The 57,671-nt window shown below is 35.2% G+C and carries 62 protein-coding genes (2 of these 62 running past the window's edge); 32 read left to right on the top strand and 30 right to left on the bottom strand.

Translation table 11 applies throughout. From position 1 onward, the window contains the following. The 4 genes from EKM64_RS01130 to EKM64_RS01115 form a co-directional block, all read right to left on the bottom strand. Positions 1-605, bottom strand: partial view of a DUF3737 family protein gene (locus EKM64_RS01130; protein WP_125674728.1) — the 5' portion only. The gene continues 241 nt to the left of window position 1, outside the view; only the first 605 of its 846 coding nucleotides appear in the window; it begins with the start codon at positions 603-605; its stop codon lies beyond the left edge, outside the window. Positions 606-629: 24 nt separating this feature from the next. Beyond that, positions 630-2,417 (bottom strand): ABC transporter ATP-binding protein, encoded by a 1,788-nt coding sequence (locus EKM64_RS01125; protein ID WP_125674726.1) that lies wholly within the window; start codon positions 2,415-2,417, stop codon positions 630-632. After that, complete coding sequence (locus tag EKM64_RS01120; RefSeq protein WP_125674724.1) at positions 2,410-4,170, bottom strand: ABC transporter ATP-binding protein; 1,761 nt, start codon at positions 4,168-4,170, stop codon at positions 2,410-2,412. Before EKM64_RS01120 ends, EKM64_RS01125 begins: the two co-directional genes overlap by 8 nt. A gap of 315 nt (positions 4,171-4,485) precedes the next feature. Then, positions 4,486-5,151 (bottom strand): type 1 glutamine amidotransferase, encoded by a 666-nt coding sequence (locus tag EKM64_RS01115; RefSeq protein WP_125674722.1) that lies wholly within the window; start codon positions 5,149-5,151, stop codon positions 4,486-4,488. A gap of 57 nt (positions 5,152-5,208) precedes the next feature. On the opposite strand from EKM64_RS01115, the gene EKM64_RS01110 reads away from it, so the two are divergent. From EKM64_RS01110 to EKM64_RS01085, 6 genes are all read left to right on the top strand, one after another. Beyond that, positions 5,209-6,525, top strand: a complete 1,317-nt coding sequence (locus EKM64_RS01110; protein WP_125674720.1) for a C1 family peptidase — start codon at positions 5,209-5,211, stop codon at positions 6,523-6,525. A gap of 128 nt (positions 6,526-6,653) precedes the next feature. After that, positions 6,654-7,193: a CD3072 family TudS-related putative desulfidase gene (locus EKM64_RS01105; protein ID WP_125674718.1), complete on the top strand. Its 540-nt coding sequence runs from the start codon at positions 6,654-6,656 to the stop codon at positions 7,191-7,193. 33 nt (positions 7,194-7,226) lie between these two features. Beyond that, entirely contained in the window at positions 7,227-7,796 is a 570-nt protein-coding gene (locus tag EKM64_RS01100) for a CD3073 family putative ECF transporter S component (protein ID WP_125674716.1), read from the top strand. A gap of 6 nt (positions 7,797-7,802) precedes the next feature. Then, a complete protein-coding gene (locus EKM64_RS01095) occupies positions 7,803-8,654 on the top strand; it encodes an energy-coupling factor transporter ATPase (protein WP_125674714.1) in 852 nt (283 codons plus the stop codon). Next, a complete protein-coding gene (locus EKM64_RS01090) occupies positions 8,654-9,508 on the top strand; it encodes an ATP-binding cassette domain-containing protein (RefSeq protein WP_125674712.1) in 855 nt (284 codons plus the stop codon). The genes EKM64_RS01095 and EKM64_RS01090 overlap by 1 nt, the downstream gene beginning before the upstream one ends. Then, on the top strand, positions 9,509-10,309 hold the full coding sequence (locus EKM64_RS01085) for an energy-coupling factor transporter transmembrane component T family protein (protein ID WP_125674710.1): 801 nt from the start codon (positions 9,509-9,511) through the stop codon (positions 10,307-10,309). A gap of 26 nt (positions 10,310-10,335) precedes the next feature. Here the strand turns inward: EKM64_RS01085 and deoC are convergent, their stop codons facing one another. Both deoC and EKM64_RS01075 read right to left on the bottom strand, forming a co-directional pair. Next, complete coding sequence (gene deoC, locus EKM64_RS01080) at positions 10,336-11,058, bottom strand: deoxyribose-phosphate aldolase (RefSeq protein ID WP_125674707.1); 723 nt, start codon at positions 11,056-11,058, stop codon at positions 10,336-10,338. Between the two features lie 73 nt (positions 11,059-11,131). Continuing rightward, positions 11,132-11,791 (bottom strand): EAL domain-containing protein, encoded by a 660-nt coding sequence (locus EKM64_RS01075; RefSeq protein WP_125674705.1) that lies wholly within the window; start codon positions 11,789-11,791, stop codon positions 11,132-11,134. Positions 11,792-11,947: 156 nt separating this feature from the next. Here EKM64_RS01075 and EKM64_RS01070 point away from each other — a divergent pair, with 156 nt between their 5' ends. Then, on the top strand, positions 11,948-12,682 hold the full coding sequence (locus EKM64_RS01070; RefSeq protein WP_225420918.1) for a MerR family transcriptional regulator: 735 nt from the start codon (positions 11,948-11,950) through the stop codon (positions 12,680-12,682). Positions 12,683-12,697: 15 nt separating this feature from the next. On the opposite strand, the gene EKM64_RS01065 is transcribed toward EKM64_RS01070, so the two are convergent. The 3 genes from EKM64_RS01065 to EKM64_RS01055 are packed head-to-tail and all read right to left on the bottom strand — an operon-like array spanning position 12,698 to position 15,606. Further along, a complete protein-coding gene (locus tag EKM64_RS01065) occupies positions 12,698-13,816 on the bottom strand; it encodes a zinc-ribbon domain-containing protein (protein WP_125674701.1) in 1,119 nt (372 codons plus the stop codon). Then, complete coding sequence (locus EKM64_RS01060) at positions 13,806-14,627, bottom strand: SGNH/GDSL hydrolase family protein (RefSeq protein WP_125674699.1); 822 nt, start codon at positions 14,625-14,627, stop codon at positions 13,806-13,808. The genes EKM64_RS01065 and EKM64_RS01060 overlap by 11 nt, the downstream gene beginning before the upstream one ends. Before the next feature lie 4 nt (positions 14,628-14,631). Beyond that, positions 14,632-15,606: a zinc ribbon domain-containing protein gene (locus EKM64_RS01055; RefSeq protein WP_125674697.1), complete on the bottom strand. Its 975-nt coding sequence runs from the start codon at positions 15,604-15,606 to the stop codon at positions 14,632-14,634. A 184-nt stretch (positions 15,607-15,790) separates the two neighbouring features. On the opposite strand from EKM64_RS01055, the gene rsmG reads away from it, so the two are divergent. From rsmG to EKM64_RS11615, 7 genes are all read left to right on the top strand, one after another. Continuing rightward, complete coding sequence (gene rsmG, locus EKM64_RS01050; protein WP_125674695.1) at positions 15,791-16,516, top strand: 16S rRNA (guanine(527)-N(7))-methyltransferase RsmG; 726 nt, start codon at positions 15,791-15,793, stop codon at positions 16,514-16,516. An 84-nt stretch (positions 16,517-16,600) separates the two neighbouring features. After that, a complete protein-coding gene (locus EKM64_RS01045) occupies positions 16,601-17,377 on the top strand; it encodes a ParA family protein (RefSeq protein WP_125674693.1) in 777 nt (258 codons plus the stop codon). After that, the gene (locus tag EKM64_RS01040) at positions 17,358-18,230 is read left to right on the top strand and encodes a ParB/RepB/Spo0J family partition protein (protein ID WP_125674691.1); all 873 of its coding nucleotides are present in this window, start codon (positions 17,358-17,360) and stop codon (positions 18,228-18,230) included. The genes EKM64_RS01045 and EKM64_RS01040 overlap by 20 nt, the downstream gene beginning before the upstream one ends. Before the next feature lie 10 nt (positions 18,231-18,240). Next, positions 18,241-18,504, top strand: coding sequence for a DUF951 domain-containing protein (locus tag EKM64_RS01035; RefSeq protein ID WP_125674689.1), 264 nt, complete (start codon positions 18,241-18,243; stop codon positions 18,502-18,504). A 2-nt stretch (positions 18,505-18,506) separates the two neighbouring features. Beyond that, positions 18,507-19,607, top strand: coding sequence for a redox-regulated ATPase YchF (gene ychF / locus EKM64_RS01030; RefSeq protein ID WP_125674687.1), 1,101 nt, complete (start codon positions 18,507-18,509; stop codon positions 19,605-19,607). Positions 19,608-19,622: 15 nt separating this feature from the next. Next, positions 19,623-20,366, top strand: a complete 744-nt coding sequence (locus tag EKM64_RS01025; RefSeq protein ID WP_125674685.1) for a DUF1129 domain-containing protein — start codon at positions 19,623-19,625, stop codon at positions 20,364-20,366. Positions 20,367-20,555: 189 nt separating this feature from the next. Further along, the gene (locus EKM64_RS11615; RefSeq protein WP_263852825.1) at positions 20,556-20,681 is read left to right on the top strand and encodes a hypothetical protein; all 126 of its coding nucleotides are present in this window, start codon (positions 20,556-20,558) and stop codon (positions 20,679-20,681) included. Positions 20,682-20,733: 52 nt separating this feature from the next. Here EKM64_RS11615 and EKM64_RS11345 read toward each other — a convergent pair whose 3' ends face one another. Beyond that, complete coding sequence (locus tag EKM64_RS11345) at positions 20,734-20,931, bottom strand: hypothetical protein (protein WP_164505265.1); 198 nt, start codon at positions 20,929-20,931, stop codon at positions 20,734-20,736. Positions 20,932-21,024: 93 nt separating this feature from the next. Between EKM64_RS11345 and EKM64_RS01020 the strand changes: the two genes are divergently transcribed. The 10 genes from EKM64_RS01020 (at position 21,025) to EKM64_RS00975 (ending at position 29,988) form a co-directional block, all read left to right on the top strand. Then, complete coding sequence (locus tag EKM64_RS01020; RefSeq protein ID WP_125674683.1) at positions 21,025-21,711, top strand: response regulator transcription factor; 687 nt, start codon at positions 21,025-21,027, stop codon at positions 21,709-21,711. Positions 21,712-21,714: 3 nt separating this feature from the next. Continuing rightward, positions 21,715-22,845, top strand: a complete 1,131-nt coding sequence (locus EKM64_RS01015; RefSeq protein ID WP_125674681.1) for a sensor histidine kinase — start codon at positions 21,715-21,717, stop codon at positions 22,843-22,845. Between the two features lie 2 nt (positions 22,846-22,847). Further along, positions 22,848-24,074, top strand: a complete 1,227-nt coding sequence (locus tag EKM64_RS01010; RefSeq protein ID WP_125674679.1) for a D-alanyl-D-alanine carboxypeptidase family protein — start codon at positions 22,848-22,850, stop codon at positions 24,072-24,074. Positions 24,075-24,083: 9 nt separating this feature from the next. After that, complete coding sequence (locus tag EKM64_RS01005; RefSeq protein ID WP_125674677.1) at positions 24,084-25,601, top strand: UDP-N-acetylmuramoyl-L-alanyl-D-glutamate--2,6-diaminopimelate ligase; 1,518 nt, start codon at positions 24,084-24,086, stop codon at positions 25,599-25,601. A gap of 1 nt (position 25,602) precedes the next feature. Next, positions 25,603-26,337, top strand: coding sequence for an aspartate/glutamate racemase family protein (locus EKM64_RS01000; RefSeq protein ID WP_125674675.1), 735 nt, complete (start codon positions 25,603-25,605; stop codon positions 26,335-26,337). A gap of 69 nt (positions 26,338-26,406) precedes the next feature. Then, on the top strand, positions 26,407-26,964 hold the full coding sequence (locus EKM64_RS00995) for a hypothetical protein (RefSeq protein ID WP_125674673.1): 558 nt from the start codon (positions 26,407-26,409) through the stop codon (positions 26,962-26,964). A 104-nt stretch (positions 26,965-27,068) separates the two neighbouring features. Then, positions 27,069-27,758: a metal ABC transporter ATP-binding protein gene (locus EKM64_RS00990; protein WP_164505264.1), complete on the top strand. Its 690-nt coding sequence runs from the start codon at positions 27,069-27,071 to the stop codon at positions 27,756-27,758. A 1-nt stretch (position 27,759) separates the two neighbouring features. Then, positions 27,760-28,557: a metal ABC transporter permease gene (locus EKM64_RS00985; protein ID WP_125674669.1), complete on the top strand. Its 798-nt coding sequence runs from the start codon at positions 27,760-27,762 to the stop codon at positions 28,555-28,557. Positions 28,558-28,574: 17 nt separating this feature from the next. After that, entirely contained in the window at positions 28,575-28,997 is a 423-nt protein-coding gene (locus tag EKM64_RS00980) for a GtrA family protein (RefSeq protein WP_125674667.1), read from the top strand. A 106-nt stretch (positions 28,998-29,103) separates the two neighbouring features. Beyond that, positions 29,104-29,988, top strand: a complete 885-nt coding sequence (locus EKM64_RS00975) for an outer membrane protein assembly factor BamD (protein ID WP_125674665.1) — start codon at positions 29,104-29,106, stop codon at positions 29,986-29,988. A gap of 312 nt (positions 29,989-30,300) precedes the next feature. Here the strand turns inward: EKM64_RS00975 and EKM64_RS00970 are convergent, their stop codons facing one another. Next, positions 30,301-31,908, bottom strand: a complete 1,608-nt coding sequence (locus EKM64_RS00970; protein WP_125674663.1) for a putative polysaccharide biosynthesis protein — start codon at positions 31,906-31,908, stop codon at positions 30,301-30,303. Between the two features lie 30 nt (positions 31,909-31,938). Further along, on the bottom strand, positions 31,939-32,307 hold the full coding sequence (locus EKM64_RS00965) for a DUF1304 domain-containing protein (protein ID WP_125674661.1): 369 nt from the start codon (positions 32,305-32,307) through the stop codon (positions 31,939-31,941). Between the two features lie 179 nt (positions 32,308-32,486). Between EKM64_RS00965 and EKM64_RS00960 the strand changes: the two genes are divergently transcribed. Further along, complete coding sequence (locus EKM64_RS00960) at positions 32,487-33,041, top strand: TetR/AcrR family transcriptional regulator (RefSeq protein ID WP_225420917.1); 555 nt, start codon at positions 32,487-32,489, stop codon at positions 33,039-33,041. Between the two features lie 347 nt (positions 33,042-33,388). Here EKM64_RS00960 and EKM64_RS00955 read toward each other — a convergent pair whose 3' ends face one another. The 6 genes from EKM64_RS00955 to EKM64_RS00930 all read right to left on the bottom strand — a co-directional run bounded on the left by EKM64_RS00955 (position 33,389) and on the right by EKM64_RS00930 (position 35,666). Beyond that, positions 33,389-33,685: a nucleoside triphosphate pyrophosphohydrolase gene (locus EKM64_RS00955; protein WP_125674657.1), complete on the bottom strand. Its 297-nt coding sequence runs from the start codon at positions 33,683-33,685 to the stop codon at positions 33,389-33,391. Positions 33,686-33,752: 67 nt separating this feature from the next. Continuing rightward, complete coding sequence (locus EKM64_RS00950) at positions 33,753-33,956, bottom strand: helix-turn-helix domain-containing protein (RefSeq protein ID WP_125674655.1); 204 nt, start codon at positions 33,954-33,956, stop codon at positions 33,753-33,755. Beyond that, entirely contained in the window at positions 33,953-34,429 is a 477-nt protein-coding gene (locus EKM64_RS00945) for a DUF2975 domain-containing protein (RefSeq protein ID WP_125674653.1), read from the bottom strand. Before EKM64_RS00945 ends, EKM64_RS00950 begins: the two co-directional genes overlap by 4 nt. Positions 34,430-34,438: 9 nt before the next feature. Next, positions 34,439-34,915, bottom strand: coding sequence for a DUF2975 domain-containing protein (locus EKM64_RS00940; protein ID WP_125674651.1), 477 nt, complete (start codon positions 34,913-34,915; stop codon positions 34,439-34,441). Positions 34,916-35,014: 99 nt separating this feature from the next. Further along, positions 35,015-35,329, bottom strand: coding sequence for a DMT family transporter (locus tag EKM64_RS00935; protein ID WP_125674649.1), 315 nt, complete (start codon positions 35,327-35,329; stop codon positions 35,015-35,017). A gap of 1 nt (position 35,330) precedes the next feature. After that, positions 35,331-35,666 carry a DMT family transporter gene (locus EKM64_RS00930; RefSeq protein WP_125674647.1) on the bottom strand — a complete coding sequence of 112 codons (336 nt, stop codon included), beginning with the start codon at positions 35,664-35,666 and terminating at the stop codon, positions 35,331-35,333. Between the two features lie 222 nt (positions 35,667-35,888). Here EKM64_RS00930 and guaB point away from each other — a divergent pair, with 222 nt between their 5' ends. After that, positions 35,889-37,367: an IMP dehydrogenase gene (gene guaB, locus EKM64_RS00925; protein WP_125674645.1), complete on the top strand. Its 1,479-nt coding sequence runs from the start codon at positions 35,889-35,891 to the stop codon at positions 37,365-37,367. A gap of 259 nt (positions 37,368-37,626) precedes the next feature. Here guaB and EKM64_RS00920 read toward each other — a convergent pair whose 3' ends face one another. Further along, positions 37,627-38,058, bottom strand: a complete 432-nt coding sequence (locus EKM64_RS00920) for a MarR family winged helix-turn-helix transcriptional regulator (RefSeq protein ID WP_125674642.1) — start codon at positions 38,056-38,058, stop codon at positions 37,627-37,629. Positions 38,059-38,287: 229 nt separating this feature from the next. Here EKM64_RS00920 and EKM64_RS00915 point away from each other — a divergent pair, with 229 nt between their 5' ends. Next, entirely contained in the window at positions 38,288-38,836 is a 549-nt protein-coding gene (locus EKM64_RS00915; protein ID WP_125674640.1) for a GNAT family N-acetyltransferase, read from the top strand. A gap of 73 nt (positions 38,837-38,909) precedes the next feature. Here EKM64_RS00915 and EKM64_RS00910 read toward each other — a convergent pair whose 3' ends face one another. The 4 genes from EKM64_RS00910 to EKM64_RS00895 all read right to left on the bottom strand — a co-directional run bounded on the left by EKM64_RS00910 (position 38,910) and on the right by EKM64_RS00895 (position 43,047). Further along, entirely contained in the window at positions 38,910-39,575 is a 666-nt protein-coding gene (locus EKM64_RS00910) for a YoaK family protein (protein WP_125674638.1), read from the bottom strand. 9 nt (positions 39,576-39,584) lie between these two features. Further along, entirely contained in the window at positions 39,585-40,523 is a 939-nt protein-coding gene (locus tag EKM64_RS00905) for an AEC family transporter (RefSeq protein WP_125674636.1), read from the bottom strand. A gap of 126 nt (positions 40,524-40,649) precedes the next feature. Further along, positions 40,650-42,026 (bottom strand): amino acid permease, encoded by a 1,377-nt coding sequence (locus tag EKM64_RS00900; RefSeq protein ID WP_125674634.1) that lies wholly within the window; start codon positions 42,024-42,026, stop codon positions 40,650-40,652. Positions 42,027-42,255: 229 nt separating this feature from the next. Next, a complete protein-coding gene (locus EKM64_RS00895) occupies positions 42,256-43,047 on the bottom strand; it encodes a WxL domain-containing protein (RefSeq protein WP_164505262.1) in 792 nt (263 codons plus the stop codon). A gap of 529 nt (positions 43,048-43,576) precedes the next feature. On the opposite strand from EKM64_RS00895, the gene EKM64_RS00890 reads away from it, so the two are divergent. The 3 genes from EKM64_RS00890 to EKM64_RS00880 all read left to right on the top strand — a co-directional run bounded on the left by EKM64_RS00890 (position 43,577) and on the right by EKM64_RS00880 (position 46,677). Further along, the gene (locus EKM64_RS00890; RefSeq protein ID WP_125674630.1) at positions 43,577-44,716 is read left to right on the top strand and encodes a trans-sulfuration enzyme family protein; all 1,140 of its coding nucleotides are present in this window, start codon (positions 43,577-43,579) and stop codon (positions 44,714-44,716) included. Positions 44,717-44,753: 37 nt separating this feature from the next. Beyond that, positions 44,754-45,413: a B3/B4 domain-containing protein gene (locus tag EKM64_RS00885; RefSeq protein ID WP_125674628.1), complete on the top strand. Its 660-nt coding sequence runs from the start codon at positions 44,754-44,756 to the stop codon at positions 45,411-45,413. A gap of 133 nt (positions 45,414-45,546) precedes the next feature. Beyond that, entirely contained in the window at positions 45,547-46,677 is a 1,131-nt protein-coding gene (locus tag EKM64_RS00880; protein ID WP_125674626.1) for a serine hydrolase, read from the top strand. Positions 46,678-46,816: 139 nt separating this feature from the next. Here the strand turns inward: EKM64_RS00880 and EKM64_RS00875 are convergent, their stop codons facing one another. Genes EKM64_RS00875 through trpX form a run of 3 tightly spaced genes read right to left on the bottom strand, consistent with a single transcriptional unit; the run spans position 46,817 to position 49,457 of the window. Further along, positions 46,817-47,566, bottom strand: a complete 750-nt coding sequence (locus EKM64_RS00875; RefSeq protein WP_125674623.1) for an ABC transporter ATP-binding protein — start codon at positions 47,564-47,566, stop codon at positions 46,817-46,819. After that, positions 47,563-48,453, bottom strand: coding sequence for an ABC transporter permease (locus EKM64_RS00870; RefSeq protein WP_125674621.1), 891 nt, complete (start codon positions 48,451-48,453; stop codon positions 47,563-47,565). Before EKM64_RS00870 ends, EKM64_RS00875 begins: the two co-directional genes overlap by 4 nt. Further along, on the bottom strand, positions 48,450-49,457 hold the full coding sequence (gene trpX / locus EKM64_RS00865) for a tryptophan ABC transporter substrate-binding protein (RefSeq protein WP_125674619.1): 1,008 nt from the start codon (positions 49,455-49,457) through the stop codon (positions 48,450-48,452). Before trpX ends, EKM64_RS00870 begins: the two co-directional genes overlap by 4 nt. A gap of 463 nt (positions 49,458-49,920) precedes the next feature. Between trpX and EKM64_RS00860 the strand changes: the two genes are divergently transcribed. Together EKM64_RS00860 and EKM64_RS00855 are read left to right on the top strand one after the other, a co-directional pair. Continuing rightward, positions 49,921-50,997, top strand: a complete 1,077-nt coding sequence (locus EKM64_RS00860; RefSeq protein WP_125674617.1) for a YibE/F family protein — start codon at positions 49,921-49,923, stop codon at positions 50,995-50,997. Further along, complete coding sequence (locus EKM64_RS00855) at positions 50,997-51,758, top strand: YibE/F family protein (protein ID WP_125674615.1); 762 nt, start codon at positions 50,997-50,999, stop codon at positions 51,756-51,758. The genes EKM64_RS00860 and EKM64_RS00855 overlap by 1 nt, the downstream gene beginning before the upstream one ends. Here EKM64_RS00855 and EKM64_RS00850 read toward each other — a convergent pair. The 4 genes from EKM64_RS00850 to EKM64_RS00835 form a co-directional block, all read right to left on the bottom strand. Further along, positions 51,735-53,795, bottom strand: a complete 2,061-nt coding sequence (locus EKM64_RS00850; RefSeq protein WP_125674613.1) for a HelD family protein — start codon at positions 53,793-53,795, stop codon at positions 51,735-51,737. The genes EKM64_RS00855 and EKM64_RS00850 overlap by 24 nt on opposite strands. A gap of 157 nt (positions 53,796-53,952) precedes the next feature. Further along, a complete protein-coding gene (locus tag EKM64_RS00845) occupies positions 53,953-56,394 on the bottom strand; it encodes a SpaA isopeptide-forming pilin-related protein (protein ID WP_164505261.1) in 2,442 nt (813 codons plus the stop codon). 188 nt (positions 56,395-56,582) lie between these two features. Beyond that, positions 56,583-57,503, bottom strand: coding sequence for an aldo/keto reductase (locus EKM64_RS00840; protein ID WP_125674609.1), 921 nt, complete (start codon positions 57,501-57,503; stop codon positions 56,583-56,585). Between the two features lie 48 nt (positions 57,504-57,551). Further along, positions 57,552-57,671 carry the 3' end of a glycerophosphodiester phosphodiesterase gene (locus EKM64_RS00835; protein ID WP_125674607.1) on the bottom strand. 1,647 nt of this gene lie beyond the right edge of the window, so the window shows 120 of its 1,767 coding nt (coding positions 1,648-1,767); the start codon falls outside the window, past its right edge — the gene reads right to left on this strand; it ends in the stop codon at positions 57,552-57,554.

Here is a 57,671-nt window from a genome sequence, read left to right as displayed (position 1 = left end):
CAATTGATCAAAGTAAGATTCTTTGTGTTCCAAGCTAGATATTCACCACTGATTTTTGAATCGTAAATCGTAACATTTTCACAATTCCAAAATGCATCTTTTGAAACGAAAGTGGAATTGTGAACTTCGATATTTTTAGCACCGTCGAAAACATAGTTACCGACAACATCAATATTATCAGCATAAATATTTTCACTGTTCATACCAAAATAGTTTCCGTTGATTTGAACGTTCTTTAAATTGATATCTTTACAACTCCACATTGTTTCTTCTGCGTCAGCAAAATGAACGTTTTCTAGTTTGATCTGACTAGCGCGTCTAAATAATTTAGGTGCTTGAAGGGCAGAATCTGTTATTTCAATATTATCTGTGTACCAAATTCCTGAACGTGACATTGTTTCAAAAATTGATTTTTCAACTTTAATATTCTTTGCGTACCATAATGGGTACTTCCACTTAAATACAACATCTTTTAAATCTAAGTCGTGTGTTTCTTTAAGAGGAGATTCACCTTCACCAAAAGTTGTGTCGTTGATCTCTGCATCATGTTCTTTAAATAGAGGACGTTCACCGTCAAAATATCCTTCTGAAATTAATTTTTTCATTTGTTCCACCTTTTTCTTTTTTATTTAATCCATTGATTGCAACTCGTAAAGCTCTGAATAAAGTCCGCCAGCCTTTAGTAATTCGGAGTGTGTTCCTCGCTCAGCAATACGACCGTGACTCAAAACTAGGATCTGATCGGCATCTTGAACCGTCGATAGTCGGTGAGCAATGGCGATAGTCGTTCTGTCATCTCTCATTTTGGATAATCCACGGGTAATACTTTGTTCAGTTTGAGGATCGATATTAGCAGTAGCCTCATCCAAAATCAGAATTTTCGGATTGCGGACGATAGTTCTAGCAAATGAGATCAACTGACGTTGACCGGTGGAGAAGCTACTGCCCCGTTCAATTACTTTGGCATGGTATGTATCAGGAAGTTTTTCAATAAATCCATCGGCATCAACGAATTTAGCTGCTTGTTTTACCTGCTCGTCCGTAATGCTGTCGTCATACATACGAATGTTTTTAGCAATATTACCGTAGAACAAGTACGGTTCTTGAATAACTAAACCTAGTTTTTGACGCAATTCTTGTGTCGAATAATCACGAATATCCTGGTCATCAATCAAGATCTGCCCCTCACCAAATTCATAAAATCTCAGTAAAACGTTAATAATTGAACTTTTACCGCTACCAGTGTGACCAACTAAGGCCAAAGTTTGGCCGGGATTTACTGTAAATGAAATATCTTTTAAGATAGGTTCATTTGGTACATACCCAAAAGTAACGTGACGAAACTCAATTTTTCCAACCTCGATTTTTTTTGTACTGTCTTCTTTTTGGACAGGACTAGTGGTCTGATTATCGAACAACTTCATGATCCTGTACCCGGCAACCATTCCATCTTGAAAATAGGACATGTAATTCATAACGTTGGATAAGGGATTGAAAAAGTTTTGCTGGTAAGAGATAAAAGCGTAGATAACACCAGCGGCCACGATAGTATGGGTACTTTCTAATCCAAAACCACCTAATGAAATTACTTCTGATAATGTAAACATCAATGTAATGGTTGGATAAAGTAAGAATGAGTTTACGTTTATCATCTTGTTTCTTTGACTAAAATACTGATTATTTTTGTGCTCAAATTCTGTGATCATTCGTTTTTGCTGACCGAATTGTTGGATAATGCTGATTCCCATTAAGGATTCATTTAATTTAGTGTTGATTTGACTTAAATATTCACGCAAACGTTGATAAATTTTAGAACTTAAACGCTGATACAGCCAGATCAACAAGTAAAGTGCTATTACGAATAATGCCGTTATAATAGCTAAAGTGACATTGACGGACACCATCGCCACAAAGGCGGAGATAATTGAGAAAACTGCTACTAAAATCATTAAGAACAGTGTCCAAAAATCATATAGTGTTTTGGTATCATTAGTAACTCTTGAAACAATCGAACCAGCCGGTGTTTTATCGAAATAATCCATACCTAATGTATGTAGTTTACGAAATAACTGACTACGGATCTTTTCAAGAGTTCTTTCTGCCCCCATTGAGAAGGCGAAATTTTGAATGAATTGAACAACAGCTTTAATTAATGTTCCAATGAAGTAAACAATTGCAAAACCAACAATTATTTGAATGCCTGTATTTTGATGGACTAAATAATTATCCATATAGTATTGCAACAATCTAGGTAAGATTATATTGATAACACTTAATCCGATCGCAAAAACAATTGCCGTGATGAATTGCTTTTTAAACGCCCAAGCAAAGCTGAATAATCGTTTCAAAATATTTCGTTGCTGTTTTCGAGAAAGAGCAAGAATATCGTTAATTGTTTCTTGTTCTTTTTTATCCATGACTATTTAACCTCCCTTCGAGTTCAGCATTTTTAGCTTGTAAATTGAAGGTATCGTAATACCAATTTTTATTAGCTAACAATTCTTGATGTGTCCCATGTTCAATGATAGTTCCGTGATCGACTACTAAAATTTGATCGGCATGTTCAACTGAACTTAAGCGACTGGCTGCAATAATTGTTGTTCCATTAGACCTGTTTTCAGCAATACGCTGTTCAATATTTCGTTCTGTTTTAGAATCAACTGCAGATAATGAATCATCCAAGATCAATAGTTCAGGATCACTCAAAACAGCCCTAGCAATTGACAAACGTTGCTTCTGTCCACCTGATAACGAAACACCTAGTTGACCAACCTGTGTGTCGTAGCCTTCTGGCATATCGTCAATATCATTGTCTAAATCAGCAATGTGAGCAGCAGCTATGACTTGTTCCTCCGTGGCATCAATGTTAGCAAATCGAATATTGTCACGAATATCTGTAGAGAATAGGAAATTAGTTTGTGGAACATAACCGATCGTATCTAAGTAATCATCAAGTTTAAAGTCACGAATGTCGTGATTGCCGACGGTTATCTGACCGTTGTAATGGTCGAAATCACGCATCAATAGACTGATGATAGTTGATTTTCCCCCACCAGTTGGTCCAACAATACCCATAGTTTGACCTTCTTTTAGAACAAAACTGACATTATTTAAGGCAATTGCCTTGTCATCTGGATAATGGAATTTTTTCATTTCAAAATCTAAAGGACCATTTGGAGTAGTTTTAACTTCATGTCGTGGTGTTACTAAAGAAGATTTTTCACCTAGTAATTCAGTGATTCGATCATAACTAGCTGAACCACGTTCCAAAATATTGAATAAACTACCAATAGCAAACATTGGCCAAGTCAGTTCAGCCATATACGTAATGAAGGAAACAAGTTCACCAATAGTGATTTGAGAATGAATAACTGCCAAACCACCTAAAATAATCGTAATAACATAAGAGATACCCATGATGATCGAGGTTAATGGATCAAACATAGCATCTAAACGATAAGATTTTTTATTGGCTTTAATATTTTCAGTAACATATTTATCAAAGTCAGCTTCGTCTTGTTGTTCTTGACCTAGAGCTTTTAAAACCTTAATACCAACAACACTTTCTTGTGTTTTGTTGTTGATGCTTGAGAAAGCCGCTTGAGACTTCATGAAAGCATCATGAATTTTGTTACCCAAGACATTAGCCATAACGGCCAATAAAATCAGTGGCAAAATTGCATAAAGTGTCAGTTTCCAGTCAACAAACATACCCATGGCAAAAATCATTGATAAACCAGTTATCAATGAATCCGCTAGAGTCAAAACTCCAGGTCCAGCAACTTCACGAACAGCGTCGATATCATTGGTAGCGTGGGCCATCAAATCACCAGTTCGCCATTTTTTATAAAAAGTAGTATCCATCTTCATGAAATGATGAAATAGACGATTGCGTAAATCACGTTCCAAAACGTAAGAACTACCAAAAATCATTTTTTGCCAAAGAAACCTGAGAAAATATCCCAAAATGGCAACTAAAAGTAATAAACCCAAATTCATAATTAAAAAATTAATAGTTAATGTTTTTTTACTTACAGCATCAACTACAACACCGACAATACGTGGAGGTACCACATTACAAGCGGCAACTAAAAGTAGAGCCAAGACTCCAAAAGAATACTGCCTCCAACGGTGTTTAAAAAACCAACTCAGCCGAGAAAAAATCCCCATATTATTTCACCCATTATTAATAAATTAATTCATTTTTAACTCTACACCTTGAAGTGGACTCTAGGGCAATAGTTAATTACTAAAATGTAGAAAAATTTTTTTGTGATGGGTCAATGATATCTTTGAACACGAGAGGACTGAAGCTGGATTTGTTTGGTGGATTAAAACTTAGTGTATATTTCGGACTTAATATTTAGAAAATAAAAAATAGGAGCTGTATCACACTTGAGATAAATCAAGTATGGTACAACTCCAATTTGATGATTTTAAATTTTGGCCGAAGACGATCTCACAACAGGTGAAATTGTTCCAAATTTAGTTAGCCATTCGTTCTTTATGTGATTGGATGATCTTATCAGCAATAGCACGAGCAATATTTTCATTTTTTAGGATCGGCCCGTGAGAATAACTTCCGATGACATTCTTGTAACGCATACCTTCAGCACCATCTTCAGGATTATTTCCATATCCTTCAACCATATTACCTAATGGCTTGAGCATATTTTTATCGTCGAAATAAGTTCTACCACTGTGATTCTCAAAAGCTTTAACAGTACCCCATTCAGTCTGGTACTCGGTATCGCCGATCATTCTAGCATCAGCTTTAAAGACAGTATGGAAAGGTAGGATATCAAGACATTGAATTGTTTCGCCACCACTAGTTTCGTAAAACTTACCTAAGAATTGATAGCCACCACAGATGCAGAGCATCGGTTTGTTAGCTTCAATATAGTCAGTAATAGTTTGTTTGTGCTTAGAAATATCTTTGGCCACAACGGACTGTTCAAAATCTTGACCACCACCAAAGAATAGGAAGTCATAGTCAAATGCATTAAAATCTGCGTTTAAGCTGACATCATCAACTTGTGTGTCATAACCTTGTTCTTTTAGAAGAAAGGCTAAGATTTTAACATCGCCGCTATCTCCATATGTGTTCATTAAATCTTCGTATAAGTAAGCAATTTTAATTGTTTCAGGCATAATTTTCTCCAATATGAATAATAATATTGTAATATATTTAACTATGAGGTGGTTGAGTTGACTAAAGAAATTAATAATGAAATTTTAGCAGACTTTCGCAAGAACTTAAATCAAGATGCAACTAATAATGTTTTAAAGAATGCAGTTGCACAAGTGGGAATCTTCAAAGCTGCTCAAAATATTGAAGCTAAAAGAAAACTGAATCCAACATTTAATATTGAAGTATCAACTGGAAAAGTTTCTAATCAAAAGCGTTCAGGTCGTTGCTGGTTATTTTCAGCTCTGACTAATTTAAGAACAGAATTTGCTATAAAATATAATATGAAGGATTTTGAGTTATCTCAAAATTATCTATCATTTTGGGATCGTCTGGAAAAGGCTAATTATTTCTATCAAAATATTCTAGAAACAGCTAATTTACCAGTCAATGATCGTAAAGTTAATCTACTCTTTACTTATCCTAACGGTGATGGTGGTCAATGGCAATATGCAGCCGATTTAATCAACAAATATGGTGTCGTACCAACATATGCCATGCCGGAAACTAGCGTTTCGGAAAATACTTCTGAATTTAATGCTGTTTTAAAAAGGATGATGCGTAAAAACGGGATCGAACTTCGTCAAATGGTTGCTGATAATTCTATAAATATCGATCAAAGAGTTGAAGAAATGCTATCCGAAGTTTATAAACTGTGTGTTTATTCATTTGGTCAACCGCCAGTTGATTTTGAATTATCGTTACGTAATGATGATGATAAATTGATTGAAGAGACAAGTATTACACCAAAGGACTTTTTGAACAAGTATTTTACGATCAATTTGAACGATTACGTAAATGTGATGAACTCACCACAAAGGAGTAAGCAATATAATCAAGTTTATACGATTCAAACGGACGGTAATGTTGTTGGCGGTACAATCGAAAAATATCTTAACTTGCCGATCGAGCGTTTGGAAGAACTTAGTATTGAACAGCTAAAGGCTAATGATACGGTGTGGTTTGGTAATGATATTTTAAATCAATCACAACGAAAAGAAGGTCTACTTTTAGGTGATATGTATCAAGTCGATAAATTATTTAATATTGATATGAAACTCGAAAAGGGAGATGCACTGGATTACAGACAGTCCGAGGTTTCTCATGCAATGGTTTTGACGGGTGTTAATATTTCTGCTTCAAAACCTAATCGTTGGAAGGTTGAAAATTCTTGGGGTGATGATAACGGAGAAAAGGGGTACTTCGTAGCTGACAATGGTTGGTTTGAAGATAATGTTTATGAAGTTGTTATTAATAAGAAATTTTTGACTGATAAAGAGCTAACTGTCTTTGATAAAGAACCAATTGTATTATCCGCTTGGGATGCAATGGCATAGAACATTGATTTATTAGTTAATCCAATCATTTTGATTGGATTTTTTTGTTTATATAGACTAAACACTATTGGAAAAATGTATAATGATATACGTCACAATGTTATCGTTTACAAGGGGGAATAGTCGATATGAAGTCAATTTTAATTTTGTCACACTGCATTCTTAATACGGCCTCTAAGGTCAAAACAGATGAGTCTGATTTAGCCGAAGAATACAAATTAAGAAGTGAACTATTGAATAAAGCACTGGATGAAAATATTCAATTATTACAATTACCTTGTCCAGAATTTCTGTTATATGGTTCACATCGCTGGGGACATGTCAGAGATCAATTTGATAATCCATTTTACAAAGATGCCAGTAAAAAAATGTTGGATCCTTTCATGATGCAAATTGAAGAATATGCATCATACCCAGATGAGTTCAATATTTTGGGAATCGTTTCTGTAGAAGGAAGCCCTAGTTGCGGCTATAAATTGACGTGTACTAGTAAAAAATGGTGTGGTGAGATGGGGTCTGATCCGGATCATATTTCTGATATACAGAACAGTTTAGAGATGAAAGAGGAGCCAGGTATGTTCATGCAAGTTATTCAAAAAGAATTGAAAAAAAGAGCAATATCTGTACCTATATTGACAATGAACGAGGCTGTCTCGCTTATTTCATAACATTGTAGAAAAAGTTTTGAGGGAGATTTTTTTATGCGAAATAGAAGAGTAAATATCGTAGCTTTATGTGGTATTGCGGTAGCCATGAATATTGTTTTAGGAATTATTACATCGGCACTGGGAATTCCACTTTATTTAGACAGTCTGGGGACTGTTTTAACTGCCGTTATTGCTGGGCCAGTAGCCGGTATGATCGTCGGTGGTTTGAGTAATGTTATTACAGGTCTTATTTATAGTGTTTCAGATATACCTTTTGCTTTGGTTAATATGTCGATTGGTTTAATTGTTGGTTTAGTAGCTAAAAAATTCAAATTCAATTTTCTTACTGCCGTTATAACGGGTCTGGCACTAAGTTTCATCTGTCCTGCTATCGGTACTCCAATTGGTATTTATGTATATGGTGGACTTAATGGATCATTCTCTGATGTCTTAGTTATGTCACTTGTTAAAGGTGGAACAACAATTTTTCAAGCTTCATTCTTGAGAAATGTTGGGTCTAATTTGATTGATAAGATTGGTACATTGGTAATCGGATATCTACTACTAAAAGCTATACCTATGCAATTTTTGAGTAAATTTAAAAAAGAGGTTAAAGAGGCTTAGGTTTAGATGATAAGGATTGAAAATTTAATTCATAGATATACTATTTGGAACGATCAAAAAGAGCAATCAAAGAAAATAGCTATAGATGGAATATCTTTGAATATAAAACAAGGAGAATTTTTGGCAATACTGGGATCTAATGGATCTGGTAAATCTACTTTGGCTAAACACTTGAATGCTTTATTGTTACCAAGTGAAGGAACAATTGAAGTAGACGATTTAGATACTAGTAAAGAAGAGAATTTGACGGAAATACGTAATAAGGTCGGAATGGTTTTTCAAAATCCCGACAATCAAATCATTGGAACTAATGTTGAAGAGGATGTCGCATTTGGCTTAGAGAATAAGAATATGCCATCCGATTACATTCAGAAAAGAGTGGTTGAATGTATTGATACTGTGGGAATGTCTGATTTTAGTAAGACATCTCCAACGAGACTTTCTGGTGGTCAGAAACAACGTGTTGCAATAGCAGGTGCATTGGCAGACGATTCACAAATAATGGTTTTAGATGAGCCAACTTCAATGCTAGACCCCAAATCAAGATCTGAAATCATTGACGTACTGCATAGGCTTAATGCTGAAAACGGTATGACAATTATTTTGATCACACATAATACAGATGAAGTTGTTGCTGCTGATAGAATAGTTTTGATGAATGGTGGAAAAATTGTTGGTAAAGGATCTCCAACAGAAGTATTCGCTGATTTAGAGTTATTGAGAAAGATACATGTGGAGATTCCACAAATAATTGAATTGGGTGAACGTTTAAGAAATGCTGGATTTCCACTATCCGATCCTGTTTTGAATGAACAACAGATGGCTGAGGAACTTACCGGAATTTGGAAGGTCAAATAATGCTAAAAGGTGTGAATATTAACTTCTCTTATGATAAAAAAGGTGTATCAGAGAACATATTAAATGATGTTTCATTTGAAATAAATACTGGAGATTTTATTGGTATTATTGGAACATCTGGATCAGGCAAGACCACCTTTATTAAACATTTTAATGGATTGCTAAGAGCAAGTTCTGGGGAATTATATCTTAATGATCAAAATGTCTATGATAAGAGTTTTGATTTATTTCAATTGAGAAAAGAAGTTGGTTTGGTTTTCCAATATCCAGAAAATCAATTATTTAAAAAAACCGTTATCGAAGATGTAATGTTTGGACCAATGAATTTAGGAATGTTAGAAGAAGAGGCCAGAATTGTAGCTGAACGTGAGCTCAAGTTTGTTGGAATTGATGAGGATTTATTTTCTGCCAATCCAATGGAATTATCAGGTGGTCAAAAACGTTCAGTTGCGATTGCTGGTGTACTAGCAATGAGTCCGAAAATAATTGTTTTGGATGAACCAGCAGCTGGATTAGATTTTTACACGAAGAGTCGAATATTTGATCTTCTTAAAAGGATCATAGCGATCAAGAAGATGGCAGTAGTTTTTGTCTCACATAATATGGAAGATGTTGCCAATTATGCAAACCAAGTTTGGATAATGAAACAAGGGACACTGATTTCTAAAGAATCGGTTCAGACATCTTTTAGCAGGGATGACATTATAGATTTAGCTGGTATGGATGTCCCAGAAGTAACCAAGTTAACTAAGGATCTGATCGATGCAGGAATTCCTTTGAAATCTATCTCCACGACTGTTGATAATGCTGAGAAAAGCTTGTCAGATTTATTCAAAAAGAATCGAGGACATTAAATGGTACGAGATATAACACTGGGTGAATATTATTTTACAGATTCGGCCATCCACTCTTTAGACCCTCGTACTAAATTAATGGGTGTATTGATCTATATAATTTCACTATTTATTATTCATAATCCGATTTTGTATTTATTTAGTTTAGTTTATATATTGGTTTTATATAGAATGGCAAAGGTTCCTGTAAGTTATTTATTACGTGGTTTAAAGGGAATTATCATTCTATTATTATTTACATTTTTCTTCAGATTAATTGCGACGCCAGGAACGACAATAGTCAAATGGTGGGTATTTGACGTTACTAACCAAGGTGTAGTTAAGGCAATTGCTTTAACATCCAGAATTGCATTGATGATCGTTGGAGCCTCACTTTTGTCATACACATCTACTCCAAAATCGTTGGCGGATGGGCTGGAGAAGGCCTTTTTGTTTTTAAAAAGAATTAATGTACCTATCCATGAAATGACAGTTATTATTATGATTGCTTTTCGTTTTATTCCGATAATTATTGAAGAATTAAATGTTCTGATTGATGCTCAATCATCAAGAGGGATTAGATTTGAAAATGTTGGCGTAATGAAGAAAATGAAAAATATGACTAGACTATTATTACCGCTATTTTTGTCAATTATTCGTAAGGCATCTGATCTTGCTATGGCCATGGAAACTAGAGGATATACAGGACGAAATGAAATGTCTAGAATGTATCCGCTGAGATATAGTAGAAGTGATTATGTTGCTTATATGATTATTTTTCTTAGTTTTGTAGTTTTAGTTGGTTTGAATTTTGTTATATAGAAAAGAACTGCCTAGGCAGTTCTTTTTTAGCGTCCAATTTTAACAGTATCAACGTCATCATATTTCATACGTTGTTTCAAAGCTTCGATAATTTTAACTCCACTACTAGTACCGATTCGATCCGCTCCGGCAGAAATCATGGCTAAGAAATCATCAGAATTTCTAATTCCTCCAGCAGCTTTAACCAAAACATCATTGCCGACAATCGATTTCATCAATTTAACATCCTCAATTTTTGCACCACTAGGTCCAAAACCGGTTGATGTTTTGATAAAATCAGGTTTAACTTCCTTAGCGATCTCGGCGACTTTAGTAATTTCTTCATTAGTTAGATATGCATTTTCAAAAATAACTTTGATCAAAACGGAATTTTCGTGGCAAAGTTTAACCATTTCTAACATTTCTTCTTCAATGTAAGCATAGCTTTTGTTCTTTAATTCTGTAATGTTTATAACATAGTCGATTTCATTAGCGCCATTTTCGATGGCGTTTTTAGTGTCGAATAATTTAGATTCGATCGTAGTTTGTCCTAATGGAAAACTGATGGCAGCGCCGATATCAATGTCGGTATTTTTTAATTCGTTGTAGCAAATACTTGATTGAACTTGATTTATCGCAACCATTTTAAAGTGATAATCTTTGGCTTCTTCACAAAGTTTTATCATATCGTCATTTGATGCAAAGGCATGCAAGTTAGTATGATCGATCATTCGTGAAAGTTTATCTAGTGTATATTCTTTTATTATCATTATTCCCTCCGGTAAAACGTTTACATAACCTTTTAATTATAAAAAAAACACCAGTCGAAAATCAACTGATGTTTTAAACCAAACAAGGTTTTCCGTAAAGATATCCCTGTTGAATATTTATGCCAAATTTTTCGGCTAATGTTTGGTCTGATTTATCTTCGACACCTTCGAGGATCATATTCAGACAGTACTTTTTAGCCTGGCCGACCCAAAATGACAGACATTCAGGGATTTTTTCGGCATTACCAGACATGCGAAGATTTTGCATCGCAAACTTGATTTGATCAACATAGGGCAATAGATTTTTTATATTGATATAAGTATTTGAACCAGTTCCAACGTCGTCAAGAACTAAATCGATGCCATATTGATGTAGCATTGTACTTATATCTTTAATTTCAGTCAAACTGGGTGCCTCTGTCAATTCAATTGTTAAGGCAGCAGGATTGATTCGCTTCTTCAATGTAATAATAGCGCCAATAGTAAGTGGATCGTTGGCCTGTTTATTATTTAAGTTGAAGGCTAAAACTTTGTCTTTTGCAGCTGTTTCTAAGGCTCTAGATGTTTTTTCGATCAGGCAAGTTTGCTCATCGATCGGAATTTCAGTGAAGTCACTAGGAATAGTCCAATTTCCATTCTTATCTTGTTTGCGAAGTAGAACTTCATAACCGAAAATAGAGTTATCTTTCTGATTTACTTGTGGTTGAACGAAAAATCGATACGTATAATCCACTCCTTTCTTATTTCTGTGGTCTATCACGTTTAGTATACTTTAATTTATAATAAAAAGAATGCCAATTTTTAAAAATCATAACGCCTAAATAACGTATAAATACTTGCACGTGCCCTTAGGTCATGCTGTAAAAAAGTAATCAAGGAGGTGAAGTTTATGCCATATACAACTGGAGAACTGGCTAAATTAGGTAAAGTTTCAGTAAGAACGATTCAATATTATGATAAGAAAGATCTATTGAATCCTTCCGCTAGGTCAGAGGGCGGTCGACGTCTATATAATGATAATGATTTAAAAAGGCTAAAATTGATTATCTTATTAAAAAGTATGGGATTATCTTTAGATTCAATTCGACAAATTTTAATAAAAACTAATTCTAGCAAAATTTTGACATTATTGTTAGATGAACAAGTAAAAAAAATTAAAAATGAATTGAATGACGCACGAAAACAAATTAAAGCGATCGAAAATATTAAAAAAAGCCTACCTGATTTGGATAATTTTCCAATAAATTTCATTGATGACATAGACTACATTATGGATAATAAAAAATCTTTGAGAAATTTGCACTTCAAAATTATTGGGGGAGGTCTGGTTATGGACGCAATTGAAGTTGGGACTTTAGTGGCCTCTATCATGACTGGTAATTGGCTTTGGTTTAGTCTGGGGATCGTAATAGCCGTTGTTACAGCCACACTGTTGACTAAAATATATTTCCAAGGAACTAATTATATTTGTCCCAACTGTAATACTGAATTTAAACCAAGCTTTAAACAGGCATTCTTTGCAAAGCATACTTTTAAAACTAGAAAATTAACTTGCCCTAATTGTGGTGAGAAGGATTTCTGCGTGGAAGTTTATGATAAAAAAAGGTCTAGATCGATTAATTAATCGATCCGGACCTTTTTATCTGTACCATGTCATATGATTAGAGTTTAATTCAAGTGAATCACCTTCTAAGGTGTATGAGGCTGTCCAACCGGGACCAGATTTGCCATCTTCATAGTAAGTGATCGATACTTGATCACCATGCCAGGAATTGACTTTATAGGATCCAGTTTTTTCATCCAAGCTATACGTACCGTCATCATAAAAACTGACGGTAGATGTATCATTTGTCCATGAACCTAAGAAAGTTGCACTGTCATCTGAGGGTTCGTAATAGTCATCATCATCACTTGCTGAATAAGTAGGGTGAGTAGGAGATGAAGGTTGTTTTTTAGTGGTAGATGAAGTTGTACTATCATCGCTGATACTATCGTCGTCAGATTCAACAAGTTCATTGATGACATATTCGTCTGCTTCACCGGCAATTGGAACAGTCACTTGTTTACTTTTCTTACCGCTGACAGATACTTTATATAAACCAGGAAGCTTTTTCTCTAGGGTATATTCGCTACCATTATTTTTTGCTGAAACAGAACTTCCATCGATTTTAAATGAAGGATTATCGATATTTGTCTCAATGTCGATTGAACGAGTGGTTACGGCGACCTTATATTTAGGGAAAAGGCCTAAATATTTTCCAGTTTGAGTAACTTTAAAATTAGTTGATTTACTATCCTTTAAAATGGATTCTTTAACCTGATTGCTAGCTGAGCTGTTTTTAACGTAAAGATTGCTCAAAGGTTTTAAATCCGCTTCGGAAATAGATTGACCATTCTCATCAACTGCAGCAGATGCCATTTTAGAAGTTACGCCACTGGTCATGTTATCGGCCAAGGTCTGTGTCTGACGTCCTTTACCATAGAACCAACTTCCAGCAAAGTAGGCGGCAGCCAAGATAATTATGACTAAAATAATAGGTACAAGAGGAGACTTTTTTTTCTTACCATTATTATTAGGTGTAGCGGCTTGTGTACTTACTGGTTGAGTTTTCGGTGTTTGTTGGGATGCATTTTGTTCAGTTTGTTTTGCCTGTGATTTATGATATGGTCTTAAATCATATCCGCAGTTTTGACAAAAATCGTCGTTTTTAGATACTGACTTGCCACAATTTGGGCAAAATTCTTTATCATCGTTCATAAGTTCCCTCCCGGGTTAATTGTTTGTTTAAAAGTTCGGCAATTTTGTCATGTCCTAATTGATTTGGATGGAAATTGTCTCTTGTAAGATATGTTGAAAAATCACTGATAGTTTTGCCGGCTGGACCCGTCACGTTATCGTTATGTTCCCAAATTGTAGATAGATCGACAACAGGAAGATTTTTTTGCTTAGCGATTTTGTAGACGACTTGATCGAATTGCTTATCAGCTTCAACATTTTTTCCGTTTTTAGGTGACCAAGATGTTATCAAAAGAATTTGAGCATGTGTCTCTTGTTGAAGTGTATCCACGATTTGATTCATGGAAGTTTCGTAACTATTTAAGGCCGTAGCAGTAGCACCGCCAGCCGCATCGTTAGTTCCAAATTCTACTGTGACAATATCGGGATCTTGACTGACGATATTTTTTACTTGGAATACACCAAAATTTGAGGCAGTTTTACCAACCACTGACATACCTTTTTCTGAAACATCTTTGCCAGTGGCTTTTTTGATATCATCAGTAAATAAAGTAGTAAATCGCGAATCTTTACCATCAGCAAATAGTCCTACTGAAAGTGAATCACCCAAAGGTGAGTAGACTAATTGTTTTTTTGAAGATTTTTTTAATCTGTCAGCAACAGTTGTGATATTTGATTCCTTCTTTTTTTTCTTAGAAGAATTAGTAGTTTTCTTCTTTACAGTAGTTTCAGATTGTTTTACTTTTTGATTACCGCAAGCACTGATAAAATTGGCTCCTGAAATAAAAAGCAGTAATAAAAGGAAAACAGTTAAGATATTTCTTCTTTTCATATTATTAAGCTCTCTTTTGAGACTTTCCTAGACGGAGCAAAGAGGTTAGGACTAAAACTATGGAGGCGGCTAATCCGAGATAAAAGCCTGATCCAAGGAATGTTGCAATAATGGCATAATCAGAATCTCCATTTTTAATTTTGAAATAAATAAAAAGATAAATTATAGCTGGTACGGTTCCAGACACAAGTTGCATAGGAATCTCATAGTTTTTGATGAATCTTGAAATTATAGCTAAAATAATGCAAAAAACGATTATATAAATACCCCATTTTAATTCTGATAATCCTTTGATGACCCCGGTCATTTCTGCATTTTTGTCATCTTTGTAGTAAGCAGCTAGAATACTTGATGCCTTTGATGTCAATGTACCAAGCTTGAACAGTGAGATGTTGCCGTTGTTGAATATATCGTTGAGTTGACCGACAATACCAGAAGTAAAAATATTAGAATCGGCCATTTTAAAAATGTCGGATAAGTCGATAACTGGTAATTTAAAAATAGCTATAATATTTGTTCCATAAGCTAAGGTTTCCAATATCCAAAATTTGTTCTCACTTTGATTCTTTAATGGAACGATCCCCGCTAAAGTTTTATTGAATTCTGTTTCTACATTGGTTTTGCCGTTTTTTGAATATAGGTACAGAATGGCTAGAATTCCTATTATAAAAATAATGGCACCAATGTCAGTGTTGTAGCAGTAAATCAATGCGGAAGCTAATACGAAAATGAATATCATTGATTGATTATTATTCAAAAATTTCAGAATGGGACTTGTTTCTGATTTTGATTTAGTTTGATATTCATGAACCGGTTTAGTTTCTACAGCGATAGTTTCTGATACAGGAATATCCTGGTCATTTTCTACTTTCGATGACGATTCTGTTTCATCAACTTTGATGTTGCTTAGGTCAAAACCGCATTTGTTGCAAAATTTCTGATCCCCCTTAATGCTTGCACCACAATTCGGACATTTCATATAAATTTCCCCCTATAATAATAACTACAAATATCGTATCAGAGTTTAGTTTAAATTTTAAGAAAAAATCCAATTTTCAGGACATTTTTATATTTCTGAAATGAATAACTATCATTGAATTTGTTTCAGGAATAATATACGATTAACTAGTGTGAAACAAGTGTTTCACGAGTGGAGGATTTAAATGAAACCGGAAGAATTTTATCAAGCACTATCACAAAGAGGAATTGAATTAAGTAGTAAACAAAAAGAACAATTTCAAATTTATTTTCATGAATTAGTGGAAACTAATAAAGTAATGAATTTGACGACGATAACTGAAGAATCACAAGTATATTTAAAACACTTTTATGATTCATTAGTTCTCGGATTCGTGGATGAAAGAATTTTAACTGACGAATTGTCACTTTGTGATATTGGTTCAGGAGCTGGATTTCCATCGATCCCATTAAAAATCGTTAATCCTAAATTAAAAATAACGATGGTGGATTCATTGAATAAGCGCATCAAGTTCTTGAACGACTTGTCTGGTAAGCTGAATTTAACAGGCATCAATTTGGTACACGGTCGTGCTGAAGAGCTTGGTAAAAACAAACTTTATCGTGAAAATTATGATGTTGTGACGGCCCGTGCTGTGGCAGCAATGAATGTTTTGACAGAATTATGTCTGCCATTTGCTAAAGTCGGTGGGGAATTTATTGCAATGAAGTCTGAAAAAGCTCCGGAAGAATTAAACGAAGCGACTTATGCCATTAAGATCCTTGGCGGTAAAGTTGGAGATCAGAAATCATTTGAACTACCGAATAACGAAGGTGTCAGAAACTTTATCTTTGTTGATAAAACTAAACCAACACCTAAGAAATATCCTAGAAAGCCTGGAACTCCAGGTAGAAAACCACTCGTTGGATAATCATTAATTCTAAATGTTTCCTATTAAATGATAGAATTAATAAACGTTAACAATCTTTTACAGATTGGAGAATAGGGGAATAAAATGGCACGAAAAATATCCGTTGCAAACCAAAAGGGTGGTGTAGGTAAGACAACAACTACTATCAACCTTGGTGCATGTTTGGCTGATCTCGGCCAAAAGGTTTTAATAATTGATACTGATCCACAAGGCAATGCTACCAGTGGTCTAGGTATCAAAAAGGCCCATGTCGAAAAAGATATTTATGATGTTTTGGTCAATGAATATCCTTTATCTAAGACGATCATTCATTCTAAACATCCAAATCTTGATATTGTGCCGGCTACAATTCAACTCGCTGGTGCAGAGATGGAACTTACGACCATGATGGCGCGTGAAACTAGATTGAGATCAGGTCTTGAAGAAGTTGACGATCAATATGATATTATCTTGATCGATTGTCCGCCTTCATTAGGCCAACTTTCAACTAATGCTTTTACAGCAAGCGATTCGATAATCATACCGGTTCAAAGTGAGTACTATGCTTTAGAAGGATTGAGTCAATTGTTGAATACGATCCGTCTAGTTCAAAAACACTTCAATAACAATCTTGCTATTGAAGGAGTATTGCTGACAATGTTGGATGCCAGAACTAATTTGGGTGCACAAGTTGTTGGTGAAGTTAAATCTTACTTTGGTGATCGTGTTTATAAAGCAATTGTACCTAGAAACACTAGATTAGCTGAAGCACCTAGTTATGGTCTGCCAATTGTTGACTTCGATGATAAATCGCGTGGAGCAGAAGCATATCAAGCACTGGCTAAGGAGGTGTTAAAACGTAATGGCATCAAGCAAAAATAAAAAAGGCCTTGGTAAAGGTATCGACGCAATCTTTTCTGAATTTGAAGCAATCGATGAGAACAGCGAAACAGTCGTTGATCTTTCATTAGAGGATATCCGTCCAAATCCTTATCAACCTAGAAAAACTTTTGATGAACATGCTTTAAATGAATTAGCTAGATCAATTGAACAAAATGGAGTTTTCCAACCAATCATTGTTCGTGAAAGTGTCAATGGCTTTGAGATAATTGCCGGTGAGCGTCGTTTCAGAGCAAGTAAAATTGCTAAACAAATTACAATTCCTGCAATTATTCGTCCATTAAGCGAATCAGGGATGATGGAAATTGCCGTTTTGGAAAACCTCCAAAGAGAAGATCTAACACCTCTTGAAGAAGCCGATGCTTATCAAACTTTGATTTCTAAACTTAATTTAACGCAAGAACAAGTATCTCAAAGATTAGGAAAAAGTCGTCCTTATATAGCGAACTACTTGAGACTGTTGAATTTGCCGCCAGCAACTAAGAAATTAGTGCAAGATGGTGAACTATCAATGGGACAAGCTAGAACGCTTTTGAGTTTAAAAAATAAAGAGCAAATTGATCAATTGGCTAAAAAGGCTGTCAATGAGGACTTAACTGTCCGTCAATTAGAGCAATTAGCTACTGAAACAAAACATGACATCAAGAAAAAGAAGAAAATCACACCAGCTAAATCACCTTATATTAAGGCTACTGAAGAAAAGTTAGTTGAAAAGTTTGATACCCAAGTTGCTGTTAAAGAAAGTCGCAAAGGTAGTGGTAAACTGGAAATTGATTTTTCTAATACCAAAGATTTAAACAGAATTCTGGACTTACTAGGAATTAAGCTAGATTAGAGGAGACAGTATGTATAATTTAGGCGACGTTATAACGATGAAAAAGCCTCATGCTTGTGGGGAAAATCGTTGGGAAGTCATTCGTATGGGTGCAGATATCAAAGTGAAATGTCTAGGTTGCGGACATATCGTAATGATTTCACGCGGTGAATTCAAAACTAAATTTAAGAAGGTTCTAACTCAAGCAGATCAAGTCGATCCTTCAAAAGAACAGTTTTATTTGAAACAAACACAGATCGCACAACCAAATATCAATAGAAATGAGGAATTTTAACAATGGCTCTTACTGCCGGAATCGTCGGTTTACCAAATGTTGGAAAGTCGACATTATTTAATGCCATCACAAAAGCGGGTGCAGAGATGGCTAATTATCCATTCGCTACCATCGATCCTAACGTGGGAATGGTTGAAGTACCTGACAAACGTTTATCAAGAATTGATGAAGTGATACCTGCTAAAAAAATCATTCACACAACTTTTGAATTTACAGATATCGCCGGGATCGTTAAAGGTGCCAGCAAAGGTGAAGGGCTTGGTAACAAGTTCTTGGAAAACATTCGTCAAGTAGATGCTATCGTACACGTTGTTCGTGCTTTTGATGATGACAATATCACTAGTGTTACTGGTAAAGTTGACCCACTAGAAGATATCGAAACTATCAACATGGAGCTAAGTATTGCCGACCTTGACAGTGTTAATAAACGTTACACAAAAGTTGAGAAGCAGGCTAGAAGTAAAGATAAAGAAGCTGTTGCTGAATTTGAAGTACTAAAAAAGATTAAACCAGTTCTAGAAGAAGGCGGTTCAGTTCGTGAAATCGACTTTAACGAAGAACAACAACCAATAGTTAAGGGACTATTCCTATTAACTTCTAAACCAGTTTTGTATGTAGCTAATATTGCTGAAGACGACATGTCAGATCCTGAAGCCTCTAAGTACTTTAAGGTTATTGAAGACTTTGCTAAAAAGGAACATGCCGAAGTTATTGGTGTTTCTGCTAAAACAGAAGAAGAAATTGCTGAGCTTGATGACGATGACAGAAGAGACTTTCTGGAAGCTGAAGGCGTTAGCGAATCAGGTCTTGATAAGTTGATCAAGGCTAGTTATAAACTACTAGGTTTGAGAACATTCTTTACAGCTGGTGGCAAAGAAACACGTGCTTGGACTTTCCATAAAGGCATGAAAGCACCACAAGTTGCTGGTATTATTCACTCTGACTTTGAACGTGGATTTATTCGAGCAGAAGTAATGTCCTTTAAAGATCTTGACGAATGCGGTACTAGTGCAGCTGTTAAAGAAGCTGGTAAGTTAAGACTTGAAGGTAAAGATTATGAAGTACAAGACGGGGATATTATTGAGTTCCGCTTTAATGTCTAGCCAGGGGGAGAATCAATGTCAGACGAAATAAGAGATAAGAACCAAAAAGCAGCTGCTAAACAGAAAGAAAAAGTTGCTAAACAAGAAAAACACGAATTAACTAAAGAAAAGATTCAAAGTGCCAGTGCTGAGGATCTACGCAAACAATTGTCTAATAAAAATGAAGAATACATTTTTAAATTAAACAAGAATTTGATTGAAGGTGGATTTACAGAAGATGAAGCTAAAGAATCAATCAATAATTTGATCAAAGAAGTTATTGAGAATCAGATCAAAGGTATACCGGCTAATCAATTATACGGTCCTGTTACTAAAAAGGCCGGAGATATCGCGCATCCAGTTAAACCAAAGAAAAAAACTCCATTCTGGGCTTTGGGAATTGATACATCATTATTATTCCTATCAATGTTTGGTCTGCTTTATGGAGTAGTCGCTTTAACAAATAAGAAACAGCCGACAAATCAAACCGGTATCATTACCCTGTTGATATTGTCATTCCTATGGGGTTATTTATTGACATGGTTCAATATGCAAATGAGAAAACCAAAAGGCGAGAGACCGGGTTGGCTTATTACAATCGGTTATTTAGTAGCCGGGCTTGCTTTAATGATGGTCTTCTTAGGAGTAGCACAAGCTATTCCAACGACGATCAATCCTTCATTATCCGGAATTGGTTACTTGATCGTTGCTGCTGTAGCATTTGGTGGTAGATTCTTGTATCGTAGATTTATGGATATTCATGAAAGAAGCTTCTTCTAGTCAGCACATCAAATCATTTGTGCTAGAATAGAGACGATTGGATGTATGAATTACAGAAAGAACAGGCGTCAACGCTAGCTATAAATAGTTAACGCCAACTAGTATGACTTACATACCGCTACCTATTTTCCTTCTATATAACTCATATTAAGGTCTTATATAAGACACAAACATATGGAGGTATTAGATATGAAAAAATTAGATAAAGCTGAAAAGAAAAGATTAAGTAAATTGGCTGCATCAAAGGTCAATAGTAAGGGTGCTGACATTAAGAAATCATCATTCAGAGAATGGATGTCAGAAGCTGAACACTAGAAAATTAATAAGAGCTTCAATCGGAATCTTCCGATTGAAGCTCTTATTTTGTCTATTTAACTCTGAAAAATTGGATTATACCGTAAAGAGCATAACCACCACAGAATATTTTTAATATTTCTGTTATCCAGAGAACTTTAGTCCCAGACAAATTAGGATTAGTTTGAGTCTCCCATTGAACAAATGCTAAGATGGCCAGTGAGAAAATGATTATTAAGATAAAGCGAATTCTTTTTTTAAGATACTTCATTTAGGATTCCTTTGCTTTTCTAAGTTAGTAATACACTAACATAATATTGTATAATACTACCATATTGTAAATTTGCGCTGTGAGGTTTAAGCTATGAAAATTTTGGTCGTTGACGATGATAAAGAAATTGTAGAACTACTTAGTATCTACATTAAAAATGAAGGTTATGAACCAGTGACCGCCTATTCAGGACAAGAAGCGTTGGATGCTTTGAGAGATCATAGCGATATTGCTTTGATGATCTTAGATATTATGATGCCAGAAATTGACGGTATCGAAGTCGTCAAAAGGGTCCGCAAGGATTCACAGATCCCGATCATTATTGTATCTGCTAAAACGACTGATATGGATAAGATTCAAGGTTTGATAACAGGTGCTGATGATTATGTAACTAAACCATTTAATCCGCTAGAAATTATGGCCAGAATTCGTTCACTACTTCGCCGCAGTCAACAGCAGTCGGCCAAAAATGTTCCAGATAAACTAGAGATCGGTCCGATTACGATTTATAAAGATTCCCATGAAGTTGTAACATCATCAGGTAGCAAAGTACAACTAACTGCTCTAGAATTTGGTGTCTTGTATCTATTGGCAAGTCATCCCAATAAAGTTTTTTCAGCAAATGAGATCTTTGAACGAGTTTGGAAACAAGAGAGCGTAGTCTCTGCTAAAACGGTTATGGTGCACGTTAGTCATTTGCGTGACAAATTAGAAGAAGCAACAGACGGCGAGAAAGTTATCGAAACCGTTTGGGGTGTCGGCTATAAGGTGGAGGTCTAGTTCTTGGACAAAAAAATTCAGTTGAGTTCAAAAGAAAAAGGTGTCCTCCTAGCAGAAGGAATAGGCACCTTTCTTTTATTTCAGATAGTAAATATTATTTTGATCGTGATTTCAGAATTGTTTTATAATAATCAAAATTTTGGTGATATAAATAGTGTTATTGCAGTTTTAAGATCAGATTTAACTCATTCAACTTTTTGGGGTATCTGGTTCTTTTTAGCAGTAGTAATATTGATTGAATTGACCGTTTCAATTAATGTGGCAATCAAGTCCTATCAACAATATGAAGTTCACAAAGTAGAAAAACAGCTAGAGATAATTGCTGCGGGTAAGTTAGATCAAAGAATCGATCTTAAAGTAAATAAAAAACTCCAAGGTGTAGTTAATAGTATTAATTTATTAATATCTAATACCGATGAACATATTGAAGAGCAGAAACGCTCTGAGAAGAGTAAAGACGAGCTTATTACTAATGTTAGTCACGATATCAGAACGCCTTTGACTTCAATTATTGGTTATTTAGGTTTGATTGAAAGTCAAAATTATCAAGATATCGAGCAGATTTTAAAATATACTCATGTGGCCTACAAAAAATCCTTGGAAATGCAAAACTTAGTAAACTCACTTTTTGAGTATGCCAATGTCCAGCATGCTACTAGCAAGTTGAATTCGACCCATTTTGATATGGTACAGATGTTGGAACAACTATCGGCTGATTTTGAACTAGAGGCCAAAAAGCGTAATATCAAAGTCAATGTAGTGTCTGATCCTAAGAGGATCATGATGCATGGTGATACTGAAAAACTTGGTCGAACTTTCAATAATTTAATCACCAATGCCTTTAAATATGGTGCCGGAGCTACTGATTTATATTTAGAAGCTAAAGAGGAAAAATCTGAAGTTGTTGTAACGATAGCCAATAATGGTCGTCAGATTCCAAAAGAATCCTTGCCTAATTTATTCGATCGCTTTTATCGAGTTGAAGATTCACGATCTAAAAAAACAGGTGGAACAGGATTAGGATTAGCCATTGCCAAGAGCATGATCGAGATGCACGGTGGAACTATTACAGCAGCTTCAGACAAGAAATTGACATCGTTTACGATTCGTTTTCCATTAACTAGTGAGGAATAAGTATGAACAAATTTTTTAAAAAATTCTTGATAGTTTTATCAGTTTTAATTGTGATGTTTCCAATTATCAATTTGCAAACAATCCAGGCAGAAGATGATCCAGAAGTTAATGCCAGCGCCGCGATGGCTTTTGACGCTAACACTGGTCAAATAATCTATTCAAAAAATGCCGAAAAAAAAGTTGCTATTGGCTCCATCACTAAGATAATTACACTTTATTTAGTTACCCAAGCTATAAAAGATGGAAAAATAAAGGAATCAGATCAATTAACACCAACGACTGAACAGTCTGAAATGACACAAGATGATGAATTGACCAATGTGCGTTTGGATACGGATAAGGCTTATACCGTCAAGGATCTTTATGATGCTGCCTGGATCGTTTCATCTAATTCAGCAGCCATGATGTTGGCTCAAAAAGTTTCCGGTGACCAGGCTAGTTTTGTTAAATTGATGCGTAAGACTTTAAAGAGTTGGGGCATAAAGGATGCTGAAATCAATAATGTTTCAGGTCTAAACAACAGTGATCTCAAAGAAGGGATGTATCTTGGTAATAGTGACGCTGAAAACAAACTCTCAGTAAACGATATTGCGATTGTTACTAAGCACATCTTGAATAAATATCCTGAGATTTTAAAAACAACTTCTCAACAAAAATTGACCTTTCCAGAAGGTAGCGAAACAAAAACTTATCCTTCATTAGATCTATTGTTGGACGGTGCTCGTGATTATCAAGAAGGCTATGAATTTGATGGACTAAAGACTGGGACGACCAAGCAGGCGGGAGATTCATTTGTTGGAACATTGCCCATGGGAAATAGTCGCATCGTTACTATTGTTATGAATGCTAGTGGAGATGACAGTGATCAGGATAAACGTTTCCGTACTACACAAGCATTGGCTAAGTATGTCAAAGATAATTTCACCAATAAGAAGGTTCTATCTGAAGGTCAGACTGTCACAGATGGAAATAAGAAATATAAAAATAAAAATGATGTATATATGTGGCTTTCCAAGGATTTCAATGAGAATTCATTAAGCTATAATGTATCTAAGACTGATTTAGGATTTAAAGTTAAGGCAGATAAAAAGACAGTTAAAATGATTGCAACTAATACTCCAGGTGGATATTTACCTTATCCTAAAGAACAAGTTGTAATTAAGAAAATCAAAAAAGTTCAAAAATCATTTTGGCATCAGATTACAGAATTTTTTGAAAATTTATTTTAGGAGAATAAAATGAGTTTAAGAATAGATAAAGCTATTAATTTATTAAAAGAACATAATTTATTAGTTTCTAGTCAAGTTACTGATGACCAAAAAATCGTTAAAAATATCAGTTACAACTCTAAAGAAGATCAGGCCGATAGTATTTTCTTTTGTAAAGGGAATAATTTTAAAGCCGAGTATCTGGAGCAAGCCATTGCTAAAGGTGTAAAAGTTTATGTTGCTGAAGAAGAATTCGATAAAAAAACTGACCATTTGATCGTTAATGACATTCAAAAAGCATTGGCTTTGCTCAGTGCAGCCTATTTTGGTAACCCGGAAAACGATTTATTCATCATCGCTTTTACAGGAACTAAAGGAAAGACCACGACATCATACTTTACTTACGATATTTTAAGACGTGCTTTTCCAGATCAAGTGGCCCTCTTTTCAACGGTTGATAGAATTGTTGGGCCAAAGCCAGAAGATAAGTTTAAATCTGACTTAACAACACCAGAATCGCTGGATCTATTCAGAGATATGCATCGTGCCGTTCAAAATGGTATTAAGTATTTAGTTATGGAAGTTTCTTCACAGGCTTATAAGAAGAATCGTGTTTACGGATTGACATTTGATATTGGTGGCTTTTTGAACATCACACCAGATCATATCGGTGAAAACGAACATCCAACTTTTGCGGACTATCTATATTGTAAAAAACAATTGCTGATAAATTCTAAGGTCAATATTATTAATCGCCAAACTAAAGAATTTGAAACAGTTCATGCTGCTGCTAAGGAAACTAGTTCAGATGATCAAATCTATCTATTTGGTCGTAAAGATGCCGACGTAAATATCACAAGTAAGGAAACTACTCTGAGTGATAGTATTTTTGAATTATCTGCAACGGATAAAAAAGCAGAGTCATTAGATTTAGCTGGTGAATATGAATTAGGCCTAGTAGGTGATTTTAATGAATTAAATGCCGCAGCGGCAATTATTGCGGCTAGAGTTGCTAAAGTTAATCGCAAGGATATCGTTGAAGGCTTAAGAAGTGCCAGAGTTCCCGGAAGAATGGAACACATCAATACAAAAAACCACGGAACAATATTTGTGGATTATGCTCATAATTATGCTAGTATGAAAGCTCTATTAGGATTTCTACGCGAAGAGTATCCTAAATCTAAACTTAAGGTAGTTGTAGGTAGTCCTGGTAATAAGGGAGTATCACGTCGTGAGGGATTTGCTAAAGCTTTGACGGAATCTGCTGATGTTGCCATTTTGACAACCGATGATCCAGCATTTGAAGATCCAGCCGATATTTGTCGTCAAATTGATGAAAAAATCGATCATTCTAAAGTTGACGTAACGACAATTATTGACCGTCCCAGTGCCATTCGTGAGATGATTGAACACAGTAGCGGAGATGACATTGTTGTTTTAGCAGCTAAAGGAGACGACCCATACCAAAAGATCAAGGGTGTGGACGTACCTTATCCAACTGACACTGTAATTGCCAAAGGTATTTTAAAAGATATCGAGGGAGAATAATATGAGGAAGTTCTTTACAATTATTGGTGGAATGGGAACTCTTGCTACAGAGAGCTATATCCACTTATTGAATCAAAGAACCAAAGCTAAGAAGGATCAGGACTATTTGGATTACATTATCGTAAACCATGCAACTGTTCCTGATCGGACTGCTCATATCTTAGATAACAGCAAACCTAGTTTTTTACCACCGTTAAAAGAAGATATTGAACAACAGAGTAAGCTTGATCCAGAATTTATGGTAATAATTTGTAATACAGCTCATTACTATTACAAAGAACTGCAAGCTGCGACAAAGGTACCTTTGATTCATATGCCGCATATGGCTGTTTCAGTTATGAAGAAGAAATATCCGCACGCTCGCGTTGGCCTGATTGCAACAGAAGGAACAATTGCCGATCATATCTATGAGAATGAGATCAAAGAGGCTGGATTTGATTATTCATTAGGAGATAAAGCTGTTCAAGATGAGGTTGAAAGCTTAATTTATGATGATATCAAAGAAAAAGGCGTTATGAATGTGGCTAAATATCACAATATTTTGAAGACGATGCATGACAAATTTCATTGTGATGTTATTGTCTTGGGATGTACGGAATTATCATATGCACAAGAAAAGGCACCAGATCACTACTACAATGTGATTGATGCTCAAAGTATCATTGTTGATAAGTCTATCGAATATTCTCGAAAGATCCGTAATGGTGAAAAAATCGATTTTAATAAGATTTATTAATGTTTCTTGTGAATTATTGAAAAAAAACTGTCCCTTAGATACAATATACCTAACAGGGAGGTACCCACTATGTTTAAAAAAATATCACTAGCAGCTACAGTACTTGCAGCCGTTACACTTGCTGGTTGTTCTAGTCAACAATCCAGTGGAACATCGGATTCAAATACAAAATCTGAAAAAACAAGTTCTGCACCTAAAAAGGCCACTAAGAAAGCTGCTGTTAGAAGCAGTGCACCAGCAACTAATGACACATCAAATTCTGGCAAAGAAAATGATAACGCTAGTTCACAAGCATCAAGTAATACTAATAAAACAACTACGGGTTCAAACTCGACAACTACTAATAGCAACAATAGTGGAAATAATACTACTAATAACAGTGGTCAATCAACTCAATCAGATAGTCAAAGTTCTGTAAATCTTACAACGGCTGATCAAGCAACCGCATATCTTGGAAATGCTTTATCAGCTACTTATGATCGTTCAACAACACAATATGTTTCCAATGGTAAAGTAACTTGGAACAATGTTGCGGGTTATCAGGTAAATGTTTATAGTAAGGATTCTGATTCACCATTAGGTAGCTATTTAGTACCTGCAAATGGACAATATTTTCAAATTTGGTAGGGATAGATTTGCTATAATTTAAATAATCAGATAATATGCATAGGGCATAGTATGTCCTCAAATGTTAGAGGCCTGAACTTTGTTCAGGCCTCTATTACTTTTTAATGGAAAGGGAAAATTCAGTGATTGAAGCAAGAAATCTAGAGAAAAGATTCGGTAAACAATTAGTTTTTAAAGATGTAAATTTCAAAATAAATGATGGTGAATTTATTAGCTTAGTTGGACACAACGGTTCAGGTAAAACGACATTAGTGAAAATTTTGATGGGACTAGAGAAAAAAAGTGGTGGGGATATCTTAATTGATAAAAAACAGACAATAGGATATGTACCACAGTTTCGTAATATCGACTTAGACTATCCGTTGGATATTGAACAATTTGTTCGTTTAAATCTTAAATGGAAACTTAGTCCAGAGAAACGTCGTAAGGATAACGAATTGGTCAATGAAATTCTTGAAAAAACTCATTTAACAGAATTGAAACATCGCCCTTTGGGCTTAGCTTCTGGTGGGGAAAAGCAAAAAGCCTATCTAGCACAATCACTTTTGAATGATCCCAAAATTCTGATCCTTGATGAATCTACGGCCAGCTTAGATGTTGAAGTAAAGATGCAATTAATGGATTTAGTCCAAGAATTAAATAAGAGATTCAAATTAACAGTTATTTTTATTACACATGATTATGAACTATCGAAGAAATATACTAAACGGGCCTTGTTCTTTGAAAATAAGACGATCAAACCGATCAGTATCAACGATGTATCGGAAGACATGTTTGAGTTAGGTGGTAGATAAGATGTTTGGTTATGAATTTATGAGAGAAGCTTTTATTGCTAGTACTTTTATTGCTATAACTGCTGGAATAGTTGGAGTCTTTGTAGTTTCAAGAAATATGTCGTTCTTATCACATACTCTTTCAGAAATCGGTTTTGCAGGGGCTTCATTTGGGGTTCTGATCGGCATTTCTCCATTGGCAGGGATGATTTTATTCACCATGGTCAGTTCGGTTGCTGTCGGTAGCTTAAGCACCGAATCGTCGAGACGTGAAGCTTCGATCAGTACTATATCGTCGTTATTTATTGGTTTGGGAATCTTATTCTTATCATTATCATCTCAATCCAGCAGTTATGCGACAAATATCCTCTTTGGTAGTATCGTTGGTATCAGCGCTAAAGAAGTGCAACAGTTAATGATTTTGGCAGTCGTAGTTATAGTTATTATTATGGTATTTTATAAATCATTAGCTTTTGATTCATTCGATCATATTGGTGCACGTGCCGCTGGTCTCAAAACAAGGTTTCTATCAGTTGCTTTTTTGATTACATTAGCACTTAGTGTCAGCATTGGATCACAGATCGTCGGTTCAATGTTAGTATTCGTGTTGTTAACTTTACCTGGCGCAACAGCAAGATATTTGGTACACTCAGTTCCAAAGTTAATTATGGTATCAGTCGGTTTATCTCTGGCAGGTGTGTGGTTAGGATTGTATTTAGCCTTTGTCACTAATTGGCCTGTCACATTCTTTATTTCATCGTTTGAAGTCATTGTGTACTTCTTAGGATTGAGCTATAAGAATTGGAAATTAAGCCACTAGGAGAACTGGAAGTTAATATGGAAGAATTATGGAATAAATATAAAGATACAATACCTTATCTATTTTTTGGGGTTCTAACTACGGCAGTAAATATTGTCGGATTTTGGTTCTTCAATTATGTAGCAGGAATGAATTACCAAATCGCTAATGTGATCGCGTATTTCGTATCAGTGGTCTTCGCGTACGTGACTAATAAATTGTGGGTCTTTGATTCACATACTGATACGACAAAGGCCTTTTTATTGGAAATGGGTTCATTCTTCTTATTCCGTGGTGGATCATGGGTAATCGACCAAGGAACAATGACGATTGGTGTTTCATTGTTACATATGAATGATTTGATCGTTAAGTTTATCGCAAATGTGGTAGTTGTAATTTTGAATTATATATTTAGTAAATTCATTATCTTTAGAAAAAAAGAAAAATTAGACGGAAAATAAATTTTCGTAAGTGTAATCGTACTGTGTTCGCAGTACGATTTTTTTGTGTATTGAAATAAGGAATATGTAAGAATAATATTATAAACATCAAATAGGGGGAAAAAATATGAATAAAAGGAGAATTCTTTTAACAGCGATAATTTCACTGTTATTGGTATTTGCTGGCTGTTCAAGTCAGAGTAAACAGACTAAGACTAGTTCCAATGTTAAAACTGAGACGAAGATGTATAACAAGTTGTCAAAAGATGATCGTGACAATGTTAAATTCAATTTTAAGCGTTATGACGGAGCCATTAAGGGACAAAATCAAATAAATTTAACGATCGACAACCAATCAAATAAGAACGTTAAATTTGATTTGGAAGATATTGTATTGTTAGGATCAGATAACCTTAAATCTGACAAATCAGGAATGAAAACCGTTAAAACTAATAAAAAAGTTATTATCAAGGGGATTTTTAAAGACATAGATGATGACATTTTTAGTGATCCAGGTTTGTTCTGTTATAAAAATGATAGTTTCAAGTTAGCTTACCTTGATAGTAAGAGTTCAAAATCTGATAACTTGTCAGATTCAGAGTTGAAGAAAGAGTATCATCATTTTATGGCGCATAAAGATGATGTAACTACTAATTCTGAAAGTTCTAATGTTGATGATAGTGGGGATTCTAGCAACGATTCCAATAATAGTTCTACTATTACGGACAATAATACAACTGATACTAATAGTGCTAATGATTCTAAGAGCGGTAATGTTGTCAATAGTGAACAAGAAGCCGTGAATTTAGTTGAGTCGCAAGAAGGACCAGCAGGAGATGGAGAACATTATACCTATATGTACGGAATGTGGGATACAAGTAAAGGGAAAGCCTACTGGGTAGCCTTACATGGAGAAAATCCTGATTATGACCTACCAACTAATATGGGTGCATGGACAGTGTATCCTGATGGAACGATCTTATCAGGTCAACCGACAGATATTGATAAATAAGTAGTAGTATATAGTGATTTTTTCAAAGCAGACAAAATATTTTGGGGAATTCTAATTATAAAAAAAGACTATTGAGTAGCCTTTTAGTAGCAGTATCTTTAGCCACAGTAAGTGATGTTAAGGAGCTAGTAGTGTAGGAACAACTTTTTACTACACAACACGTATGTATACTAAACAAGGTGATTTGGTTATGAATCGTGCTTTGGTTCCAAGAACACCTCGCTAAATTTAAAAGACGGCCGGATGGCCGTCTTTTTTAGTACCTTGTTAATCTGTGTTATAACGCCAAAAAAATAAGCCGAAAGGCTTATTTTAATAGATATCTGTTCCACGAATATCTTTGAGAACTTTCATTGACCCATCTTTATAGGCCAAAAATCCGTAGACGATAATGCCAATAACAGCGCAGATTGACAGGATTATAGTGGCTCCAATTTTAGTATTACTATTGATAACTTTAACTAATAAGAAATCTGCTCCATAGACCACTATTAGCATGACAATTGAGTCGAAGACTATTTTTAATAGTTTGATACCAAGGACTTTGTCGACAATATTGTATTGCTTATTGATGATCCTAAAGGCAAAGTGTCCCATGATCATAAAGGAAACGGTCGTCGCTACGACAGGTCCAAATGCTCCCATATAAATTGTTAATGGATATTGTAAGACGACTTTGATCAAGTAGGCTAGTGCCAAATAAATCATTGAAGTTTTTGTTCGACCATCAACTTGGAGAACATTTTCCAAAATCATGAAGATGCAATAGAAGAAAGCTTCAGCACAAGATACGATCAAGATTTGCGTACCCAGTTTGCTAGTGCCATAAAAGATGGTCCATAGTTGACTACCGATACCGATCATACCAAAAGCCGCTGGCAGAATAATGAAAACTGTAAATTGAACAATATTTCTTAATAATTTTTGAATTTCAGCTTTCTTAGCTTTACGGCTAATAAGGGCTGATAAGGCTGGAATAATTGTTGCTGAAACAGAAATGGCTAGAGAAACTAAAACCATGATCAGCTTGTTAGCTTGGAATCCAAACATGGCATATAAGTTGTCGACAGTTCTTTGACTAGCATGGATAACGTTTTGATAGATCCAAACGAAACTGGTCTGATCAAATAGTTGTAAAACAGTCATGATCGTATCAACTAATAGGAAAGGAATAGCTGATTTTAACATTGAACCAAAGTTAACCTTAGTTAATTCGCTGTCAGGGACATCTGCGGCCGTTTTGATATCTTCAGCAGGGATAGACTTACGTACTCGACGTCTCATCCAGATCAAGAAAATATAGGCTAGTGTTGCACCGATAAATGAAGCAAAGGTGGACTGGTTAACGGCAGCCATGTAACTACCCTTTTGTAAGATCATAATTGTATATGTGGCATAAAGCATATAAGCTACACGTGCAATTTGTTCGATAACTTGTGAAAAGGCTGAGAATGAAATGAAGGCATAACCTTGAATATATCCACGCATAATTCCCAAAGCAGGAATGATCAAAATAGCAACGCTTAAGTATTTGATAGGTGTAATGACACGCATATCACCTGCTGCAAAAATAATGGCAACATACTTAGCACCAAAGAACATGAGCCCGGCAAGAACAATTCCGACTAAAGTCATATATATAGTATATTTTTTAAGTAATTTTTCACTCTGATCATAACGTCCTAGAGCATTGTGGGCCGCAACTTCTTTTGAAATAGCTGAAGGTATACCAGCAGTAGCGATGATCAAGAATAAGTTGTAAATATTGTAAACTTTCCCATATAATGCGTTGGCAGCGCCTAAAGCAATCGGACCAATCCAAATATTCCAGGGAATAATGTAAACGACAGCTAGGATTCTAGAAAATATCCCACTGATAGAAATCCAAAGCGAACTTTTAAGTAGTGAATCTTTTTTCATTGAAAATACCCATTTCTATAATCAAAGTTTCTAGTAAAAGATCATTACTAGAACTAAAGCAATTAATGCAGGTAACCCTTGTAAGAACAGGATTTTTTTGGTAGCCGTGACAGCACCAAAAACTGCCACGACAATTATGTAGATCATCAAAAGAATTAGGATCGTTTTGAGGACTGCGCCAGTAAAGAACAAGATCATGGCGAGAATTAGTACTCCAAGCATCCCATTGTAAATGCCTTGGTTGGATAAAGCAACTTGAGCATTTTTTTGTTTAACGAAATCTAAGGGCATATCAAAAGCTTCTGCCTGTTTATCAGGTGAAACAAACATTTCTAATATCGCAATGCCGATATGTTCAACGGCGACTAGCGCTACGATAAAAAGTGTCAATAATTCCATATTGAATATCTCCTTTAAATATAATTAATATTTTAAACTGTTTTGATAATTGATACAATAATTGCTTGATTTTTAGATGTATACCAATTTTGTGAAAAAATGTTTTTATACAAATAAAATTATGATATTCTTATCTTAGAGAAGGTTTCCTATAAATAAACTCTGCAGGGGATAATATCATGAATACTACTAAAGTGTCTTTAGCGAACGCATTAATGAGTATCCTTCAAACCAAGCCATTCAATAAGATCACGGTCAAAAATGTCGTGGATGAATGTGGATTGACTAGGCAGACTTTTTATAACCATTTTGGTGATATGTACGAGCTGGTCGAATGGACATGTCTGCAGGCAATCAAGGAATCGCTCCAAGATAACTCTGATTATGATCATTGGCAAAAAGGCTTATATAAGTTAATGCTAGCAATTAAGAAAAATTCTTTATTGGTCAACAATATGCAACGATCTCAGAATCGGGATATATTGGTGAAGTATATTTACAAAATAATTAATAACTATGTAATAACTGTCGTTGAAAAGCAATCCTATGGATTAAATATTGCTCAGGACGATAAGAATTTTGTCGCACATTTTTATAGTTTGGCTTTTATGGCCATTATTGTGGAATGGGTCAAAAATGGCATGAAAGCTGATCCAGAAGAAGTATCCGACAAAATTGGAACCTTGTTAAAGGGTAACTTTCGCAATGACCTACAAAAATACGTTAAATCTTAATTATTATCTCAATATTTTACATTTCAATAAATTTGTAAATTGTATAAAATACTTGAGAGATTTATTGTATAAGGGTAGGGCAGGGCAATGGAAGTGGTTCCAATCTTTTGACAAGCAAGATACAGGAAAACTTCTCATTGGGTAACACCGGCTCTAAAAACTACTTTTTCTTTTCTGATTATGGGTAGTGGTGATGGTAGTCCAATCGTTCACATCTAATATCTTACACACCATAAATTTATAATTTCATAATTTAATTCTATAGAATTCTATCGTTATACGATGGACTACCCAAATCATATCCTGTGCTAAATAGGACCTAAGACGACGTCTTAGGTCCTATTTTTTTATATGCTGATGGAAACTTTCTTTTCAAATTTGCCACGCTGAATGATCTTTGACTGTCTGATACTGTCCATTTCTTCGTATGTGATAGATGCGTCGGTTAAAATAGCACGCAATACTTCTTCAAGATCACCCAATTCCTCGACAAGATTTGCTCGCGAATTGGCGATTTTTACTTCTTTGGCTTCTTCAACTAACTTATCTCTCAGTGACAGTCGATATTCATCGTTTGATAGAATATCGAATTCAGCGTCCTCTTTTACTATATCTGGTATTTTGTCGCGAACCAATTTTCTCATAAAAATTCCCCCTCAATTGGTGTGTGTAATGAATACTACCATTAAGTCGGAAATTCTACAAAATTGGTTAGTCCACTCGGTATTCCAAAATATCACCCGGCTGACAGTCCAATACTTCGCAAATTTTAGCTAGTGTGGAAAAACGAACGGCCTTGGCTTTGCCGTTTTTTAAAATTGACAAGTTGGCCATGGTCAAACCAACTTCCTCTGACAATTGTGTTAGAGACATCTTTTTCTGGGCTAAGATTACATCTAAATTAATTACAATCATATGGTTAACTCGTTTTCCGTTTCAAATTTGACAACATGATTACAAATTCGCTCTAAAACGTTGGCAAAAATTCCAATTGTTACTCCTAGACCAATTAGAAAAATATTTGTAATGGTTGATAGCGGATTGCATTCTGCATTTTCCATTGTTACAACACTGGGAATCAGTAATATATAAATAACGGCAATAGAAAATCCTATCCATTTGATTTTATTTAAAGAAAACAAACTGGAATTGGAGAAAGCCTTGTCATGATCGATTAAATACAGTAGTCGCCAGGCAAAAAAGATAATTGTGTAAGCTCCGATCGCCGAAGCATAAGTTCCGATCCCAAATAAAATAATAAGTGATGGAGCAGTTTTAACTTGGATCATGAACGATAGAACATTTGGAAACATGAAGACTGTGATCAAAGTCAAAAAGAAAAGCATGATGCATAGTGATAATCTTAAAAATGTCGTTAGCTTTTTCATAATTTCCTCCTAAATTGTTAAATCGTTTTCTTGTTTTATCCTGATGGCTTGAGTAAGTAATTTTTGCAACATACTTGCAAAAAGAGCAATAACTAATGCAGCACCGGCAAGGACCATACCGATAATAACTACACCTGGAGCGTCGTCTTTATCCGCAAACATGTAGAAGAATGGTGATTCCAAAATATAAATCAAACAAGCCAGATAGGCTGAGATCTTAATGTTTTTAAGATTTAACACTGATGAATTAGAAAAAGCTTCATTTTTATCTATCAAGTGTAATAGTTTCAAGGCCTGCCAGAGGACTATAAAGAATAAAACGGCAGTCAGATATAAGCCCATTCCGAAGATTAAATTATATGTCAAATTGTGCATGAGATTATTAGCGTTGATCAAATGAGTCGGAATAATGAAAATGCAGATAGCTAACATCATCAATGCCATTACGTAGATGGTGAGTCTTAAAAAGATAGTTTCCCTTTTCATGGTTATTCTCCTTGTATTATGAAATGATTATAGCATATATTTATCGATAAACGATAAATAATTATCGAAAGTAAATAAAAAAGCTAGGAAATAAATTTCCTAGCCAATAAATTTTAAACCAATTACTGAAATGATAATTAAGAATATGAAGAAGAATCTCTTAAAACTTTTGGATTCGTTAAAGAGCCACATGTTCATGAGTGATCCACCCGCGGCACCGATACCAGTCCAGATCGAATATCCGATCGACATAGGGATGGTCTGTAAAGATAGGTATAAAAATGTAAAACTGAAGACAAATGAAACTATCATGGCACCTAAAGCAACCTTATTTTTGGTGTTTGAATAATACCCTAATGATGTTACCCCGGACATTTCGCCACATCCAGCCAATAATAAAAATATCCAATCCATTCTAGTGTGCCTGTCTTTCTTCTATGTCAGTGACCCTCTTAAGCCCGATAACGCCGATTGTTAATAGAATAAGAAAACATAGCTTAGTCAGGTTAAACGCCTCGTGATAGACTAATACACCTGCTAGAACGACGAATAATGATCCTAGTCCAACGTAAACAGCGTAGGTAGTCCCGGCAGGGATATTTTTGCTGGCATCGACCATTAAATAAAAACTTAGTATCAAAATCAGGATAACAATGATTGCGGAAAGCAATGAATGATTATGTTTCATAGCTGATACCCAAACTACTTCGAGTAAGGCGCCAATAAATATTTCAAACCAACTTTTAGTCATTTTGATCACCTCGAAGAAAAAATAGAAAATTAGTTATAGCAAAGTGTAACTGTGATTATTCTAGCACACACCTATAAAAATGAACCGCTTTGGCATCTGTTAGTAACCGCTTACTATCAAGGTTATCTAGACCATTTAATTGACTAGTCTACAAAAATCGACTATGATATCTTATAAATTTTACCCTTAATTTGGGTAACAAAAAATCTAGGAGGATTATCCATGTCGGCATGGGAAACAAAGTTTGATAAAAAGGGATTCACTTTTGATGATGTTTTATTAGTACCTGCGGAAAGTCACGTTCTACCTAATGAAGTAGATCTTTCAGTTCAATTGGCTAAGAATATTAAGTTAAACACACCTATCTTGAGTGCAAGTATGGATACTGTTACTGAGGCTCCAATGGCAATTGCTATGGCACGCCAAGGTGGTTTAGGCGTTATTCATAAGAACATGAGCATTGAGCAACAGGCAGATGAAGTATTAAAAGTAAAACGTTCAGAAAATGGCGTCATCATTGACCCAATCTATTTAACCGTAGATTCTCCAGTCAGTGCAGCCGAAGATTTGATGCATACATATCGAATCAGTGGTGTTCCAATTGTTTCCAATATGGAAGATTTAAAGCTAGTCGGTATTATTACTAACCGTGATCTGCGCTTTATCAGTGACTATTCAGTTAAGATAGATAAAGTAATGACCAGAGAAAATCTTGTTACTGCACCAGTTGGAACTTCTCTGAAAGATGCTGAAAAGATTTTGCAAAAGTATAAGATCGAAAAACTTCCATTGATCGATGACAATGGCCGCTTGGGTGGCTTAGTAACGATCAAAGATATTGAAAAAGTTCAAGAATTCCCGAACGCTGCTAAGGATAAATATGGTCGTTTGTTAGTTGCCGCTGCTGTTGGTGTAACTAGTGATACTTTTGATCGTGCTACTGCTCTACTAAAAGCCGGCGCAGATGCCATTATTATTGATACCGCTCATGGTCATTCGGCAGGTGTTTTGAGAAAGATTACAGAAATCAGAGAACGTTTCCCAGAAGCAACTTTGATCGCTGGTAATGTTGCCACAGCAGAAGGAACTAGAGCCTTGTACGATGCTGGTGTTGATGTTGTTAAAGTTGGTATTGGACCTGGTTCAATTTGTACAACAAGAATCGTTGCCGGTGTCGGTGTTCCACAGCTAACGGCTGTTTATGATTCTGCAAGTGTTGCACATGAATATGGCAAAACTATTATTGCTGATGGTGGTATCAAGTATTCAGGTGATATGGTCAAAGCCCTAGCAGGTGGAGGTAACGCCGTTATGTTAGGCTCAATGTTAGCCGGTACTGATGAAGCACCTGGCGACTTTGAAATTTATCAAGGACGTCGTTTTAAGACATACCGTGGAATGGGTAGTTTAGCCGCTATGTCACACGGTTCATCAGATCGTTATTTCCAAAGTGGTGTTAACGAAGCCAACAAGCTTGTCCCAGAAGGTATTGAAGGCCGTGTTGCTGCTAAAGGTGCCGTTGGGGATGTCTTGTATCAAATGTTGGGTGGTCTTCGTTCAGGTATGGGTTATGTTGGAGCACATAATTTAACTGAATTGCAAGATGCTCAGTTTGTACAAATCTCTAATGCTGGATTGAAAGAATCACATCCACATGATGTAACAATTACTAAAGAAGCACCTAATTATTCTGTAAGATAAAATTTTGGTGAACCGGACCCTCTAACTAAATTTTTAAATAATATTATGATCTCTTTATGGTTTTCAGATGAATTATGTCTGATGCTGTGAAGGGATTTTTTTACGTTAAAAAGGACTATATTCCGAGATTTCACTGGAATATAGTCACATAAAAGTAATATTTAAATTTAACTAATTATTTAGCCGGAGGTTTGGAGTAACGAAACCGGTCGCACAACAGGTGGAATTACTCAAAACCGGAGGCGGAAAGCGGGAACAATTAATCCTCACTTAACTCGTCATCTATTTTTCTTAAAAGTACAAGTAAGTCTTTCGTTTCACTATTTTCGAGTGGCTTAACAATTTGCTTTTCGACATCTTCAAAAAGATTCCCCAGCTCTTTGATGATCTCGTCACCTTTATCAGTTAAAAAGATTCGTTTATTACGATCACTGCGGCGATCTTTACGTCGTTTTACGTAACCATCACGTTCAAGATTCTTTAGCATACTAGAAACGCTGGCATCCCGAATACTTAGAGCGTCGGCAATCTCACGCTGGATCATACCGGGATCTTTTTGAATCAATTCTAATGTTCTAGCCTGTTGTACTGTTAAGTCTAAATTTGTTGACTGCTCATTGAATAATCTCTGTTCATTAAAAAGTATCGAATGTATTAGATAATTTATCTCCTGAGCTTTTTTGTCCTCCATATAACCCTCCACATTGTAGGTCTGATATCAACAATTATATCACATGGCACGCTAGGATAGGCTGTTAATATAGGGATTTTTAAACTTCAATCCTTAATAGTTAGATATTTAATAATTAAGTACTTGACAGTTACTTGAAAACGTATTATAACTTAACTTATCGATATTTAAATGCTTAGGTATCTAAGCGTTAAAAAGTGGAGAAATTAATTGTAAAGAAGTGAGAATAATGTTGTTACGTCATGCGGAAATGAGAGATCTACCACAAATTGAACAAATAATCTTGGATGGGAAAGCCCACCTGGCGGCCCAAAATATCAATCAATGGAGAGGACAATACCCGAATATGGATGTCCTAGTCCACGATATTAATAATGGGTACAACTATGTTCTTGTTGAAGACGATGAAGTCCTGGGAACGATTTCTGCCATCTCTGGCCCAGATATGAGTTATCAAACACTTGATGGTCAATGGTTGACGCAAGAGGGCGAATACGTTGCTTTGCATCGTGTAGCAGTGTCAGCTAACCATCGAGGTGAAGGTTTGTCTACAAAGCTTTTTAATGCTGTTTTGGATGAACTAAGTCTTAATCCAACTATCAAAGGTATCAGAGTTGATACACATCTTGAGAACTTCGGTATGCAACATGTCATCAAGAAGATGGGATTTGTTGAAACAGGCATGGTTAAAGTATTAAATAGCAGCAATGTTAAACAAGTTTATAATATTGGATACGAGAAACTAAATCTTCCCGTTTCATTACCAATGGCAAACTAAAAGGAGCAGTCAAATGACTGCTCCTTTTTAATTTAATTTTAATTTCTAAATTCAATATAAGCTTATTTCTAATTTAATGTTGATTGTTAAAATGAACTACGAATAAGGCAATTAACAAAATTAATACTTCAAATAAAATGGCTTGACGCTCGAACATTTTAACGGCCCAGGCACTGACTATGATGCCGATAAAGAAAGCTAATATCAATAATAAACTCCTTTTAGCACGACGAATTGACTTGGGCTTCTTATTGATAATACCATCAACTGTTAACATTCCGACTTTTTTTATATTACCTGACATCATCAATGTATTAACAGGCATTCCGTGCAAGGAACTGAATTCAACAAATTGTGCTGAGATAGCGAAAGATATCATGAGGATCGTTATGTCTAACGGTACAATGTCGCTGATGATGGCGACAATCAAGAAGACAAATAATTCAAAAGTTAAAATCAAAGATTGACGATCAATACGAGATTCCTTAGGAAAGTGAAGTTGAAACCATTTAGTGATCACCGCAGCGATGCAATATGTCAAAATTGGTAATAGGTAACTTAAAATAACGGAGAATTTACCGTCAATTATATTCACGCCTAATAAAATTAAATTACCAGTTTGCATACTGGCAAAGACATGTCCATGGGTCAGATATGAATAAGCATCAATGCCACCAGAAGTCATTGCCATCAGCTGAGCGATAAGTGTTCTCTCGTAAATTGGGAATTCTTTTTCCATAGATAGTTCCTACTTAATTATCATCATGAGAACTGGAATAACGACCAGACTCATTAAGGTAGTTTCGGTTACCATGACTGCGGCATAGTTAGAATCGGCGTGATAAAGTTTAGCAACAACGGGTGCGTTAGTCATAACAGGCATTGCGGCTTGGATAATGAAGACTTGTTTCATTAAAGCTGGTCCGGGGATGAATATGAATAAAGCACTCATCAAAAGCGGTGCACATATAAAGCGTCCGAACAATACTCCAACATTTTCACGATGTAATGTTAAGTTGCTTAATCCAGCATTAGCAATAGAAATACCAATAAAGATCATTGACATGGGGATCGTTAAATTGCCCAAATATTCAAAATCTGACATAAGAAAATGTGGTAGTTGAATGTGAAAAATAACTAAAAGTAAACCGATAATGAAACCCATTAATGGTGGAGAAAAAAGTTTTCCTAAAGTTTTTTTCAAACTAAAAGAGCCCTTTTGTTCACCATCTACTTGAATTAGATATGTTCCTAAGGTCCAAAAGAAAGTCGTATTAGCCATGTAATAAACCAATACATAAGGCAAACTTTGTGAACCAAACAGCGCCATATTCACAGGTAGACCAACAAAGACGGTATTGGAATTGAAAAACATTGAAGAGAATAATCCTCGATGCTTTGGATCAATTTTCAATAGTCGGATCATTAGAACAGAAACACCGATCAAAATAGTCATTGAAAGACAGGGGATGACTAGATTCGGTAAAAGAGTAATCAACTTATGTGCTGTAAAATCGTTGGTAATTGTATAAATCATATAGGCTGGCAAAGCAATTTGCGTAACCAATTTAGCAATCAATTTAGTTGTATCTTCAGTAAACCAGTTTCTTCGGGCCAGAACGTAACCAACAGCAATCAAACCAATAATAATGAAAATACCTTGGACACTTTGAAAAAACACTTCCATGTGATAGATCCCCTTAGTAAATTTGTATATACCATAACATGTTACACTTTTAAAATGCTCGTGAAACTACTTTTTAAACAGAAAAGAAAAAAGTGTTTGCAACGGTAGTCGCAAACACTTTTACAATTAGGCCTTAGCCAACTTTTCTCTTATGAAGTAAATAATCGTCATGACGAGTAAGAAAACTACCCCTACTAATAATGAAACAGTTGTTTCAGGATTTAAGAACATGAAAACTAGAATTATTAATAGTGAAATAATGGCAAAATAATTACTGAAAGGATACCAAGGCATTTTGAAAGGATGTTCATCCATATGTGCTTGGTTAACTTTTCTGAATTTTAACTCACTAAAGAGAATGACAAACCATGGAACCATACCAGGTAAAACACTTGAACTATAAACAATGACGAAGACATTACTTGATGTATGGAACAAGACAGGCAATGTAAAGTTCAATATCAAACCAATCAAAATACCGGCAGAAATTGTTAGAACTGGTAAATATGGGACATGATGTCTTGATAATTTTGTAAAAGCCTTTGGCAAATTATGCTCTATACCCAATGTATATAACATTCTACTAGAACTAAAAATACCTGAATTACATCCGGATAGTGCAGCCGTTAAAACAACGAAGTTAATGATTTCAGCTGCAAAAGTAATCCCGACCTTAGCAAATGTTTCGGTAAATGGAGATCCGATCGTACCAAGTTTGTTCCAAGGATAGATCGAAACGATAACAAAAATTGCACCAATATAAAAGATCAAGATTCTACCAACGATAGTTCTGATGGCCTTGACGATGTTCTTTTGTGGATCTTCAGCTTCACCGGCCGTAATACCGATGACTTCGATACCTTGATATGAACCAACGACGATTGATAGTGCAAAGACAAATCCTTTAAAACCACCAGTGAAGAAACCTCCGTTTGTCCAAAGGTTACTGATACCAACAGGTTGACCATGATTCCCGACACCGAAAATAATAACCAAAAGTCCCATAATAATCATAAAAATAATTGTTAGAACTTTAATTAAAGCAAACCAGAATTCCAATTCACCGTAGGCTTTTACAGAAGTAAGATTAGCGGCACACAATGTTACGACAACGATAACCCCTGCTATCCATTGTGGCATGCTGGGCCACCAGAACTGTAAGTAAGTTCCGACGGCGATAACTTCACTAATACCAACACAAAGATATTGAAAAACATTACTCCAGGCTGTTAAATAACCAACGACTGGGTGAATATATTCAGATCCAAATTTTGCGAATGATCCAGTTGAAGGATCAACATAGATCATTTCCCCTAAAGCACGCATAACCATGTATAAGATTACACCTGCAAAAGCATAAGCAAGTAATACTGAAGGTCCGGTCCATTTAATAGTAGAGGCAGATCCCATGAAGAGTCCAACCCCAATAGTTCCTCCAAGAGCAATCATCTGCATTTGACGCGACGATAAACTACGGTTTAGCGTTTTGTTTTCCTTATCCATAAATATGGACCACCTTTCGTATTTAATCCCTGTTCACAGCTGGTAAACAACTGTAACTCTACTATAGGGTCTTATCTTACTACAAACATTTCTAAAAATCTCGATTTTTTTAATAAAATTCTAATAAAATTGTGATAAGTTAGTTTATTTGTAAGAAATAATTATTTGAAAGGGATTTCAGAGTAAAAAAAAACCAGTTGGATTTCAACTGGTAGATAAATCTATTATTTTATGGTGCAATTGTATTTTGAGGTTTCGGTGTAAGTGTCCAAGTAATTACCGCATTATATTTTTGTTCATTAGTTCTACTTGCAACTGAGCCTTTTGGTAGATAAAGACTTGCGCCATCAGTAAACTGTGAAAAATTGGCCGAAACTACACCAGGTCGATACTTTCCTGGATCTAAATTGATTACATCTGTATCGCCTTTATCGGTGTCAGACATAACGGCCTTATTTGAAAGTAAGGCTAAATCCGGATAGATATTTACAGTGTTACCCGCATCGTCAACTAGGGCCTGTGGATTTAGTGTTAAACTGAATCCTGAAATGGGGGAGTCCTTGCTATCAAATGGTTCAAGACTTGAAATGCTGGCCCCTAAAGTAAATCCGGAGGCCATTGTATTACTTGCATCATTAGTTGTACCACTAATTGATACACGAGAATCAGTTACTTGAAGTAATCCTGTGTTATTACCATCGCTATCACCATTATTAGCAGTGGCGGCGTTGTTAGTATTATTAGTATTGTCAGTTGTATTGGATTTTAGTCCAACTGTAGCACCATCAACGGCACGGAAACTAAAATCAGGTACGGCATCTAAAGTTAAAATACCAGAAAGAACGGTAACCGAAACTGTGGAATTCTTTGAATCAACGACTGTACCGTTAGCAGCCCGGCTGGTTCCATCGGAGGAAACTGTGGCAGAAGTAGTATCTGCATTAACTGTGTTTGTGGACAAAGTTAGGAGGGTAGAAGTAGCGATTAATGCACTAAATAGTACCTTTTTAATGATTTTCACAGTATACCTCCCTCCCAAAGTTTCTATTTAAATCATATCAAATAACCAAATACTTATTTCATCAGCTTTTGTAAAGGATTTTTATAATTTATGAATTATTATTTCTATGAAAATTGAGTTTTATTTGAATAAATTGATCTAAAAAATAAACGTCTCAAATATGGAGCGCTTTAGTGGAGGATTAACGTGTTGTTTAGAGCTTTAATATTTGGGAATGTGTAAAGATGTTATTACTTTTTGATCTTATTTACAATAAGTAACACTAGTTAAAAATTTGTGGATAAAATATTATTTATTTGACAGAATGATAAGGTTGTTATAATGTTCTAAACATAAATTCATCGGGAGGCCTTCTTATGCTTTTAACTAACACTCAAAGTTTATGTTGTTGTGGCTCGCATCTTATGCGGACCATCATTTTGAGTGCCTAAAAGTTTTTGAAGGCGATAATGATGTTTGTAGAAGGTGCGGATTCTTTTGAATCTGCGCCTTTTTTGTTTATCAAATTAAAATCAGGAGAGTGACAAAAATGAAATTTAATACAAAGCTTATTCATGGTGGTATCAGTGAGGATCAAGCAACAGGAGCCGTTTCAATTCCAGTTTATAGAACATCGACTTTTCACCAACATAAATTGGGTGCTGAATCAAAATGGGAATACGGAAGAACCGGAAATCCTACACGTAACGCACTGGAGCAATTGATTGCGGATATTGAAGGTGGAAAATATGGATTTGCCTTTGCTTCAGGTTCAGCCGCTATTCATGCCGTGTTTTCTTTATTCTCAAATGGAGATCACATAATTGTTGGTAATGACGTTTATGGTGGAACGTTCCGATTGATCAACAAAGTGCTAAAACGTTTTGGCTTAGAATTTACAGTTGTTGATACGAGAGATCAACAAGCCATTGAAGATGCTATAAAAGAAAATACCAAAGCTATTTATTTGGAGACACCAACTAACCCCTTGTTGAAAATTTCTGATATTTCAGAAATAGCTAGAATTGCACATATGAATAATTTTAAAGTCATCGTTGATAATACTTTTGCGACGCCCTACAATCAGAATCCATTGACTTTGGGTGCTGACATAGTTCTCCACAGTGCGACTAAATATCTCGGCGGACATAGTGATGTCGTTGCTGGATTAGTGGCTACTGCTGATGACGAACTTGCTGATGAATTATTTTTCTTACAGAATTCGATTGGTAGTGTTCTGGGACCAGATGATAGTTGGTTATTGATGCGTGGAATTAAGACTCTTGGTGTTAGAATGCGAGTTCATCAAGAAAATGCCCAAATTATTTTTGATTACCTAAAAAATAATAAGAAAGTGGGTCAAGTCTATTATCCAGGTGATCCGGATGGTGAAGGTTATGAGATTGCCAAGGACCAGATGCATGGTTTTGGTGCCATTATCTCTTTTGAATTAAAAGATGGACTTGATCCTAAAACATTTGTAGAAAATCTTCAATTGGTTGATTTGGCTGAAAGCCTTGGTGGTATTGAAAGTTTGATTGAAGTACCAGCTGTAATGACTCACAGTGCGATACCGCGTGATATTCGTTTAAAAAATGGCATTAAGGACGAGTTGATCCGTTTATCCGTTGGTGTGGAAGATCCTGAAGATCTGTTAGACGATTTGAAACAAACCTTTGCAAGTATTTAATCACATAGTATGATTAAGATACTTAGGAGAAATTAAAATGAATTTTAAGATTGATGATAAGTTAAAAAATAAAGTGTCATTAGGGATAACTGTAATTAATTTTGAGAATCAAGAATATGATCAGAAGATGTGGGATGAATTGTTGAATCCACTAAATGAACGAATAAGTCACTCTGATACTCTGGAAACTATCAGAGAAGATCCAACAATTATCGCTACGAAAAAAATATATAAAGACCTCGGCAAAGATCCATCTCGTTTCAGACCTTCATCTGATAGTCTGTGGCGCAGACTTATAAAGGGTAAAGGATTATATCAAATTAATGCATTAGTTGATTTGAATAATTATTTTTCTTTGATTTATAAATTGCCATTTGGTAGCTACGATATTGAAAAAATTTCTGACGATGTTACTTTGACAACGGGAAAAGCTGGAGCAACTTATCATGGTATCGGAAAAAAAGCTATCAACTTAGAAAACATGTTATTGCTAGAAGATGATGAAAGTCCCTTTGGTGGTCCAACGTCAGATTCTACTAGAGCTATGATCAGTAATGACACTAAGAAAGCTGTTATCGTGGCCTACATGTTTGGTTTAGATGATGATAGTAAAGAAGATGTTCAAACTTCAGTTAAAAAATATGCGAAGGGGTACTTACAAAATATATCTATTAAAGAACAAAGGATTATTGAATAAAGCATTATCAGATGAAATATCTCTGATAATGCTTTTTTTATAATTTTTTACTGTATTTAAAAAGAAAGCCGTAATTGCTATTATATAGTAAGGATTAATATATGCTATTTTTTAAATATCAAGGGGAATTAATATGATTAAATGTCAAAAATGCGGACATTTGAATGCGGCCGATTCAAAGTTCTGCGAGAATTGTGGAGCACCATTTGAAAATAGACAACCACAACAATCAGTGAAACCAATACAACAACAATCACAATCTACACCACCACATAAGCCAAAGAAAAGTAATAAGTCAATGATCATTTGGTTGATCATAATTATCTTATTGGTAGCCGCCGGTGGATATGATTATATGACACATCATAGAAATGAGAATAGTCAGACTGAACAAACTAAATCAATATCTGATAGTAACGACAAACAGTCAGATGATGATTCCTCACAAAAACATAGTTCAGAGACTAATTCAGATGTGAAGTCTTTGCTTTCTAATAATTTAGGAGGTATCAAAGGTGATACGTCAGCTTTTTACTATGATTTGAACAATAATGATTCTGCTAGTTATGGTGATGACGAAGATCCTCAACGAGCAGCGAGTGATATCAAAGTTTATATCATGGCAGCCGCTTACCAAAAAATTGATGATGGTGATATGTCACTTGACGGCCGTTATGAACTAACTAGTGAAGATAAAGTCGGTGGAACTGGTGTTGTTCAAAATATGCAAGTCGGTGACTCATTGACATATCGTGACTTGATCGATTACATGATCACTAAGAGTGACAATACTGCCGCTAATATTATTACCAAAGAAATCGGTGGTTTAGATGCTGTTAATGATGAGATCGATGAACTTGATCTGAGTCGCAATACCAAGATGGAACGTATGTTGATGGATCAAGATGCGCTCAGTGAGGGTAAAGATAATATGACAACGGCACATGATTTGGCCATGTTCATGAGGAAGCTCTATCATCATGATGTTGTTTCAGATAAATACGATAAACAGATGTTGTCGATTTTAAGTAATACAAGTAACCATTCTAAATTACCAGCTAATATAAATACCAACGTGGTTGATGTTTACAATAAAACTGGTGAATATGCACAGTATGGTGTTGAAAATGATGCGGCAATTTTTAAACGTGGAAATAAAGCCTTTGTATTAGTAGTAATGAGTCAAAATGGCGATTCTGATGAACAAAAATCTGCTATGGGTTCTCTTGGTAAGCAGGTTACTCAAGAAGTTCTTGATAAATAAAGATTAGGATTGACCTTCTATAGAGCCAAAATAGGGAGTTGAATCACACTTGAAATAATCAGGTGTGATTCAACTCCCTATTAATATAGTTATATTAATCATTTTAAAATCAAATAGTCGGAAGAAAGGAACTTAGGATTTAGAAGTACTCTAGTAAATCTTGTTCTTTTAATTTAGATTTTTGATCTTTATCTAAGTCCAAGATGATTTTCCCTTTTTTCAAAACTATCAGACGATTACCATATTTGATGGCCTCAGTTAGATTGTGAGTAACCATCAAACATGTTAATTCTTTTTCCATGATAACCTTACTAGTCAGTTCCATTAATTCTTGACTAGTTTGTGGATCAAGTGCAGCTGTATGTTCATCTAATAGTAACAATTCAGGTTTTTGAATTATAGCCATTAAAAAACTCAAAGTTTGTCTTTGACCACCAGATAGTTTTTCGGTAAAGGTATTTAAACGATTATCCAAAGTAGGAAGATCTTTTGTTAGTTCCTTGAACTTTTCTATATTGTCATTTAATTTACGAAGACGTAATCTACGAGGAAGCCCGCGTCGTTGCGCTAGAAGAAGATTTTCAGCAACAGTCATTCTAGGGGATGTTCCAAGCTTTGGATCTTGATAAACGCGGCTAATATAACGGCTTCTTTTAGCAAGATTCTTTTGAGTGATATCTTCATCATTTAATTTGATTTCACCGGAGGTCAATTTATTTGCGCCTGTTATGGCGTCTAGTAATGTTGATTTCCCAGCACCATTTGTACCAAGTACGACGATGAAATCCTTTGGATATATTTCTAAATTGATTCCATCGAGGATATTTAAATTTTGATTATCATTATAAATTGTTTTGACTGCATCGTTAATTTCTAGTAATGGTTTCATTTTGATCTGACCCCGTTTCTGAATGCTCTGAAGAATTGTTCTCTAATAGTAGGAAGTGCTAAACATAGTGCCAAAATGATAGCTGAGATAAGTTTCAAATCGTTGGTATTAAATCCTAATTGTAGAACTATCATTAGGATCAAACGATAAACGATGGAACCAATTACGATTGTGATGATTCTGATACTTAATGGAACATCAGGATATAAAACCTCTCCGATGATGATAGCTGAAAGTCCGATAACGATAGAGCCGATACCCATGTTAACGTCGGCGAATCCATTTTGTTGAGCAATCATTCCACCTGTTAGAGCAACAATACCATTTGAGACCATAATACCGATAAATTTCATAACAGTTGTGTTAATACCAAGAGATGCTGCCATGATTTCATTATCACCAGTAGCAATGACAGCCTGACCCTTTTCGGTGTTTAAAAAGATTATCAATAGGAAGGTAATGATAGCAATAATGATTATTCCTAGAATAATACCGTTGAAATTAACTGGTAGTTTGTTCAAACCATATTTATTAAAAATATTGTTTGGTTTGGTTAATGACATATTAGCTTTACCAAGGATTCTTAAATTGACTGAATATAAAGCGGTCATTGTTAGAATTCCGGCTAAAAGGCTGGGAATATGAAGTTTTGTGTACATAAAGGCAGTTGCAAAACCAGCTAAGTTACCAAAGATGAAGGCAACTAGTAAAGCGATTTCGGCGGAATATCCGTGTTGAATCAACATGACTGCTGTGACGGCTCCAAGAGGAAAGCTTCCTTCAACAGTCATATCAGGGAAATCTAAAATTCTAAATGTAATGAAAAGACCGATAGCCATGATAGCCCAGATAAAGCCCTGGCTGATGGTTGATATTATTAGATTCATTTTATGATCTTCCCTTCTTTTTGAGCTTTTTTAACTAGTGAGTCAGGGAATTGAATATTGAGTTCCTTGGCTTTCTTTTCGTTAAGTATCAAGTGTCCTTTTTTAATAAATGTTACAGGCATTGTAGCGGGTTTTCCTTTTCCTCTGAGGATCTTGATAACATCGTCACCAGTCTTTTGACCTAACTCATATTGGCTGAGGCCGATGGTTGCAAGACCGCCATCTTTAACCATTGTGGTTGCTGCTGGAAAAACAGGAACGTTTTGTTTGCCAGCGATACTAGATAATAGTTTCATACCACTAGCTACAGTGTTATCAGTTGGAACAAAGATTGCTTGAGAATTCTCTGACAAGTTTGTAGCAACTTGTTGCAGATCATTAACATTACTGATACTTGAAACCTTAACTTGAATATTGTTTTTTTCGGCGAGTTTCTTCATAGCCTTCATTTCGGTAGTAGCCGACATGTCACTTGATGTATAGACAATCCCTAGGGTTTTCAAGTCCGGCATAATTTGCTTGATCAATTTTAGTTGACTCTCAAGAGGTGCTTGATCGGAAACTCCGGTAATGTTACCACCTGGTTTAGTATTGCTAGGGATGATACCGAATCCCTTCGGATCAGTAACAGCACCCATGACGATTGGAATACTTGAAGTTGCATTCTTCAATGATTGAACTGATGGAGTGGCGATACCAACAGCCACATCAACGTTATCTTCAACAAATTGTTTACTGATAGTTCTTAGGTTACTTTGGTCACCTTGAGCATTTTGAAATTCAATTTTGATATTTTTACCATTGATGTAGCCATGTTTCTTCAAGGTATCATCTAATCCCTTATTAATTTGGTCTAAGGCCGGATGTGACATTAATTGCAAGACGCCAACCTTTGGAATCTTATTCTTAGCAACTTTTTCAGTATGCCCTGTATAAAAGAATGCAAATACTAGGAATGCGAATAAGAAGATAAGAGTGCCGTATAATCGTTTCGTGTGTTTCATATTTTCTCCCCCTAAATATATAAAAAAAGACAATCTCAGCATAGTGAGATTGTCTTGATGAACAAAAAAATCCCACATGAAATTTAAACTTATTCCATGTGGGTGTTATTTAAACGTAGTTTAATAAGCCGACATGGATACAATCCTTTTCAGATTGCATCCATAACGGATCAACCTGAATTAGCGGCTTTGCCAACGATTATTCACGATGTTTAGAGAATTAAAATTTTTCATAAGTGAAATCTCCTAACTAGTTGATGGGTAAAATGTTATTTCATAAATCAAATCTTGTCAATATAAAATCCTACTTTTTCTTAAAAAAACTAACTATTAACTATCAAAATTGGCCTATACTCCTTGTTGCTCTAGTGACTAATTGATTTCAAATATTATTATAATAAAAAACTAAAAATAAAAAGTGATAACATATCAGTTATACTAAAAAACCGTTAAGGGTGTTTTGATGAAAAAAAATATTACCAGGATCATTATTGTAGTGTTAATCGTTTTAGTAGCAACCGTTATTACGCATTTTGATTCGTTTATTTACAAAGATCCAGTTATGAAAATTCAACAGGTTAAGGTTATTAGTAGGGATAAGAGTACCGATGAGTATAAAAACACCGATACTCAAATTGATCAGCGACTGACGGGTATTTTACTTAATACAAGTAAAAAAGGTAAGAAAGTAACTTTAAAAAACTCTTACTATCAATCTCAACTCATTGATCAAAAATACCGCAAGGGTCAGCAGGTAATTTTGTCAAAGTCAGGGCAACACTATTCAATAAAGAATGTTAAGCGAGATACGGTTTTAGTTTTTAGCTTAGGCTTGGTAATAATACTATTATTTTGTATGAAATTTAGTCGAAGTAAACTATTGATCAGTGTTTTATTGAATTTGTTGGTGTATTTCGGTTTTATCAAGTTGTTGATCCACAACAACAATAACTATTTATTGATTATGACCGTTATAACGTCTCTTTTGATTTCTGGAATTGCTTTACTGGTTATTTTAGGACCAACCAGTGATGCATTAATGGCCTACCTAAGTACTGTTTGTGCCACTACGCTGTCAATACTATTAAGTGTCTTATTGCTAAAGCTTTCCGGTAATAGTGGAGTGCATTTAGAGTTAACTGATTTTGGCCTGCAGCCGTATTTTAGCGTCTTCTTATCGCAAGTTCTTTTCAGTGTTCTGGGAGTTATCTTAGATGAAACAATGGATATTTCTTCGTCACTTATCGAAATGAAAAAAGAAGTCAGCGATGTTAAAGAAAGCGCACTATTTAAGGCGGGCATTAATATTGGCCGTGAATTGATCGGACCGCTGATAAATATTCTATTATTCATTGTTATAGCGGAGCACCTGAATTTGATTCTATTGTATTTGAGTAATGGTAATTCCATTGGATATACATTTACTATGACCTTGAGCCTTGGGTTTACACAGCTTTTGATCAGTTCCATAGGAATTGTTTTGACGGTACCTATAACTAGTTTTATCGCTAGTAAAATAATTACAAGGAGGGCATATTAATGCTATTTCTCTTAGGAGCCTTTGTAGTTTTACTGTTGATGGTAGCTGGAAGTCGTGCTTTTTCATTATTATTTGGTTTAGCCATAAATTTGATTTCTATTGTCGCTCTGCTCATTTTGATAGCTGACGGATTCAACGTTCTGGTCACTACAGCCATTATTTCACTGATAATTTTGATCGTAGCGATATATATGAATGTTGAGAATTCCAATACTGCCAATATTGCGTTTAAAACTTCCATTTTGATTGTATTAATAATTTTATTAATTACAGTTCCATTGGAATTTTGGGCTAGTGCTCAAGGTATGGGAATTGAGGATCAAGAGGAACTGGAGGCCTTTTCCTTAGCAGCTGGAGTATCATTTCCACAACTTGCAATAGCAATTATAGTGGTTAATAGTCTTGGTGTTATTTCAGAAACAAGTGTGGCAATTTCTAGTGGTCTAAACGAGATCATACTGAGCAAACCAACATTAACGCCAAAAGAAGTATTTGCCGATGGTTTTTCAGTTGGGAATAAAATTTTAAGTACGCAAACTAATACGTTGTTATTCAATTTCTTTTCTGCGACATTTCCATTGTTCTTCCTGATGAATTCGTTGAATTACAAAGCTGTTGATGTTATTAACAATAAATTATTAGTCGCGGAAATTTTAACAATGCTCATTTGTGCCATGGGGGTTATTTTAACCGTTCCGATAACTGCCTATTTTGTATATCGTGGAGTTGGGAAAAAATCAATTGATAGTATTGATAAATAGTTTCTTGGAGGCTCTCGATAGTGCTGTGTACATACGATTATTTCCCAATCTAGTATCGCTATAATACAATTTATCGTCATTTATCACGATGACATTATCGAATTCTAAGCCTTTGGCTGTTATTAACGGCATGATCGATGTACCGGATTTTGGCAAAGTACTATTCGATTTTAAAAGGTTGATTTTTAAGGCTGAAGCCAATTCTTCAGCCTTTTTTGAATGAGTTGTAATAACGGCTGACAGTTCGTTTGATTTAAATTGAGATAATTGCCTTTTTAAAGTATGTATCAATTCGTTCGATGTAATAGAAAGCTCTTGAGGTTTTGAACCGTTAGATTGGATTATTTTAATATTATTGGCTAATTTTTTTGAACCAAATTTAGTAAATAGTCGAGTTATATTTCCACTAGATCGATAACTTGTATAAAGATTTATTTGTTTAACGGATATCTGATTTTGTTTAAATAGATCTTCTAAGTCATTGAATGTTATTGATGTTTTAATGTTTTTGATAGATTGAAATTCATCTCCGACTAAAGTCCATTTTGCATTTGGGATAGCAGTAATCAGAAAGAATAATTCATCTAAAGTGTAATCTTGAACTTCATCGACCATAATAAATTTCAAATTTCTCCGACTTAAATTCAAGAGTTTTAATTTTACAAAACAATAATCTAAAAAGTTTTCTTCCTCTGTTCCCAAGATATTATTAAGTATTTGTGGTATGTTGAGCCAATCTTTTTGTTTTATTTGACGAATCAAGTTGCGATACTGCCAGTGCAATAATTTTTTTGTGGCCTGAATAATCTCTAATTCGGATGTTGGTGATATTACTTTCCCAAATATATTGTTTTGTTCTCCATCAGTTAAATCATCTAATTTGGCTTGAATATCTGGGTCTAGAGATAATCTTCTGATTTTGTCAGTTACTATATTTAGTATTAATTCAGTTAATGCAGTGATCCTTTTGGTAAGAGTTAGTGACTTAGGAGTTTTGTTGAATAGTTTCAGTAATTGTTGGTTCGTAAAAATTGATTCTTGCTTAAATTCTAATTTGCAAAAATCATCAATACTTAAATTTAAATCATTAATTTTATTATTAATAATTCTTAAATGACTACGTTTATTCTTAAAATTTTCTCTATTTCCAAAGTTTTGCATGAATTTTTCAAAAGTCATTTGTGATGGAGTATCTTCACCTAGACTAGGTAGCACTTCATTAATATAACTGGTGAATAGTGAATTTGGTGTCAATAAGAGTACATCTTCTGCAATTAAACTATTCCTATGACGATATAGTAAGTAAGCAATTCGTTGTAATACGACTGAGGTTTTACCACTTCCGGCAATACCATTAACTAATAAGGCAGAAGGATCTTCATCACGAATGATCAAGTTTTGTTCTTTTTGAATTGTTGCCGTTATTGACGACATTTGATTGTTTTTATTCTCTTGAAGAGTTTTAACTAGTAACGGATCTTGAATGGCTACGTCCGTATCAAAAATATCCTGTAAAATATTATCATGTAAAAGAAATTGTCGTCGGGTAATTAATTCTACGCTGATTTTTTGTTTATTAGCCTGATAAAAGGTTTTACCAAGCTGATTATTATAATATAGGTCAGCAATAGGTGAACGCCAGTCGATTACTAGAGGATCTTCCGGTACTTTTGAAAATCCAGTGGAGCCAATATAAAAGGGGATTACTTCGGGTTCATCAGAATACTTGATATCAATACGGGCAAAATAAGGGTTAGGAAGCAATTGAATGGCTTTTTCTTTAATCGTTTCTAACTGATTTTGTTTACTGTTAAAGTAATCAATTTGTTTGTTCATAGTTTCCATTGAAGCAAAGGTATCCAAATTATCAGCGTAGCTATCAAAGTTAAGTGCATTATCATGTCCCGATTGGGTTTTGAACTTTCGAGCGTCATTAGAATTATCAGAAAGTAATTTTTGAACGCTGTTTAACGTATCAGTTAATTCTTGATAAGTTATAGATAAATGTGACTTTTCCAATTCGAAGATATTGTCCATAAAATGTCCCCCATAATTGTTTTTAGATATTAAATGATATTACGCTCTAGTGAAAAATAACAGTCTTGTATTGAAGAAAAAAGGCGTGCATAATTATATATGGAAAGATAAAAAAGGCGGCTCATCTACTTTGATGAGTCGCCTTTTATGACACAAATTATTGATCATATTTACGGATCAAATGTCCGAGAATAAACATTACAATAGCAAATCCAGCAACGATGAGCCAAGTATTTCTAACTGCACTCGTTTGTGGAAATCTGCCTTTTTCTACTGAAGTGATTCCGTTAGAACCAGATTTTTCTGATGAACCTGGATTTGTAGCTGCTCCAGGTAGATTTGGTTGAACGGGAACTGATGGGAAAGGTACAGAAGGCTTTACGCCAGGGACTTTCTCATTAGTCTCATTACCAGGGTTAACAGGAGGAGTAACCGGTGGAACTATAGGTTCAGGTCCGGGGTTAACAGGAGGAGTAACCGGTGGAACTATAGGTTCAGGTCCGGGGTTAACAGGAGGAGTAACCGGTGGAACTATAGGTTCAGGTCCGGGGTTAACAGGAGGAGTAACCGGTGGAACTATAGGTTCAGGTCCGGGGTTAACAGGAGGAGTAACCGGTGGAACTATAGGTTCAGGTCCGGGGTTAACAGGAGGAGTAACCGGTGGAACTATAGGTTCAGGTCCGGGGTTAACAGGAGGAGTAACTGGAGGGACTATAGGTTCAGGTCCGGGGTTAACAGGAGGAGTAACTGGAGGGACTATAGGTTCAGGTCCGGGGTTAACAGGTGGAACTACAGGTGGTGTAGTTGTTTCCTTGTTATCTTTAGCCGAAACATCAGTTGTCTTGTTAGCAGTTATTTCAAATTCTAATGGTGTTGAATCAAGTTGATAACCATCTGGAGCTTTAATTTCTACTAATGAGTACTTACCTTCGGCTAATCCACTAATATAGAATTTTCCTTGTTCATCAGTCGTGATATTTTGGATGACCTCATTATTAACATCATGTAATTCATAAACTGCATTGGGAACTAGAGTTCCAGTAGTCCCGTCTGTTTTAGTGAAGTCTAGATTACCAAATTCTTCTCCACCAGATGAAATTGGAGAATCAATGGCTTCATATGTTACGTAGTCATCACCCTTAGTTAAGTCAAAATTGATAGGACTACTATTTAGTTGATAACCATCTGGAGCTTTTGTTTCAACTAGTGAATATTTACCAAGACGTAAATCGGTTACTTTAATTGAACCATTTTCATCGGTTTTTAAACCATAATATACGGTATTACCGTCTGAATCTAGTAGGTTATAAACAGCACCTGCCAATGGTTTACCAGTATCGCTAGCATACTTAGTTAGACCAAGTGAAGCGCGAGTTAATACATCAGATTGACTTAGATCTATTGGAACACTAGAGTTACCAGTAATGCTGAAGGTTATCTCGTTAGGATTAGATTGATAACCATCAGGTGGTTTAACTTCTTTTAATACATAGTTTCCAGCTGGTAAATCATGGATGCTGAATTGTCCATTATCGTCAGTAGTTACTGAACTCATTATAACGTTTCCTTTATAGTCGCTGAGTTCATATACAGCTCCTGGCAAACCTTTACCAGTATTTACATCTGTTTTTTGAAAATTAACATTTCCTAAAACATTTCCGGAGCCAGTACCATTACCGCCCCAGTTCACATCGGCACCGACGTTGCCTTGAACTTGATCAGATGATAGAGAAGCGTTGTCGGTCCAATTATTTCCGGCTTCTTGATTAGGTTCAATTTCAACTCTAAAAGTCATATCAACGGCTGTATCTATGTCTCCGAAATCGAACATAACTTTGTTACCTGAAACAGTTACTTTTGGTGTTAAATAAGTTCCATTTGGAATGAAATTTCCGTTTTCGTTGTAAGTTCCGGCTGGAGCATTGACACTACTATTAACGTAAGTTTGTCCGGGGCCAAGAGTATCTGTTATAACGACATTGGATAATTTTTGACTGTCAGGGTTGAAGGCTATATTCCAAACAACGTATTTTGGTAAACCATTTTCGTCATAATCATATAACCAGCCGATTTTGTTGATAGTCCAATCAAAATGACCGGGGTTTCCAGTGTTAGTTTGAGTACCATTACAATTGATGTTTATGGTTCCTTCTCTATCTAATGCATTCGAAGAAAAATTATCATTAAAGGTAATAGTACCTGTTTTTTCTCCTTCTTTAATAGTGAATGTACCAATTTGAACCCCATCATCATTGTACATAGGTATATTATTTAGACTACCAGTTGAAGTAATTCCATCTGGTAGAGTGAACGTTGCCGTATCACCATCCTTAATCGGTACGCCATCGGCTATGGACCATTTATAACTGACATTAAATTTTTGCCAAGTATACATGGTGTCCCCATTTTGGACAACATTCCCATTTGAATTTGTTACAACAGCATCTTCAGAATCTAGTCCAGATACTGTAATTGATGATAGCGGTTGTGTATCGGTAGTAGCGGCACGAGCAGTCTCAGAGTTTGGAACTATCCATGCTAAAAGGGCCAATATGATCGTTATCATCGCGATTAAAAGTTTAGATCTTTTAATTCGCATGATTAACATCTCCCTTAGCAATAAATGCTCTTATCTATTAATCAAATGTAATTATAGGTCCATAGAAATTTTAAAGACAATTATTAGCCCAATTATTATTTAATCCGTGATTAACAGTATTCTGATTGTATACCAATAATATTTTTATAAACAAAAAGGACTGATCATCAGATCAATCCTTAAATATTTTATGGCAAATCATTTCCAGCAGCAAAGTAAATGTCGTACCATTCTTGTTTGGTAAGATCGACATCGGCACCCTTGGCACTGTCAATAATATGTTCAGGATTCATTGTACCGATAATAACTTGCATATCTGCAGGATGACGTAAGATCCAAGCAGTTGCTATACCATTTTTGCTTACGCCGTATTTATCGGCTAATTCTTGTAATTTATCGTTTAACTCTGGAAATTTGTCACTGTTGATGAATACTCCATCAAAAAATCCGTATTGGAAAGGTGACCAGGCTTGAATGGTAACACCCATACGTCTTGAAAATTCGAGGATACCTCCGTCATGATTGATCGAACGAGCATCTTTCATATTAGTATGCATTCCAAAGTCGACCATGCCGGTGTGCATAATACTGAACTGCAATTGATTGATGATAAGACGTTGACTGACGGCTTCTTGAACCATTAGATATTGTTGTGGATTGAAGTTTGAAACACCAAACTGTCTAACTTTGCCGCTAGTTTGTAGTTCATCAAAAACATCCGCTATTTCCGCAGGTTCCATCAATGGATCAGGACGGTGCAATAGGAATGAATCTAAATAATCTACACCTAAGCGTTCCAAGCTCCCATTTACGGCATCGATCAAATGCTGTTTAGAAAAGTCATAGCGTGTGTCAGCAACTATTCCACCTTTTGATTGGATGTAAAGATTGTCACGATTAATATTACTTTTTTTCAAAGCTTCACCAAAAATTTTTTCTGAGTCACCATTTCCATATACATCTGCTGCATCTATGAAATTAATTCCACTATCATAAGCCGATTCAATCGTTTTTACAGCTTCAGCTGATGTAAGTTTATTCATGCGCATGATACCCAAAGCTACTGCTGATGTTTTCCAACTGGTCTCACCAATGTTACGTTGTTTCATTTAATTTCCTCCTATTTGATGCATATTTAATGATTTAATTATAACAACTTAAAAAGGACGTTGCATTTGAACTACATAATTAAAAATTCTAGTTGCATAGGAAGTATCATCAAAATTATTTTTAATTTCTTGTTTCAAATCTGCTAAGTTATCAGTTATTATTCCATC

The sequence above is a fragment of the Companilactobacillus keshanensis genome, from assembly GCF_003946205.1.
GTDB lineage: Bacteria > Bacillota > Bacilli > Lactobacillales > Lactobacillaceae > Companilactobacillus > Companilactobacillus keshanensis.
This window is presented reverse-complemented; position numbering and strand designations above follow the sequence as displayed.

What these genes read in the sequence shown, in the direction of transcription:
- EKM64_RS01125 (WP_125674726.1), bottom strand. Translation starts at nt 2,417, where the DNA reads ATGGATAAAAAAGAACAAGAAACAATTAACGATATTCTTGCTCTTTCT.
- EKM64_RS01120 (WP_125674724.1), bottom strand. Translation starts at nt 4,170, where the DNA reads ATGGGGATTTTTTCTCGGCTGAGTTGGTTTTTTAAACACCGTTGGAGG.
- EKM64_RS01115 (WP_125674722.1), bottom strand. Translation starts at nt 5,151, where the DNA reads ATGCCTGAAACAATTAAAATTGCTTACTTATACGAAGATTTAATGAAC.
- EKM64_RS01105 (WP_125674718.1), top strand. Translation starts at nt 6,654, where the DNA reads ATGAAGTCAATTTTAATTTTGTCACACTGCATTCTTAATACGGCCTCT.
- EKM64_RS01100 (WP_125674716.1), top strand. Translation starts at nt 7,227, where the DNA reads ATGCGAAATAGAAGAGTAAATATCGTAGCTTTATGTGGTATTGCGGTA.
- EKM64_RS01095 (WP_125674714.1), top strand. Translation starts at nt 7,803, where the DNA reads ATGATAAGGATTGAAAATTTAATTCATAGATATACTATTTGGAACGAT.
- EKM64_RS01090 (WP_125674712.1), top strand. Translation starts at nt 8,654, where the DNA reads ATGCTAAAAGGTGTGAATATTAACTTCTCTTATGATAAAAAAGGTGTA.
- EKM64_RS01085 (WP_125674710.1), top strand. Translation starts at nt 9,509, where the DNA reads ATGGTACGAGATATAACACTGGGTGAATATTATTTTACAGATTCGGCC.
- deoC (WP_125674707.1), bottom strand. Translation starts at nt 11,058, where the DNA reads ATGATAATAAAAGAATATACACTAGATAAACTTTCACGAATGATCGAT.
- EKM64_RS01070 (WP_225420918.1), top strand. Translation starts at nt 11,948, where the DNA reads ATGCCATATACAACTGGAGAACTGGCTAAATTAGGTAAAGTTTCAGTA.
- EKM64_RS01065 (WP_125674701.1), bottom strand. Translation starts at nt 13,816, where the DNA reads ATGAACGATGATAAAGAATTTTGCCCAAATTGTGGCAAGTCAGTATCT.
- EKM64_RS01060 (WP_125674699.1), bottom strand. Translation starts at nt 14,627, where the DNA reads ATGAAAAGAAGAAATATCTTAACTGTTTTCCTTTTATTACTGCTTTTT.
- EKM64_RS01055 (WP_125674697.1), bottom strand. Translation starts at nt 15,606, where the DNA reads ATGAAATGTCCGAATTGTGGTGCAAGCATTAAGGGGGATCAGAAATTT.
- rsmG (WP_125674695.1), top strand. Translation starts at nt 15,791, where the DNA reads ATGAAACCGGAAGAATTTTATCAAGCACTATCACAAAGAGGAATTGAA.
- EKM64_RS01045 (WP_125674693.1), top strand. Translation starts at nt 16,601, where the DNA reads ATGGCACGAAAAATATCCGTTGCAAACCAAAAGGGTGGTGTAGGTAAG.
- EKM64_RS01040 (WP_125674691.1), top strand. Translation starts at nt 17,358, where the DNA reads ATGGCATCAAGCAAAAATAAAAAAGGCCTTGGTAAAGGTATCGACGCA.
- EKM64_RS01035 (WP_125674689.1), top strand. Translation starts at nt 18,241, where the DNA reads ATGTATAATTTAGGCGACGTTATAACGATGAAAAAGCCTCATGCTTGT.
- ychF (WP_125674687.1), top strand. Translation starts at nt 18,507, where the DNA reads ATGGCTCTTACTGCCGGAATCGTCGGTTTACCAAATGTTGGAAAGTCG.
- EKM64_RS01025 (WP_125674685.1), top strand. Translation starts at nt 19,623, where the DNA reads ATGTCAGACGAAATAAGAGATAAGAACCAAAAAGCAGCTGCTAAACAG.
- EKM64_RS11615 (WP_263852825.1), top strand. Translation starts at nt 20,556, where the DNA reads ATGAAAAAATTAGATAAAGCTGAAAAGAAAAGATTAAGTAAATTGGCT.
- EKM64_RS11345 (WP_164505265.1), bottom strand. Translation starts at nt 20,931, where the DNA reads ATGAAGTATCTTAAAAAAAGAATTCGCTTTATCTTAATAATCATTTTC.
- EKM64_RS01020 (WP_125674683.1), top strand. Translation starts at nt 21,025, where the DNA reads ATGAAAATTTTGGTCGTTGACGATGATAAAGAAATTGTAGAACTACTT.
- EKM64_RS01010 (WP_125674679.1), top strand. Translation starts at nt 22,848, where the DNA reads ATGAACAAATTTTTTAAAAAATTCTTGATAGTTTTATCAGTTTTAATT.
- EKM64_RS01005 (WP_125674677.1), top strand. Translation starts at nt 24,084, where the DNA reads ATGAGTTTAAGAATAGATAAAGCTATTAATTTATTAAAAGAACATAAT.
- EKM64_RS01000 (WP_125674675.1), top strand. Translation starts at nt 25,603, where the DNA reads ATGAGGAAGTTCTTTACAATTATTGGTGGAATGGGAACTCTTGCTACA.
- EKM64_RS00995 (WP_125674673.1), top strand. Translation starts at nt 26,407, where the DNA reads ATGTTTAAAAAAATATCACTAGCAGCTACAGTACTTGCAGCCGTTACA.
- EKM64_RS00990 (WP_164505264.1), top strand. Translation starts at nt 27,069, where the DNA reads ATGGAAAGGGAAAATTCAGTGATTGAAGCAAGAAATCTAGAGAAAAGA.
- EKM64_RS00985 (WP_125674669.1), top strand. Translation starts at nt 27,760, where the DNA reads ATGTTTGGTTATGAATTTATGAGAGAAGCTTTTATTGCTAGTACTTTT.
- EKM64_RS00980 (WP_125674667.1), top strand. Translation starts at nt 28,575, where the DNA reads ATGGAAGAATTATGGAATAAATATAAAGATACAATACCTTATCTATTT.
- EKM64_RS00975 (WP_125674665.1), top strand. Translation starts at nt 29,104, where the DNA reads ATGAATAAAAGGAGAATTCTTTTAACAGCGATAATTTCACTGTTATTG.
- EKM64_RS00970 (WP_125674663.1), bottom strand. Translation starts at nt 31,908, where the DNA reads ATGAAAAAAGATTCACTACTTAAAAGTTCGCTTTGGATTTCTATCAGT.
- EKM64_RS00965 (WP_125674661.1), bottom strand. Translation starts at nt 32,307, where the DNA reads ATGGAATTATTGACACTTTTTATCGTAGCGCTAGTCGCCGTTGAACAT.
- EKM64_RS00960 (WP_225420917.1), top strand. Translation starts at nt 32,487, where the DNA reads ATGAATACTACTAAAGTGTCTTTAGCGAACGCATTAATGAGTATCCTT.
- EKM64_RS00955 (WP_125674657.1), bottom strand. Translation starts at nt 33,685, where the DNA reads ATGAGAAAATTGGTTCGCGACAAAATACCAGATATAGTAAAAGAGGAC.
- EKM64_RS00950 (WP_125674655.1), bottom strand. Translation starts at nt 33,956, where the DNA reads ATGATTGTAATTAATTTAGATGTAATCTTAGCCCAGAAAAAGATGTCT.
- EKM64_RS00945 (WP_125674653.1), bottom strand. Translation starts at nt 34,429, where the DNA reads ATGAAAAAGCTAACGACATTTTTAAGATTATCACTATGCATCATGCTT.
- EKM64_RS00940 (WP_125674651.1), bottom strand. Translation starts at nt 34,915, where the DNA reads ATGAAAAGGGAAACTATCTTTTTAAGACTCACCATCTACGTAATGGCA.
- EKM64_RS00935 (WP_125674649.1), bottom strand. Translation starts at nt 35,329, where the DNA reads ATGGATTGGATATTTTTATTATTGGCTGGATGTGGCGAAATGTCCGGG.
- EKM64_RS00930 (WP_125674647.1), bottom strand. Translation starts at nt 35,666, where the DNA reads ATGACTAAAAGTTGGTTTGAAATATTTATTGGCGCCTTACTCGAAGTA.
- guaB (WP_125674645.1), top strand. Translation starts at nt 35,889, where the DNA reads ATGTCGGCATGGGAAACAAAGTTTGATAAAAAGGGATTCACTTTTGAT.
- EKM64_RS00920 (WP_125674642.1), bottom strand. Translation starts at nt 38,058, where the DNA reads ATGGAGGACAAAAAAGCTCAGGAGATAAATTATCTAATACATTCGATA.
- EKM64_RS00915 (WP_125674640.1), top strand. Translation starts at nt 38,288, where the DNA reads ATGTTGTTACGTCATGCGGAAATGAGAGATCTACCACAAATTGAACAA.
- EKM64_RS00910 (WP_125674638.1), bottom strand. Translation starts at nt 39,575, where the DNA reads ATGGAAAAAGAATTCCCAATTTACGAGAGAACACTTATCGCTCAGCTG.
- EKM64_RS00905 (WP_125674636.1), bottom strand. Translation starts at nt 40,523, where the DNA reads ATGGAAGTGTTTTTTCAAAGTGTCCAAGGTATTTTCATTATTATTGGT.
- EKM64_RS00900 (WP_125674634.1), bottom strand. Translation starts at nt 42,026, where the DNA reads ATGGATAAGGAAAACAAAACGCTAAACCGTAGTTTATCGTCGCGTCAA.
- EKM64_RS00890 (WP_125674630.1), top strand. Translation starts at nt 43,577, where the DNA reads ATGAAATTTAATACAAAGCTTATTCATGGTGGTATCAGTGAGGATCAA.
- EKM64_RS00885 (WP_125674628.1), top strand. Translation starts at nt 44,754, where the DNA reads ATGAATTTTAAGATTGATGATAAGTTAAAAAATAAAGTGTCATTAGGG.
- EKM64_RS00880 (WP_125674626.1), top strand. Translation starts at nt 45,547, where the DNA reads ATGATTAAATGTCAAAAATGCGGACATTTGAATGCGGCCGATTCAAAG.
- EKM64_RS00875 (WP_125674623.1), bottom strand. Translation starts at nt 47,566, where the DNA reads ATGAAACCATTACTAGAAATTAACGATGCAGTCAAAACAATTTATAAT.
- EKM64_RS00870 (WP_125674621.1), bottom strand. Translation starts at nt 48,453, where the DNA reads ATGAATCTAATAATATCAACCATCAGCCAGGGCTTTATCTGGGCTATC.
- trpX (WP_125674619.1), bottom strand. Translation starts at nt 49,457, where the DNA reads ATGAAACACACGAAACGATTATACGGCACTCTTATCTTCTTATTCGCA.
- EKM64_RS00860 (WP_125674617.1), top strand. Translation starts at nt 49,921, where the DNA reads ATGAAAAAAAATATTACCAGGATCATTATTGTAGTGTTAATCGTTTTA.
- EKM64_RS00855 (WP_125674615.1), top strand. Translation starts at nt 50,997, where the DNA reads ATGCTATTTCTCTTAGGAGCCTTTGTAGTTTTACTGTTGATGGTAGCT.
- EKM64_RS00850 (WP_125674613.1), bottom strand. Translation starts at nt 53,795, where the DNA reads ATGGACAATATCTTCGAATTGGAAAAGTCACATTTATCTATAACTTAT.
- EKM64_RS00845 (WP_164505261.1), bottom strand. Translation starts at nt 56,394, where the DNA reads ATGCGAATTAAAAGATCTAAACTTTTAATCGCGATGATAACGATCATA.
- EKM64_RS00840 (WP_125674609.1), bottom strand. Translation starts at nt 57,503, where the DNA reads ATGAAACAACGTAACATTGGTGAGACCAGTTGGAAAACATCAGCAGTA.